This window comes from Streptomyces sp. NPDC002795 (genome assembly GCF_042888725.1).
GTDB lineage: Bacteria > Actinomycetota > Actinomycetes > Streptomycetales > Streptomycetaceae > Streptomyces.
In genome coordinates, this window is sequence record NZ_JBIAQB010000008.1 from 392415 (window position 1) to 450085 (window position 57671).

Annotated in this window: 52 protein-coding genes and 5 pseudogenes (2 of these 57 cut by a window edge); 41 read left to right on the plus strand and 16 right to left on the minus strand. The window is 69.0% G+C overall.

Annotation, left to right across the window (positions count from 1 at the left end):
• The 10 genes from ACFYWS_RS25615 to ACFYWS_RS25660 form a co-directional block, all read left to right on the plus strand.
• Positions 1-730: the 3' portion of a carbohydrate ABC transporter permease gene (locus ACFYWS_RS25615; protein WP_389280440.1), read on the plus strand. 164 nt of this gene lie to the left of the window's left edge; 730 of the gene's 894 nt are visible here — the last part of the coding sequence; its start codon lies off the left edge, out of view; its stop codon occupies positions 728-730.
• Positions 731-732: 2 nt separating this feature from the next.
• Positions 733-1329: a hypothetical protein gene (locus ACFYWS_RS25620; protein ID WP_389280441.1), complete on the plus strand. Its 597-nt coding sequence runs from the start codon at positions 733-735 to the stop codon at positions 1327-1329.
• Complete coding sequence (locus tag ACFYWS_RS25625) at positions 1326-2441, plus strand: Gfo/Idh/MocA family protein (RefSeq protein WP_389280442.1); 1116 nt, start codon at positions 1326-1328, stop codon at positions 2439-2441. The genes ACFYWS_RS25620 and ACFYWS_RS25625 overlap by 4 nt, the downstream gene beginning before the upstream one ends.
• Before the next feature lie 155 nt (positions 2442-2596).
• Positions 2597-4594, plus strand: coding sequence for a polysaccharide lyase family protein (locus tag ACFYWS_RS25630; RefSeq protein ID WP_389280443.1), 1998 nt, complete (start codon positions 2597-2599; stop codon positions 4592-4594).
• Between the two features lie 64 nt (positions 4595-4658).
• The gene (locus ACFYWS_RS25635) at positions 4659-5729 is read left to right on the plus strand and encodes a family 43 glycosylhydrolase (RefSeq protein WP_389280444.1); all 1071 of its coding nucleotides are present in this window, start codon (positions 4659-4661) and stop codon (positions 5727-5729) included.
• Positions 5730-6004: 275 nt separating this feature from the next.
• Positions 6005-8251: a rhamnogalacturonan lyase gene (locus tag ACFYWS_RS25640; protein WP_389280555.1), complete on the plus strand. Its 2247-nt coding sequence runs from the start codon at positions 6005-6007 to the stop codon at positions 8249-8251.
• Between the two features lie 104 nt (positions 8252-8355).
• On the plus strand, positions 8356-10437 hold the full coding sequence (locus ACFYWS_RS25645; RefSeq protein WP_389280445.1) for a beta-galactosidase: 2082 nt from the start codon (positions 8356-8358) through the stop codon (positions 10435-10437).
• 577 nt (positions 10438-11014) lie between these two features.
• Entirely contained in the window at positions 11015-12421 is a 1407-nt protein-coding gene (locus ACFYWS_RS25650; RefSeq protein ID WP_389280446.1) for a VWA domain-containing protein, read from the plus strand.
• The gene (locus ACFYWS_RS25655; protein WP_389280447.1) at positions 12421-13461 is read left to right on the plus strand and encodes a hypothetical protein; all 1041 of its coding nucleotides are present in this window, start codon (positions 12421-12423) and stop codon (positions 13459-13461) included. Before ACFYWS_RS25650 ends, ACFYWS_RS25655 begins: the two co-directional genes overlap by 1 nt.
• A gap of 102 nt (positions 13462-13563) precedes the next feature.
• Complete coding sequence (locus ACFYWS_RS25660) at positions 13564-13764, plus strand: hypothetical protein (RefSeq protein ID WP_389280448.1); 201 nt, start codon at positions 13564-13566, stop codon at positions 13762-13764.
• Between the two features lie 255 nt (positions 13765-14019).
• Here ACFYWS_RS25660 and speB read toward each other — a convergent pair whose 3' ends face one another.
• Positions 14020-15000 carry an agmatinase gene (speB, locus tag ACFYWS_RS25665; protein WP_389280449.1) on the minus strand — a complete coding sequence of 327 codons (981 nt, stop codon included), beginning with the start codon at positions 14998-15000 and terminating at the stop codon, positions 14020-14022.
• Between the two features lie 158 nt (positions 15001-15158).
• Complete coding sequence (locus tag ACFYWS_RS25670; protein WP_389280450.1) at positions 15159-16613, minus strand: Nramp family divalent metal transporter; 1455 nt, start codon at positions 16611-16613, stop codon at positions 15159-15161.
• Between the two features lie 143 nt (positions 16614-16756).
• Here ACFYWS_RS25670 and ACFYWS_RS25675 point away from each other — a divergent pair, with 143 nt between their 5' ends.
• Positions 16757-18376, plus strand: a complete 1620-nt coding sequence (locus ACFYWS_RS25675) for a PucR family transcriptional regulator (protein WP_389280451.1) — start codon at positions 16757-16759, stop codon at positions 18374-18376.
• Positions 18377-18407: 31 nt separating this feature from the next.
• Here ACFYWS_RS25675 and ACFYWS_RS25680 read toward each other — a convergent pair whose 3' ends face one another.
• Positions 18408-18692, minus strand: a complete 285-nt coding sequence (locus ACFYWS_RS25680) for a class II aldolase/adducin family protein (RefSeq protein WP_389280452.1) — start codon at positions 18690-18692, stop codon at positions 18408-18410.
• 193 nt (positions 18693-18885) lie between these two features.
• On the minus strand, positions 18886-19914 hold the full coding sequence (locus ACFYWS_RS25685) for a LacI family DNA-binding transcriptional regulator (protein WP_389280453.1): 1029 nt from the start codon (positions 19912-19914) through the stop codon (positions 18886-18888).
• Between the two features lie 204 nt (positions 19915-20118).
• Here ACFYWS_RS25685 and ACFYWS_RS25690 point away from each other — a divergent pair, with 204 nt between their 5' ends.
• The 5 genes from ACFYWS_RS25690 (at position 20119) to ACFYWS_RS25710 (ending at position 24845) form a co-directional block, all read left to right on the plus strand.
• Entirely contained in the window at positions 20119-21450 is a 1332-nt protein-coding gene (locus ACFYWS_RS25690) for an MFS transporter (protein ID WP_389280454.1), read from the plus strand.
• An 85-nt stretch (positions 21451-21535) separates the two neighbouring features.
• A complete protein-coding gene (locus tag ACFYWS_RS25695) occupies positions 21536-22306 on the plus strand; it encodes an SDR family NAD(P)-dependent oxidoreductase (protein WP_389280455.1) in 771 nt (256 codons plus the stop codon).
• Positions 22307-22362: 56 nt separating this feature from the next.
• Positions 22363-23184 (plus strand): sugar phosphate isomerase/epimerase family protein, encoded by an 822-nt coding sequence (locus ACFYWS_RS25700; protein ID WP_389280456.1) that lies wholly within the window; start codon positions 22363-22365, stop codon positions 23182-23184.
• A 275-nt stretch (positions 23185-23459) separates the two neighbouring features.
• On the plus strand, positions 23460-23771 hold the full coding sequence (locus tag ACFYWS_RS25705) for a hypothetical protein (protein ID WP_389280457.1): 312 nt from the start codon (positions 23460-23462) through the stop codon (positions 23769-23771).
• Positions 23772-24110: 339 nt separating this feature from the next.
• Positions 24111-24845, plus strand: coding sequence for a dienelactone hydrolase family protein (locus ACFYWS_RS25710; protein ID WP_389280458.1), 735 nt, complete (start codon positions 24111-24113; stop codon positions 24843-24845).
• Positions 24846-24922: 77 nt separating this feature from the next.
• On the opposite strand, the pseudogene ACFYWS_RS25715 reads toward ACFYWS_RS25710, so the two are convergent.
• Positions 24923-25150: pseudogene (locus tag ACFYWS_RS25715) on the minus strand (hypothetical protein); the annotation flags it as partial.
• A gap of 919 nt (positions 25151-26069) precedes the next feature.
• Here ACFYWS_RS25715 and ACFYWS_RS25720 point away from each other — a divergent pair.
• From ACFYWS_RS25720 to ACFYWS_RS25740, 5 genes are all read left to right on the plus strand, one after another.
• The gene (locus ACFYWS_RS25720) at positions 26070-27074 is read left to right on the plus strand and encodes a LysR family transcriptional regulator (protein ID WP_389280459.1); all 1005 of its coding nucleotides are present in this window, start codon (positions 26070-26072) and stop codon (positions 27072-27074) included.
• Between the two features lie 165 nt (positions 27075-27239).
• On the plus strand, positions 27240-27431 hold the full coding sequence (locus tag ACFYWS_RS25725; protein WP_389280460.1) for a ferredoxin: 192 nt from the start codon (positions 27240-27242) through the stop codon (positions 27429-27431).
• A 2-nt stretch (positions 27432-27433) separates the two neighbouring features.
• Positions 27434-28648, plus strand: a complete 1215-nt coding sequence (locus tag ACFYWS_RS25730) for an NAD(P)/FAD-dependent oxidoreductase (protein ID WP_389280461.1) — start codon at positions 27434-27436, stop codon at positions 28646-28648.
• Positions 28649-28711: 63 nt separating this feature from the next.
• Positions 28712-29242: a VOC family protein gene (locus ACFYWS_RS25735; RefSeq protein WP_389280462.1), complete on the plus strand. Its 531-nt coding sequence runs from the start codon at positions 28712-28714 to the stop codon at positions 29240-29242.
• Between the two features lie 64 nt (positions 29243-29306).
• The gene (locus ACFYWS_RS25740; protein ID WP_389280463.1) at positions 29307-30227 is read left to right on the plus strand and encodes a fumarylacetoacetate hydrolase family protein; all 921 of its coding nucleotides are present in this window, start codon (positions 29307-29309) and stop codon (positions 30225-30227) included.
• Between the two features lie 109 nt (positions 30228-30336).
• Here the strand turns inward: ACFYWS_RS25740 and ACFYWS_RS25745 are convergent, their stop codons facing one another.
• On the minus strand, positions 30337-31044 hold the full coding sequence (locus ACFYWS_RS25745; RefSeq protein ID WP_389280464.1) for a FadR/GntR family transcriptional regulator: 708 nt from the start codon (positions 31042-31044) through the stop codon (positions 30337-30339).
• 153 nt (positions 31045-31197) lie between these two features.
• On the opposite strand from ACFYWS_RS25745, the gene ACFYWS_RS25750 reads away from it, so the two are divergent.
• The 12 genes and pseudogenes from ACFYWS_RS25750 (at position 31198) to ACFYWS_RS25805 (ending at position 43390) form a co-directional block, all read left to right on the plus strand.
• Positions 31198-32046 (plus strand): fumarylacetoacetate hydrolase family protein, encoded by an 849-nt coding sequence (locus ACFYWS_RS25750; RefSeq protein WP_389280465.1) that lies wholly within the window; start codon positions 31198-31200, stop codon positions 32044-32046.
• Between the two features lie 43 nt (positions 32047-32089).
• Positions 32090-33016, plus strand: coding sequence for a VOC family protein (locus ACFYWS_RS25755; protein ID WP_389280466.1), 927 nt, complete (start codon positions 32090-32092; stop codon positions 33014-33016).
• Between the two features lie 4 nt (positions 33017-33020).
• A complete protein-coding gene (locus tag ACFYWS_RS25760) occupies positions 33021-34655 on the plus strand; it encodes a bifunctional 3-(3-hydroxy-phenyl)propionate/3-hydroxycinnamic acid hydroxylase (protein ID WP_389280467.1) in 1635 nt (544 codons plus the stop codon).
• 68 nt (positions 34656-34723) lie between these two features.
• Positions 34724-35506, plus strand: a complete 783-nt coding sequence (locus tag ACFYWS_RS25765) for a CoA transferase subunit A (protein ID WP_389280468.1) — start codon at positions 34724-34726, stop codon at positions 35504-35506.
• Positions 35503-36177, plus strand: a complete 675-nt coding sequence (locus ACFYWS_RS25770) for a CoA transferase subunit B (RefSeq protein WP_389280469.1) — start codon at positions 35503-35505, stop codon at positions 36175-36177. Before ACFYWS_RS25765 ends, ACFYWS_RS25770 begins: the two co-directional genes overlap by 4 nt.
• Complete coding sequence (locus ACFYWS_RS25775) at positions 36158-37507, plus strand: MFS transporter (RefSeq protein WP_389280470.1); 1350 nt, start codon at positions 36158-36160, stop codon at positions 37505-37507. Before ACFYWS_RS25770 ends, ACFYWS_RS25775 begins: the two co-directional genes overlap by 20 nt.
• 3 nt (positions 37508-37510) lie before the next feature.
• Positions 37511-39037 carry an FAD-dependent oxidoreductase gene (locus tag ACFYWS_RS25780; RefSeq protein WP_389280471.1) on the plus strand — a complete coding sequence of 509 codons (1527 nt, stop codon included), beginning with the start codon at positions 37511-37513 and terminating at the stop codon, positions 39035-39037.
• Complete coding sequence (locus tag ACFYWS_RS25785; RefSeq protein ID WP_389280472.1) at positions 39034-40410, plus strand: amidohydrolase family protein; 1377 nt, start codon at positions 39034-39036, stop codon at positions 40408-40410. Before ACFYWS_RS25780 ends, ACFYWS_RS25785 begins: the two co-directional genes overlap by 4 nt.
• A gap of 98 nt (positions 40411-40508) precedes the next feature.
• Complete coding sequence (locus ACFYWS_RS25790; protein ID WP_389280473.1) at positions 40509-41981, plus strand: alpha/beta hydrolase fold domain-containing protein; 1473 nt, start codon at positions 40509-40511, stop codon at positions 41979-41981.
• A gap of 231 nt (positions 41982-42212) precedes the next feature.
• A complete protein-coding gene (locus ACFYWS_RS25795) occupies positions 42213-42542 on the plus strand; it encodes a hypothetical protein (RefSeq protein ID WP_389280474.1) in 330 nt (109 codons plus the stop codon).
• A gap of 438 nt (positions 42543-42980) precedes the next feature.
• Positions 42981-43076 (plus strand): annotated as a pseudogene (locus ACFYWS_RS25800) (IS5/IS1182 family transposase); the annotation flags it as partial.
• Positions 43077-43180: 104 nt separating this feature from the next.
• Positions 43181-43390 carry a transposase family protein gene (locus ACFYWS_RS25805; protein WP_389280556.1) on the plus strand — a complete coding sequence of 70 codons (210 nt, stop codon included), beginning with the start codon at positions 43181-43183 and terminating at the stop codon, positions 43388-43390.
• Positions 43391-43437: 47 nt separating this feature from the next.
• Here ACFYWS_RS25805 and ACFYWS_RS25810 read toward each other — a convergent pair whose 3' ends face one another.
• Positions 43438-43806 (minus strand): VOC family protein, encoded by a 369-nt coding sequence (locus ACFYWS_RS25810; protein WP_389280475.1) that lies wholly within the window; start codon positions 43804-43806, stop codon positions 43438-43440.
• A gap of 994 nt (positions 43807-44800) precedes the next feature.
• Between ACFYWS_RS25810 and ACFYWS_RS25815 the strand changes: the two genes are divergently transcribed.
• Positions 44801-45733 carry a hypothetical protein gene (locus ACFYWS_RS25815; RefSeq protein ID WP_389280476.1) on the plus strand — a complete coding sequence of 311 codons (933 nt, stop codon included), beginning with the start codon at positions 44801-44803 and terminating at the stop codon, positions 45731-45733.
• A gap of 70 nt (positions 45734-45803) precedes the next feature.
• On the opposite strand, the pseudogene ACFYWS_RS25820 reads toward ACFYWS_RS25815, so the two are convergent.
• A pseudogene (locus tag ACFYWS_RS25820) lies at positions 45804-45890 on the minus strand (dehydrogenase); the annotation flags it as partial.
• Between the two features lie 725 nt (positions 45891-46615).
• Here ACFYWS_RS25820 and ACFYWS_RS25825 point away from each other — a divergent pair.
• The 7 genes and pseudogenes from ACFYWS_RS25825 to ACFYWS_RS25855 form a co-directional block, all read left to right on the plus strand.
• Positions 46616-46750, plus strand: a pseudogene (locus tag ACFYWS_RS25825) (amidase family protein); the annotation flags it as partial.
• Positions 46751-46883: 133 nt separating this feature from the next.
• Complete coding sequence (locus ACFYWS_RS25830; protein WP_389280477.1) at positions 46884-47477, plus strand: hypothetical protein; 594 nt, start codon at positions 46884-46886, stop codon at positions 47475-47477.
• Positions 47478-47592: 115 nt separating this feature from the next.
• Complete coding sequence (locus tag ACFYWS_RS25835; RefSeq protein ID WP_389280478.1) at positions 47593-48165, plus strand: MarR family winged helix-turn-helix transcriptional regulator; 573 nt, start codon at positions 47593-47595, stop codon at positions 48163-48165.
• A 64-nt stretch (positions 48166-48229) separates the two neighbouring features.
• A complete protein-coding gene (locus ACFYWS_RS25840; RefSeq protein ID WP_389280479.1) occupies positions 48230-48436 on the plus strand; it encodes a TetR/AcrR family transcriptional regulator in 207 nt (68 codons plus the stop codon).
• 60 nt (positions 48437-48496) lie between these two features.
• A pseudogene (locus ACFYWS_RS25845) lies at positions 48497-48712 on the plus strand (helix-turn-helix domain-containing protein); the annotation flags it as partial.
• A 41-nt stretch (positions 48713-48753) separates the two neighbouring features.
• Positions 48754-49284, plus strand: a complete 531-nt coding sequence (locus ACFYWS_RS25850; RefSeq protein WP_389280561.1) for a hypothetical protein — start codon at positions 48754-48756, stop codon at positions 49282-49284.
• 323 nt (positions 49285-49607) lie between these two features.
• Positions 49608-50030: a hypothetical protein gene (locus ACFYWS_RS25855; RefSeq protein ID WP_389280480.1), complete on the plus strand. Its 423-nt coding sequence runs from the start codon at positions 49608-49610 to the stop codon at positions 50028-50030.
• Here the strand turns inward: ACFYWS_RS25855 and ACFYWS_RS25860 are convergent.
• The 8 genes from ACFYWS_RS25860 to ACFYWS_RS25895 form a co-directional block, all read right to left on the minus strand.
• Complete coding sequence (locus ACFYWS_RS25860; protein WP_389280557.1) at positions 50016-50735, minus strand: gamma-glutamyl-gamma-aminobutyrate hydrolase family protein; 720 nt, start codon at positions 50733-50735, stop codon at positions 50016-50018. The two genes, ACFYWS_RS25855 and ACFYWS_RS25860, sit on opposite strands and share 15 nt — an antisense overlap.
• 14 nt (positions 50736-50749) lie before the next feature.
• Complete coding sequence (locus tag ACFYWS_RS25865) at positions 50750-52249, minus strand: aldehyde dehydrogenase (RefSeq protein ID WP_389280481.1); 1500 nt, start codon at positions 52247-52249, stop codon at positions 50750-50752.
• A gap of 74 nt (positions 52250-52323) precedes the next feature.
• Positions 52324-52929, minus strand: coding sequence for a TetR/AcrR family transcriptional regulator (locus tag ACFYWS_RS25870; protein WP_389280482.1), 606 nt, complete (start codon positions 52927-52929; stop codon positions 52324-52326).
• Positions 52930-52987: 58 nt separating this feature from the next.
• A complete protein-coding gene (locus tag ACFYWS_RS25875; protein ID WP_389280483.1) occupies positions 52988-53833 on the minus strand; it encodes a fumarylacetoacetate hydrolase family protein in 846 nt (281 codons plus the stop codon).
• The gene (locus ACFYWS_RS25880; protein ID WP_389280484.1) at positions 53826-54752 is read right to left on the minus strand and encodes a 3,4-dihydroxyphenylacetate 2,3-dioxygenase; all 927 of its coding nucleotides are present in this window, start codon (positions 54750-54752) and stop codon (positions 53826-53828) included. Before ACFYWS_RS25880 ends, ACFYWS_RS25875 begins: the two co-directional genes overlap by 8 nt.
• On the minus strand, positions 54745-56232 hold the full coding sequence (locus ACFYWS_RS25885) for an aldehyde dehydrogenase (protein ID WP_389280485.1): 1488 nt from the start codon (positions 56230-56232) through the stop codon (positions 54745-54747). Before ACFYWS_RS25885 ends, ACFYWS_RS25880 begins: the two co-directional genes overlap by 8 nt.
• A 116-nt stretch (positions 56233-56348) precedes the next feature.
• Complete coding sequence (locus ACFYWS_RS25890; protein WP_389280486.1) at positions 56349-57155, minus strand: acetoacetate decarboxylase family protein; 807 nt, start codon at positions 57153-57155, stop codon at positions 56349-56351.
• Between the two features lie 12 nt (positions 57156-57167).
• Positions 57168-57671: the 3' portion of an NAD(P)/FAD-dependent oxidoreductase gene (locus ACFYWS_RS25895; protein WP_389280487.1), read on the minus strand. Its footprint extends 705 nt past the window's final position; only the last 504 of its 1209 coding nucleotides appear in the window; its start codon lies off the right edge, out of view — the gene reads right to left on this strand; the stop codon is at positions 57168-57170.

Genomic DNA, 57671 nt, shown 5'->3' on the forward strand with positions numbered 1-57671 from the left:
CGGCGAGGTGCTGACCAACCTCTCCGTACTGCCCGACCACGCGACGACCTCCAACTACAGCGAGGTCTTCGGCGGGGTGGCCGGCTACAGCGTCTGGCAGTACTTCGGCAACTCACTGATCGTCTCCGGCCTGGCGGTGATCGGCAACGTGCTGTCCTGTGCGGTGGCCGGCTACGCCTTCGGCAGGATGCAATTCCGCGGCCGCGGGCCGCTCTTCGCCTTCATGCTCTCCACGATCATGCTGCCGCACCATGTCGTGCTGATCCCGCAGTACATCATCTTCCAGAAGCTGGACATGGTGAACACCTTCTGGCCCCTGGTCCTGCCGAAGTTCTTCGCCACAGAAGCCTTCTTCGTCTTCCTCGTGGTGCAGTTCGTGCGCGGCCTGCCCCGCGAACTCGACGAGAGCGCGACCATCGACGGCTGCGGACCCTTCCGTACCTTCTGGTACGTGATGCTGCCGCTCCTGCGGCCCGCCGTCATCACCACCTCGATCTTCACGTTCATCTGGACCTGGAACGACTTCTTCAGCCAGCTGATCTACCTGAACGACCCCTCGAAGTTCACGCTGCCACTGGCCCTGCAGATGTTCGTCGACCAAAGCAGCAAATCCGCGTTCGGGCCGATGTTCGCGATGTCCGTCCTCGCGCTGATCCCCATCGTCCTCTTCTTCATCGCGTTCCAGCGCTTCCTCGTCGACGGTGTCTCCACGTCGGGCCTGAAGGGATGACCATGCAGACGAACGCTCCGCAGGTCGCCGGCCGCAGTGCGCGCACGGGCCTGATGCGTCATCTGGAACTGCCCGCAGAAGTCCTGCTCATCGGCGTCCTGGTCAGCGTCGCCTCCGTGCCCGTGGTCACCTCGCTTGCCGCTGCGGGCGCCGGCGCCGCCCTCCTGCGCGAGCTGACCGAAACGCAGAAGACCCCCACCGTGCGGCGCTTCTTCACGCTGCTTGCCGGATCCCTGAGGCAGCCGGTGGTCCTGCTTGCCCCCGTGGTCGCGCTGGCGGTGGCGGGCGTGGACATGCTCGCGCTGGCCGCGGGGGTTCCCGGGGGGCGGCCGATCGGCCTTCTGATCGGCCTGGCCCTGATGTTCGTCGTGCTCGTCGGCATCCGCAGCGCCGCGCAATGGCGGCCGGGCAACGCGTGGCGAGCCACGCTGGCCGACGCGGTCGAGTCCGTGCCGCGCGACTTCACCGGCAGCGTGATGCTGGTCGGCGCCCTCGTGGTGCTGGGCATCGTGGCCTTTGAGGTCCCCGCGTTCACCCCGGTCCTGCCCGGTCTGCTCGTCCTGGCCGCGGTCGCCGTGGAAGGGAGAAGGACCAGGTGACCCGGACCGTCGTGCTCGCCGGGACATCGGGCTACGGCAGCACGTACCTGCGTGAGATCACCGAGCTGGAGGCCGAGGGCGCTGTTCGCCTGGTGGGGCTGTGTGACGTGCGGCCCCCCACGGCGACCGCGCACCAGCCCTTCGCGGACCGGCCGTTCGACACCAGCCTCGATCGCCTGCTCACCCTTACTCACCCGGACGTGGCGATCGTGTCCACGCCCATCCACACCCATCTGCCCCTGGGCCGGGCCGCGTTGAACGCCGGCTGCCACTTGATGCTGGAGAAGCCCCCCGCACCGAGTGCCGCGGAATGGCGCGAACTGGCCGCGCTCGCCCGTTCCGCAGGGGTGAGCTGCCAGGTCGGCTTCCAGAGCCTTGGCTCCGGCGCCTACGCGCGGCTCCGTGAGCTGATCGGCGCCGGAACCCTGGGCAGGGTCGAGGGCATCGGCTGCTACGGCGCATGGTCCCGGGATGCCGCCTACTACCGGCGTGCGTCCTGGGCCGGTCGGCGGGAGCTCAGGGGCGTTCCCGTCGCGGACGGCGCGCTGACCAACCCCTTCGCCCATGCCGTGGCCACAGCCCTGGCCCTGGACGCCAGCACTGACTGGGACGACATCACCGCACTCGACACCGAGCTCTTCCGGGTCCGGGACATCGAGACCGATGACACCTCGTGTCTGCGGATGACCAGCCGGCGCGGCACGGTCATCACCGTCGCGGTGACCCTGGCGGCGCAGACTCCGAGCGAACCAGTCATCATCGTCCACGGCAGCCGGCTCCGCGCCGAACTGCACTACACCCGGGACCTTCTGGTCCTGGACGGCCGGCCGAGTCAGCACGACCGCACCTCTCCGCTGCGCAACCTCCTCGCCCACCTCGACGACCCCCGGATCGCGCTGCAGAGCGACATCGCCGCGTGCGGTGCCTTCACCCGCGTGCTGGACACCGTCAACACCACACCTGCTCCTCGGATGGTCGACGAACGGTGGCTCGTGCACGAGGGCGTGGGAGACACAGCCCGTACGTATCTGCCCGGGGTCGAACAGGCCGTCCGCATGTCGGCCGAGCAGTTGGCGACGTTCACGGAACTCGATGAACCGTGGGCGGCCTGACCTCCACCGCCCCACACACCCGATCGCCGAATCGGCAGTACCCCCAGAGCGGCCGTGGCGCCCCGGTCCCTGAGCGGCAGTCGGCCCGACGCACTGCTTCCACCACCCACGCCCAAGTCTCCCAAACACCAACGAAGTTGGAAGGGGAACACCCCATGCCCAGCCCCATCGCCCGACGCGGTGTGCTCGGTCTCATCGGCGCAGCCGCCGGAACAGCGGCCCTCTCGCTCCCTGCGGCTCCCGCATTCGCCGCGAGCACGGAGGGAGCTCCCTCCGACGGCCCCGACGTCACTCTCGTCGACAACGGCACCAGCGTCACGCTGGCCAACGGCATCATCCAGTTCACCGTCATCAAGGCCAGCGCCAAGATCACTGACCTGCGGCTGGTCGCCAGCAGCCATGGGAACGGTGACACCAACTTGCTCTCCGGCAGGAGCGGCAACGGCTATACGACCATCAACTACTCCGGGGCGACCGTCGCCGTCGGGTTGAAGAACGCCACCTACAGAGTCGTTACCGAGTCGGCCGACCGGGTCGAGATCTCCATGCTCGACAACGACCCCTCACTGTTGGGCTTCTACCTGGACATCCGGCTGGTCCTCGAGCGCGGCCGATCAGGCCTGTACAACTACTGGATCATCAAGTATCCCGAGAACATGCCTGACGGTCTCTCGCTCGGGCAGCTGCGCTACGCCTACTCTGCCGATGACCCGGCCTTCCGCTGGTTCGTCGTCGACGACGAGCGCGGAGTCCAACAGCGCCCGACCGCGGAGGAACTGGCGAACGGGACCACTCTTCAGGACTCCGTCTACGCCCTCCCGGACGGGTCCATCTACTCCAAGTACCAGAACAAGACGAACCTCGAAGGGGACAGCCATGTCTTCATGATGTCCAACGGCCGCGTGGGTCTCTCGCTCATCCAGGCCAACAAGGACTGGTTCGGCGGGCCGACCCGGCAGGAGCTGACCACACACGACTACTACAACGGCATGATCCTGCTGTGGCACCCGGTGTCGAGCCACTACGGCATCGACGTCACGCCCCCCAAGGGCTGGGAGAAGGTCTACGGGCCCTCCTATCTGCACGTGGGCGAAGTCGCCGCCGGCAACGAAGAGTCGAACGTCGCCACTCTCTGGGAGGACGCCAAGCAGGCCGCCTCCCAGGAACAGCAGGCCTGGCCCTACCGGTGGATCACCGACCCCACCTACGCCGCCACCACGCGCTCCGACGTCACCGGCAAGCTCGTCATCGCCTCCCACGGCGCAGCCGACAACGGTTGGGCGTTGCTCTACCAGCCCGAGCCCGACCGCGAGTTCCAAAGCGCCACGCTCGACGGCAACGACTGGCAGCACAACGGCAACGGGTACGTCTACTCCGCGAAGATCGGCAAGGACGGCCGGTTCACCATCCCCGCAGTCCGGCCCGGCACCTACACACTTGCGGCCTTCTCCGACGGAGTCCTCGGCGAGTACCGCCGCCCCGGTATCAAGGTGGCGTCCGCCGCGAACGTCAACACAGGCACTCACGTGTGGGCCCCGGTCAGCCACGGCAGAACCCTCTGGCAGATCGGCACCCCCGATCGTTCCGCCCAGGAGTTCCACATCTCCGGCGGCAAGCACGGCTACCGGGACACCTTGACGTGGCTGGAGTACCCGTACGACTTCCCCGAGGGGGTCGACTTCAAAGTCGGCACCGACAACCCGGCCACCGACTGGAACTACTTCCATCCCGCCCTCAAGACCCCGGGCACGCCCACCCAGCTGGCATGGCGCGGCACCACGGCCGACACCAGCATCGAGACCTGGAAGATCCGCTTCGACTCCAACGGCTACCGCCGCGGCACCGGATACCTCGACATCTGTCTGGCAGGCGCGGTGTTCGGCACCCTCGCCGTCGCCCTCAACGGCACCGAGATCGCTTCCTTCGATCCCGCCCCCGGCGTCAATCGCGACGCCTGCAGCTACCGGCTCGCCGTCCGCGCCATGTACCGGCAGCTGAAGACCATCGCCTTCCCTGCCGGCCTCATCCACCGCGGCGAGAACATCCTCACCCTCGCACCCGCCGCCCCGCCGAAGGCACCGACGTCCGACAACTGGATGGAGGCCATGGCCGGCGTCATGTACGACACCATCCGCCTCCAGGTGCACAGCTGAACGTAGACGGCATTGCACACCCAAGCGGAAAGCCGCTTGTGATCAACTCAATGAAAGAGCACGCATGTACGACTCCATCCGTCCGGGCCAGACCTGGCTGGACACCAACGGCAACCCCATCCAGGCACACGCCGGTTCGCTGCTCTACGAGGACGGCACGTACTACTGGTACGGGGAGAACAAGGAGCACAGCAAACCGGGCACTGGAATCTGGACATGGGGGATCCGCTGTTACTCGTCGACCGATCTCTACAACTGGACGGACCTCGGGCTCATCATCCCCCCGGTTCTCGACGATCCGGCATCGCCGCTGCACCCCTCGCAGTTGATCGACCGCCCGCACATCATCCGCAACCCGCGCACCGGTCAGTACGTCTGCTGGCTCAAGATCATGGGGACGGGCGAGGAACAGCTGTGCACCGTCCTCACCGCTGACGCACTCCAGGGCCCCTACAAGATCGTCCGCACTGGGTTCAGCCCCCTGGGGATGTTCGCCGGTGACTTCGACCTCGTCGTCGACCCGGTCGACGGCAAGGGCTACTACTACTTCGAGCGGGTCCACAGCGAGCTCATCTGCGCCGACCTCACCGACGACTACACGGACGTCACCGGCTACTACTCGACGCATTTCCCCCTCCGCCACCCTCCTTTGGTGCGCGAGGCTCCCGCCTACTTCCGGCGCAACGGCAAGCACTACCTGGTCACCTCAGGCACCACGTGGTACTACCCGAACCCCTCGGAGGTGGCCGTGGCAGACACCTACCACGGGCCCTACACCGTGATCGGAAATCCCCACCCCGCTGCTGCGACCCGCACGTCCTTCCGCTCCCAGATCAGCTCGGTCTTCAAGCACCCGACCCAACCCGACCTCTACATAGCCATCGCCGACCGGTGGCTCCCCCGACTGTCGGAAGAGGAGTCGGATCAGAGCGAGAGCTTCCACGAGTACTACTCCGCCAAAGAAGCCGGCCAGGTCAGCACGCCCATGCCGCTGCCGGAGGCGGACACGTCAGGGTCGGACTACGTATGGCTCCCCATCCGCTTCGACGGGGAGACACCGGTAATCGAATGGCACGACGAGTGGCGGATCGACGACGTCCACGCTCCAGCCGGCCAGAGCGTACTCATCGGATGACGAACTCCGTCCGCTACCTCGACCACCGGCAGCGGCTGGGGAGGTGTGCGTACCCGCTGCGTATTCGGCGACCCCGATTTGGTGTCGCCGACCTGAGTGTTCCGCAATGACAAGCCTTGAGTACGTCTCGATCGCACCGACGAGAGGTAACCACCGTGGACAGCATTGACAGCAAAAACACCCGAAGCCGGAGCAGGAGCAGGAGCAGGAGAGGACGATGGCGGGGCCTGGCCTGTGCATTGGCCGGCACGCTGGTGGTGACCGCATTGTCCGCAGTGCCCGCCGTGGGCAAGGAAGCGTCCCGCGGCGAGGACGGACGCAGCGGGGCGCAGTTGGAGGAGCTCGACCGCGGACTTGTCGCCGTTCCGACCGGCGAGGGGGTCTTCCTGAGCTGGCGGCTGCTCGGTTCCGAAGTGACCGGCCACACCAAGACAGGGATGGAAGGCGCCGACTTCCGTGTCTACCGGGACGGCAAGCGCGTCGCGACGGTCACGGACAGCACCAACTACCTGGACAAGAAGGCCTCGCCGGACAGCGAGTACCAGGTGGCGGCGGTCGAGGACGGCAGAGAGACCGGCCGCAGCAAGCCCGTCTCACCGTGGGCCAAGGGCTACGACGAATTCCCCCTGCGCAAGCCCGCGGACGGTGTCACACCGGCCGGGGAAAAGTACTCCTACCTGGCCACCGACATGAGTGTCGGAGACATGGACGGCGACGGGTCGTACGAGTACGTCCTGAAGTGGGAACCGTCCAACGCCAAGGACGTCTCTCAGGTCGGCTACACCGGAAGCACCTACATCGACACCTATAAGGCAGACGGCACTCTGCTGCACCGCATCGACCTCGGTGTCAACATCCGCTCCGGCGCGCACTACACGCAGTTCCCCGTCTACGACTTCGACGGCGACGGCCGCGCCGAGCTGATGATGAAGACCGCACCCGGGACCTCGATCACCCGATACGACGCGGACGGAAACGTCACGAGCCGTCGGTACGTCACGATGCCGCGCGCCGACGTCCGTGCCGGCTACTCCCATCAGGACGACTACCGGCTCAGCGCCGAGGAGTACCAGGACCACCTGGTCGAGATGTTCCAGAACTGGCGCGAGCAGCCCGAGGTCGCCGCCGGGAACTGGCCGGCAACCATCGAGAAAGCACTGGGAGCCGACGACGAACTGTCGTACGACTACCCCCTCTCCCGGGCCGACGCCGAGAAGCTCGCGGACTACTTCATCGATGTCTACGCTCCCGCCCGTTCGAGCCGCAACAAGCTGCGGAACTTCGAGGGCTTCATCCTGGACGGCCCGGAGTACCTCACCGTCTTCAACGGTGCCACCGGCGCCGAAATGGACACCGCACGCTATCCCGTCCCTCGCGGCGACGACGGGCTGACGTGGGGCGACTACGCCATGAGCAGCATCGAGCCCGGCAACCGCGTCGACCGTTTCCTGTCAGGCGTCGCCTACCTCGACGGCCGGCACCCCTCCGCTGTATTCGCCCGCGGCTACTACACACGCGCCACGCTCGCCACGTACCGCTGGGACGGCAGGAAGCTGCGCAAGCAGTGGCTTGTGGACAGCGGGCACGCCCCCATGTCGAACCCGTTCAACGACCACCCGCACGGCGTCGAGGGCACCGACCCGAAGTACGGCCGACTGACCACCCAGGGGTTCCACTCGCTCAGCGCGGCGGACGTGGACGGCGACGGCCGCCAGGAGATCGTCTACGGTTCGGCCACCATCGACGACGACGGCGACCTGCTCTACAGCTCCTACGGAAAGCTGCCAGAGGGCAGCAAGGCGCCCGGAAAACTCGCCAAACTGGGGCACGGCGACGCCATGCACGTCACCGACCTGGACCCGCGACGCCCGGGCCTGGAGATCTTCACCGTGCACGAGGACGCCGCCGCACCCTACGGCTACGCGATGCGGGACGCCGCGACGGGCGAGGTGTTGTGGGGCGGCTACGCCGGCTTCGACGTCGGCCGCGGCATGGTGGGCGACATCGACCCGAAGTCGCCCGGCTACGAGGCCTGGCCAGGCACACCGACCAACGGCTCCGGGCTCGGACTGTGGGCTGCGAACGGGAAGCGCCTCGGCGACACCGGGCCCGGCACCAACCACAACATCAAGTGGGCCGGCGACATGACGACCCAGATCATCCAGGGCGGCGCCCGCAACAACACGTACACCGTGCCGACCATCGTGGACGGGCAGGGCACTACCGTGCTGGCTGCCGACGGCGCGACAACCGTCAACGGCAAGCACCCGTCCCTGGTGGCCGACGTACTCGGCGACTGGCGCGAGGAGATGGTGCTGACGACCCGCGACAGCACCGCGATGCGGGTCTACACCAACACCGAGCTGACCGACCACAAGCTCTACACCCTCATGCACGATCCGCAGTACCGGGTCGAGGTGGCACGCCAGCAGACCACCTACAACCAGCCCTCCTACACCGGCTTCTACCTCGCCTCCGACATGGATTGGGCGCAGGTCCCGATCCCCGGGCGACGGCGCTGACCTGAAGCGGCCGGCGGGCGGAAGCTGCCCGCCGGCCCCACCGGCCGCAGAGCCTGTTCGAGGCGATCACCGACAGTAGAGACAGCAGAGACAGGAAGCAGAGAATGGCGCACGACGCAGAAATCGGAAGTCGCAGCGAGCGGCGGGAGCACTCGCCCACCAACCTCTACGTCGGCGCCAACTATCATCCGCACGACTCGGACCCACACCAGTGGGCGCGCGACATCCACCTGATGAAGGAGGCCGGGTTCACTGTCGTCCGCCTCGGCCACCTGGCCTGGGACAGCTTCGAACCCGCGGACGCCCGTTTCGAGTTCACGTGGTTCGACCACGTCATGGACCTGATGCACGATGCGGGCATCGAAGTGATCCTCGACATCGCTGTGCGGCCCGCCCCGATCTGGCTGCACCGGAAACACCCGAGCATCAGCATCACGGACTCGAACGGCAACCGGCTGTACCCCAACACCCGCTACATGGTCGACGTCGGCGACCCCGCATACCGCGAGCACGCACTGCGCTTCACCGACACACTCACCCGCCGCTACGCCGACCACCCGGCGCTCCTGGCCTTCGGCATCGACAACGAGCCGGGCGACGGACCGTACTCGTACTCCGAAACGGTCCGCTCCCGATTCGTCTCCTGGCTGCAAGGCAAGTACTCGACCACCGAAGCGCTCAACCAGGCCTGGGCAGGCCAACGTTGGTCGCGCCGCATCGGCGACTTCGACGAGGTGGGACTACCAGTCTCCGGGACGGTCGAGGGCGCCCCCGAGCGAATCCTGGATTTCCGCCGCTTCGTCTCCTGCGAGATCAACGAGTTCCTGCTCTCCGTCATCAGCCGCGTCGAAGAGAACGCTCCGGCAGCACTCCTCACAGGCAACTCCTGGTACTACACCGAAGCCGAACGCGGACGCTATTTCGACTACGCGGAGATCGCCTACTCGGGAAGGCTGAACCGGCACGGCATGGGCTTCTATCCGGGCCCATCGCTCGTGGACAACAGTGGCGTGAACGAAGCTCTCATGGGGATCGCGCGGATCAGTTTCGAGAGCGAAACCCCGTTCTGGTGCACGGAGTTCACCACCATGACAGCGGTCCCCGGCTCGGTGCGGAAGAGCGCCTACGCGTCGCTGATCCTGGGCAACCAGATGGTCTGCGGCTGGACTTGGCAGTCGATGCACGGCGGGGAGGAGCAATACCTCCAGGGCATGGTGGACTGGGACGGCGAGCCCAACCGCAAGTACGAGGAATATCGGCAGATCGCCCACGAATTCGCAAAGATCCAGGACCATGGCTTCCCCTACCGGCCGCGGGCCGACATCGGGATCGCCTTCTCCTTCCCGAGCCAGCTCGCGAGCGCTTCGCTCCCGGAGAAGCACGATATCCAGCTTCAGACGTGCTTCAACGCAGTCCTCGAACGAAACCTCGACCAGCGTGTGGTCGACGTGAGCCGCAGCAGCCTGCCCTGCCAAATCCTCTTCCTGCCCGGCGTCGCCCTCATGGACGAGGAATCAGCAGCACGCATCCGGCAGTTCGTCGCCGACGGCGGAACAGCCGTGATGACCTCCTACTCCGCTTCCGTCACCACGACCGGCCAGATCTTCACCAGCACCCGGCCGGGCCTCCTCGACGACGTGTTCGGCATTCGGCTCGGGTCGTATCAGGAGCCGCATCTGCTCAACGAGCTGACCGGCGGCAAACTGAAGGGCGACGAACTGGACATCATCTACGGCGACAAGCGTGTCCGCGTCGAGGCCCCGCGCATCGACGAGATCCACCCCCGCACGGCGCGCGTCGCCGCGTCGGCCACCGGTCTCGACCGCGACTACCCGATGGTCACGGTGAACGCCTACGGAAAGGGACGCGCCATATACATCGGTACGCCGGCGCGCCGCGGGCTGATCGACATCGTCCTGGACTCCGAGCTCGAACTGCGTGGAATCCGCCCCGACGTCACAGCGCCGCCTGGCGTCCTGGCCCGGGCCATCGACTCCACCCACCTGCTCTACGTGAACCTCGACGGCGAAACCAAGGCGATCACCGGGCCCGGGCCGTCCCGCAGCGCGCTGTACGACCGGGCCTACCCCACAGGCGACTTCACGCTTGCCCCGTTCGACTCCGACCTCGTTGAGGTCACCCCATGGTCCGACGTCTCGCAGAGGAGGGCGCCGCATACCCCCTGAACCTCAGCTGTCCGGCCAGGCCGGTCATCGATCGCTTTGGAGGAGCAGGGGCTGGGCCGAGCCGGCCCTTGGTCACGAGCGACAGTCCTGCCGTGTACAGAGGCGAGCAGAGTGACCCGTCGATCGGAGAAAGCGATGAGACCACGTGTTGCGCCCCCGGATGCCCTCGGGACCGCAGCCATGGAGATGCTGCTCTCCCTGAGCAGCCGGGAGTCATCAACCATACGCAGCAGGCGAACGGCGAGGTGGTCTGCCTCACCGCTTCGATGAACGTCTTGGGGGAATTCCGCGCGGAGCGCGGATCGTGATCTCGAACCTCGCGAGACGAGCAACAGGTGAGACGCCTACGCCCTGGAATAGCCCGTGAACTGTGAACTTTCCGGTTTTCAACCGGAAAGTCACCTGAGAGTGCTGCGCCACGCGGGAATGACGGTCGTGATCGAAGTCACCGTGAAGGTCGAGTGAACGAGAGCGCCTTCTACCTCTGCCTGATTAAGGTTTCTTTACTTTCCTGTGGACCGGAGAAGCCTGGTCCTGTCGGCGCCGCTCCGATTCACCACAACTCAAAGGGAGACCGGTGCACACCCCCGCCCCCCGAAGGATCAGCCGCCTGCTGATCGCCCCAGTAACAGCACTCCTGCTGATTCCGCTCGGCCCGGTCCCCACCGCCGCGGCTGCCGACCAGGATGAGGCACCGCGCATCGAGACGATTCTCGACGTTTCCGGATCGATGAAAGCCTCCGACGTCGGTGGCGGAACCCGCATGGACGCCGCCAAGGAGGCCATGTACACGCTGATCGACTCGACCCCGTCCGGCGTCGACATGGGAGTGCGCCTCTACGGCTCCGAGTACCCGGGCGCGAACAAGTCCACCGGCTGCAAGGACACCGAGCTGATCAGCCCGGTCGCCGCCCTGGACACCGAGGCCAAGGCGTCCGTGAAGAAGAAGGTCGCGGCCACGAAGCCGACCGGCTTCACCCCCATCGGGCACTCCCTCAAGCAGGCTGCCCGCGACCTGGGATCCGAGGGCAAGCGGCGCATCATCCTCCTCTCCGACGGCGAGGACACCTGCGCGCCGCCTGAACCCTGCGAGGTCGCCAAGGAGTTGGAGGACGCGGGCGTCGACCTCGTCGTCGACACCCTCGGCTTCAAGGTGAACGGCAAGGCCGTCCAGCAGCTCAAGTGCATCGCCGACGCCACCAACGGCACCTACCGCGAGGCGGAGGACGCCACCGAACTAGGCGCCGCCCTACAGGGGCTGCTCCGCCAGGGCATCAAGGGCTACGAGGCCACCGGCACACCCGTACAGGGCGGCGCCTCCTGCGAGAGCGCCCCTGTCATCAAGCCGGGCCAGTACGTCGACACCCTCGCCGGGGGGCAGAACCGCTACTACCGGATGACCGCACAGCCCGGCCAGGCCGTGCGCTTCGGAGCCACCTGGCTCTCCAACGACAGCAGCACCGGCATCGGCACCTGGATCAAAACCCACGTGAACGATCAATTGGGCCACGTCAACGCACCGATCACCAGCAGCTTCAGCGGTGCGGGCGGCGGCGCGGTGATCTCCAGCGGCGAGCAGAGCGACCGGATCACCTTCGAGAACCTCACCAAGGCCCGTCCCGCCCCGCGGCTTTGCGCCGAGATCGTCCCCCCTGCGGGGGCGGATGAGAACAACCAGGTCGAGGTGATCTTCAACCTGGTCGGCAACCCCCTCACCCAGGCCGATGTGAAGAAGCTGAAGAAGGACCCGGAGGCGCTCGCCGAACCGAACGACGCCGAAGTGATCGCCGGTGGCTCCGCGGAAGCGCCGGTCAAGCCCAGTGACGCGACGCCCGGTTCCGCCAACGAGAAGCAGGAACGCGCCGAACCGGCCGGCGCCTCCTCCGGCTTGACCTCGCCCTTGTGGCTCGGTTGCACGCTCGCTGTCGCCCTGCTGGTCGGCGCCGTCACCGGCCTGCTGATCAAGCGCAACCGGAGGGCCTGATGACGATCATGCGACGACACCTCGCCACCCTCGCGGCCTTCGCGCTGCCCACCGCACTGCTGTGCAGCGCCATGCCCGCCCAGGCCGCCGAACGTGCTCCCGCCGGCGGCTACTCGTTCAGCGGGGCCAGCGAGATCACCGCCGACCGGTCCACCGCCAAGCAGACGTACGCCTTCGGCGAGACCCTCTACTGGAAGATCTACGCCAAGCCGGGCCAGTCGCTGACCGCGAAGGCCTCGCTCGCGATCCCCCAGGGCATGGCGACGGAAGTCCTGCAGAGCGTGCACGTGAAAATCTTCGACCCCGCCCGCCAGGAGGCCGACTGCGGCTCCGAGCACGGCAGGGCCGACAAGGGCTACTACATGGTCAACTCGCGTGCTGTCGACGCCGGGAAGCCGATCGCCCCCTGGTGCGGCACCGGCGGCGGTGACAGCCGCGACCAGGAGGACGAGGCCCTCACCCAGGCCGGCTACTACACCGTCGCCCTCCAGGTACAGCACCTCACCGAAGCAGCCGCTGGCACCGGCGTTCCACTGACCCTCACTGTGCGGCGCGGCAAGGGTTCCGCACCAGAGCCGGAGGAGTACGCCCCCGGAACGCCGTCCCCCGGCGTAACGGTCCAGAAGCAGGGATCGGGGGCGTCCGGTGTCGAAGGGCCCGAGAGCGGTACGGAGTCCGACGGCGAAGGCGGCGCCGGAGCAGGCTCGTCGCCCTCCGACGGAGGAGACCAGGCCGCGACGGGCAGCGACAGCGCCTCCGCCACCGACTACGCGGTGATCGGCGGCGTCGCGCTCGCCGGACTCCTTGTCGGGTTTTTTGCAGTGAACCTGCTCGGCCGCCGCCGCGCCAACGCCCCGGCGGGGCCGGGATTCCCGCCCGGACCAGGACCCAACTCCGGTGCTGCGGGCCCCGCGCCAGGCGGTACATGGTCCCAGGCTCCCTCCGGTGCACCGTCGCCCCCGCCCGGCCACTACCAGCAGCCACAGTCGCCGCCGTACCAGCAGCCGCAACAGCCCCCCTGGCCCGGGAACGGCTCCTGACCGCGGGACCGGACGCTACGAGAAGCCCCGCCGAACACCCGGCGGGGCTTCTCGCGATGTTGAGTTTCCCACAAGGGAGGGTGAACAGTGCGCCTGCGGGGCGTGCCGTCCGCACAGCTCAAGCGCCTGTACCGCGCTGCGGCAGGATGGGCACGTACGTTGCTTCGTCTCGCCTACCTGACCGTCACCAACGCGTTCGCCATGCTGCGGCTGCTACCGATGAGCGACCGCGACAAATACGCGGAGATCCTTGCTCTGCGCCGTCTCCGGATCCCGGTCGCGCCCGACACCGTACTGCGCTAACGCCGTGACGTGTTCAAACGGCGCCACGCCCACACCGGCAGGCCGGAAGAACACGTCCAGCCACCTACGGTCCATTCGATCCGCGCGCTGATCTCCACGCCAGGCCCGGAAGAACCCGGCGTGGAGATACCGCAGGGTGCACGGCGAACTCACCACCCTCGGTATCCAGATCGCCGCCTCTACCGTGGCCCTGGCCCTGGCGTCCTGGCGGACACCAAAACCACCGTCACGTACCAGATCGTGCATCAGCCCCGATCAAGCCCAGAGGGACAGCATTTCGTAAGCCACGTGGGCCGCCGCGAACGCGGTGATGTCGGCATGATCGTAGGCGGGGCTCACCTCCATGACATCGCATCCCACGAGCGATGTGCCTCTCAGGCCACGAAGAATGGACAGCAGCTCCCGACTCATGAGACCGCCGGGTTCAGGGGTGCCCGTCCCGGGTGCGAAAGCCGGATCGAGGACATCGATATCGACCGAGATGTACAGCGGTCGATCGCCCACCCGGGCGCGAATGGCTTCGACAACCCCGTGGATCCCCGTCTGCTGAATCTCTTCACTGCGAGTGGTCGCGAAGCCGATGGCCTGGTCGTCGAACAGGTCCGACGTGCCGTAGACCGAGCCGCGTGTGCCGATGTGCATGCACGCCTCCGGGTCCAGCAGCCCCTCTTCGGATGCTCGACGAAAGGGGGATCCATGGTGGAGCGCCGACCCGAAATAGTCGTCCCACGTGTCCAGGTGAGCGTCGAAGTGCAGCACGGCGATAGGGCCGTGCTTCCGCTTCAGATTCCTCAGGATCGGCAGGGTGATGGTGTGGTCGCCGCCCAGTGCCAGGATCTTGTCCGACCGTTCGGCGACCGCCGCTATGCCCAACTCGGCCTGCCGGACGGCATCTTCGATGTTGAACGGCGACAGGGGGAGGTTCCCCATGTCCACGACCTGATGGGCCGCGAAGGGAGTGACACCTTGGTCCGGGTTGTAGGGACGGAGGAGTCGCGACCCGGCACGGATGTGGTCGGGCCCGAACCGTGCTCCCGGACGAAAGGTCACACCAGAGTCGAAGGGCAGTCCGGTGATGGCAACTTTGATGTCACCGACCTGATCGCTGTCACCGCTGGACAAGCCCGCGAACGTAGCCGGTCCGGCGAAGCGTGGAGTCACACTGAAATCGGCCTGCCCGCGAGGCTGGGTGCTTGCTGTCTGCCCCTGCGTGGGCCCGGTGGGGTTGGGATCCATGTCATCTCTCGTAGTCGGCCTGCGGCTCGGCGCCCTCGGGGTGACTCAGGCGCCGGCGCCGCCGGAGTGTTTTCGATGTAGTCGTGATCGATGGCGGATGCTCCCGCCACGACATGTGTCCGGCTTCGTCCCGTGAGGAGCCCTGCGAGACGGTGCCGTCAGCTGAACAGCGACGTCACCTGCTGCCAGCCGATGAGGGCCGAGAGAATGCCGAAGAACCCGACACAGAAGACGAGCACGACCGTCCGGACGGGTCCTGTCCTGATCTCCTTGGGCAGCGCACGGCGGTTCATCACAAGGAGAAGGATCGAGTAGATGAACATCGCGACGCCCGCGACGCAGGCAGAGATGACCAGGAGGACCAGGGGCTGGTCCAGGCCGAGGAACAGGATCATTCCACCGAGGATCACGAAGGCCCAGACGAGACCGAAGTAGATCTTGTTCTCCTGGACGGAGGACTTCTTCAGGTATAACGTCTTCACCACGTCAGCGGTCAACCGGCAGGCGACGTCAATGATGCCGACCGCGGCGGCGAAGAGCGAGAACATACCGATCGCCCAGAAGAGGACGGCGAACCATCCACCGGCGATGTCGCCCATGCGCTCGCCCTGGGTCTTGAGGAAGTCCGCCGTCTCAGGCAGCCCGGACGCACCGAACAGTGTGGAGTAGGCCAGCATCGAGGTGAACGTGATGGAGATGACGGTGATGGCTCCAAAGGCAAACGCCTGCTCCAGGTTCGCGAAACGCCACCACCGGCGCCAACGGGCCATGTTCTGCGCGGTCGGCTCGAAAACGAACCCCGTGGTCTGCTGAACCTGCATGACACCCGTGACCGGGCTCGCCAAGCGAGGCAGGTACCTCCCCATGCCGAAGCCCTTGTCGCGGACCCAGTTGCTCTGGCACAGGTTCTGGGAACCTCCGGCGCCGGCATAGGCGACGGCCATCATGACCACGTCGAAGCCCAGTTGGGTCGGGACATGGCCGACATGGGTGACCGCGGTGGGTAGGGCTCGCCATGTGTCCGCGTCGATGACGAAGACGATCGCCACGGCGAAGAACAAGCCGATGACGACGACCTTGAGGACGATCAGCCGTTCAAGTGCCACGTACACGACGGGAGCGAGGGTCAGGATCGCCCCGATGGCCAGGAGCATGCCGCAGGCGACGACCGTGGGGTTTCCGCCGAAGACGTACGTGAACAATGTCGCCGAACCGGTGGCCCATCCCGGCCATACCGTTTCGACGCACACCATGATGGCGAAGACCAGGCCCCAGTGCCGCCAGTGACGGCTGAAGCCTGTGAGCGCGGTCTCCCCGGTCGCCAGTGTGTACCTCTCGACCTCCATGTTGAGGAACCACTGGAGTGTGACGCCGAGCGCGGCGCCCCAGAGAAAGGTGAAGCCGAGCTGGGCCGCCATGTGCGGCCAGATGATGAATTCACCGGACGCAAGACCCACCCCTGCACCCACCACGCCGGGTCCGATGAGTCGTGCGATGCGGCGCGGCGGTTCCGGCAGGTCGCGCACTTCTGGGGCGGGAAGGATGTGTGTAGGAAGCGTCGGCTTGAACTTCCCTGTCTCCCCTACGGTCGATGCGTCGCCCGAAGCTGCCATGGCATCCAGTCCTTTCAGGGGGAGCGGGGCGGGGTGGTGCCTAAGGAGCGGTGCGCGGGGGTACATCAGCGGTCCGGGGCGAGGCTCGAAGCCTCGGGCCGGTGCGCCAAGTTTGTTTCCACAGATCCCGACCGCACAGTGTTGTGAGTACGAAGATCGGGTCCTATTTTTGGGCGATGCACACACACGTGGACCGTCCGCCGGTCACGCTCGGGGACGTACTGGCGGCGCCGGACCTGGGACTACGCCTCCTGGTCGGCCCCGACGATGCGGCGGAGCGGATGGTCGACGGGGCGCATACGACCGAAGTGCTGGACCCCGGGCGGTGGTTGGCGCCCGGATGGGTCATGATCACGACGGGCCTGCAGCTGCACCGCAGACCTGACCGGCAGCGTCTTCTGGTGCGGGAACTCGCCGGCGAGGGCATCACGGCGGTCGGCTACTGCGTCGGAGTAGTGACGTCGAAGGTCCCCGAGGCACTGATCGACGAAGCCAGGAAGCTGGACTACCCCGTGTTCACGGTGCCCTTCAACGTGCCGGCGCGCGACATCATCACACATGTGAGTCGACTGCTCCTGGCGTCGCCGCCCGAGGACCCCTTCGGCCGCGAAGTCGCCATGCAGGACTACCTGATCAACGGGTTCGATGACATCGTCCGCAGCTCACTGACCCCGGAAGTCCGGATCCTGGAGAACCTGAAGTCACTGCTCCACACTCGAGTGGAATTCGTGAATGCCGGGAGTCGCACAGCACTCCCCGGCCTGCCCCACATCGGCAACCTGGCCAAGACACTGACCGGTCTCGCGACGCAGGGCACCACGGAACTGAGGCTCGACGGCGACGAGTTCCTGGCCGTTCCGTCCAGGCTCGGCGGGCTCTTCGTGGGCTGGCTCCTGGTCCAGTTGCCGGATCCGCGGGAAGGGGGCCACCAGGCGCTGAGCATGGCCCAGGCCGCAGCCAGGATGATCGCCCTTTGCGTGGTGTCACGACAGCACAGCACAGAGAACCAGGACGCCCTGCGCCAGGAGATTCTGGCAGGCCTACTGACCCTGGGGCCCGGCTCGAACGGCATCCGTACAGAGAATCTCGCTGTGGTGTCCCAGACCCGCGCCCTGCCCCTCCTGCACACCATGGGCTTCCAGCCCGGCGAACCTGTCCGGGCCGTCGTCGCGCAGCCCAGTAGCCCCTGCTCCCGGTCGTACGGCCACCTGCACGCCAACCTCCAGGTCAGCGGTGTGCCCTACCTGCACCTCGCCCGGGACGAAGAGTTCTTCGCCGTCGTCCAAGCCGACTCCGACACTGCCGCCGCACTGGCGGACGGCTTCGACGGTGTCATGGGTGTCGGGGGGCCGGTGAGCAGCATCGCGGACATCGACCAGTCCTTCGATCAGGCCAAGTTCTGCCTGGGCAGGGGCACCAGAGAAGCCGGTGCCCCTGTCACAGGGCCGGGCACTCAGGTCGTCCAGTTCGACACACTTCCCCTGAGTGACTGGCTGTGCGAACAGGTGTCGGTCCCAGGCAAATCGGCCAAGGTCGAGGCGTTGGTCGAGCCATTGCGCCGCCAACCACTCGTCCTGCGCGCCCTGATCGAGTACCTCCGCCACGATCAGGACATCCCGGCCGCCGCGAGGGCATTGCACCTCCACCCGAACTCGCTTCGATACCGGCTGAACAAGGTCGAGGCGATCTTCGGCGCACCGTTGCGCCGCCCGAGCACCATCGCCAGTCTGTTCGCGGCACTCACCGCGGCCCGGATCTGGTGAGTCACAGCCGTGCGTCCCGTCCGCCGCCGGCTCAGTCGACGTAGTCGGGAGCGATGCGTTCGACCAGACGCAACAGCGCGGCCCAAGCCGGCTCGAACTCACCCTCGTTGCTCAGATCCGTCCGCGCATCGCCGTCGTTGAGCTGGCGGGCGGTGTACTCGCACACCTCGCGCGGCGGGATCGTGAGCGACCCCCCTGCCTGCGCGGCGAGCTGGATGTCGCAGGCCTTGTCCAGATAGTACATGCGGAGGAACGCGCGTCCTGGGGTGTCACCGACCGTGAGCAGTCCGTGGTTGCGGAGGAGGGCGGCGAACACCTCGTCGAAGTGGGCCGCCTACTCCTCCAGCGGCACCGGCGCGGGCGGACACGGAAGTCGAGAGGTCATTTCCAGCCCCCAGCACGGCAGTTGGACTCCCGCCACCACCGGTCTACGGCGAGCGCGTCACACCGCCCCCCTCTCTACCGGCGGGCTTGGCGAACTACCGGTAAACAACGAGCAGTTGGAACCCCTACCCGTCGGCAGCGGGACCGGTCGAGGCGCGGATCTTCAGATGCGAGGGAAGCGCGACGCGGCGGGCGAGGTGCGTCTCCCCCGCCAGCAGCATGCTCACCGCCGTGCGGCCGACCTCTTCGAGTGGTCCGGCGAGCGTCGTCAGCGGCGGCGCGCAGAAATCGGCGCCGAAGATGTCGTCGAAGCCGACGACGCTGATGTCCCGCGGGATCCGGATGCCCCGTTCCGTGAAGCGCTTGAGTGCGCCGATCGCCAAGAGGTCGTTGTGTGCGATGACCGCCGTGGCGTCCAGGCCCAGTGCCGCGTCCGCGGCCGCTGGACCGCCCTCGATCGATACGGGAAAGGGGCCGGCGACGGCCGCGGCCATTCCCAGGGTGTGCGCGGCCTCGCGCACCGCCCGCCAGCGCTTGGCCCCGGACCAGGACTCGCGCGGCCCGCCGAGGAAGACCAGTCTGCGGTGGCCGAGTGAGTGCAGGTGCTCCACGATCTGCCGTGGCCCCTCGACATGGTCGGTGGTGACACTGGCGATACCGGCACTCTCCCGGTTGACCAGGACCACCGGCCGACCACCCAGGGTGGGGGCCAGTTCTCGGGTCGGGAGCCGGCTCGCGGCGAGGATGAACCCGTCGACGAAGCCGGAGAAACGGCCGATGGCAGCGCGCTCGGTCTGGGGCGACTGCTGCGCGTCGCCCAGGAGCAGGGTGTAGCCGGCGGTGGCGGCCTGGTGCTCCGCGCCGCGGATGAGTCCGAAGAAGTGCGGGTTGGTGACATCGGACACCACGAGGCCCAGCGTTCGCGTGCGACCCGATTCCAGGGCCCGGGCCAGGACGTTGGGCTGGTAGCCGAGTTCCGCCGCGACGCGCTCGATGCGCTCACGGGTACGGACGTTGACCCGCCCCGGATTGGTGAAGGACCGGGACACCGTCGAGATCGCCACCCCTGCCGCCGTGGCCACATCGGCGAGCGTCGTCGGCTTCCCCTGCAGTCCACGTCCCTCGGATGCCCCCTCCTCGCTACGCCGCCCCATGTTCTGACTGCCCCCGCCCTCGAACCGCCCCGACACCTCTCTGAACGGCCTTCACGCTACGCCCGGTTGGCAAAAACTGGCAAACGATTGCCATCCGGAGGCGGCGTATTTAGCGTTCTTGCTCAACACCCCCTTCCCCTGCCCCCTGTTCTCTGACGCCACACGATGGCGACCAGGGGCCGAGCCGCACTCCGAGGAGAGCCTATGACGGTCAATGCTGTCCGTCCGGCGCAGCGCACCACAGCAGCCGGCACACCACGAAAGGCCGCCGTCGCGGCATGGGTGGGAAGCGCCCTCGAGTACTACGACTTCTTCATCTACGCCTCTGCCGCGGCCCTGATCTTCCCCACGGTCTTCTTCCCTCAGGGCAACCCCACCGTCGCGACGCTCGCCTCCCTGGCCACCTTCGGCGTCGGCTATGTTGCCCGTCCGCTCGGCTCCTTCTTCATGGGACACCTCGGGGACCGGCTCGGCCGCAAGAAGGTCCTCGTCCTCACGCTCATCATGATGGGCGCGACAACGTTCCTCGTGGGTTGTCTGCCCGGCTACGGCGAGATCGGCATGGCCGCGCCCGCACTCCTGGTCGTCCTGCGCATGCTGCAGGGCTTCTCGGCCGCGGGCGAGCAGGCCGGCGCCAATGCCATGTCCTTCGAGCACGCACCCGCGCATCGCCGCGCCTTCGTGACCAGTTGGACCCTGGGCGGCACCCAGGCCGGACAGTTGCTCGCCAGTGCCGTCTTCATCCCCATCGCCGCAGGCCTTTCGGACGAGGCTCTGTACTCCTGGGGGTGGCGCATCCCGTTCTGGATCAGTGCGCTGATGCTGGTCGTCGGATTCGCCGTCCGCCGCTCCCTCGACGAGACCCCGGCCTTCGAGAACGAGAGCGAACAGGACCGAGCAGAGGCGACACCGCTGACGGAACTGTTCCGAGCCCACCGGCTCCCGGTCCTTCGCGTGTTTCTCGCCGCCACGATCTCCAACATCGGCACCGTCTTCGCCGTCTTCGCCCTGACCTTCGCCACCGACTCCTCGTACGGCGTCGACATGGACAGGACGGTGCTCCTTTGGACCTCGGCCGCCGGCAACGCTCTCGCCGTCCTCACCATCCCACTGCTGGCTTTGCTCTCCGACCGTGTGGGCCGCAAACCGGTCTTTCTCGGCGGGATCGGCGGCTGCGCCGGCCTGGTCGCGCTGTTCCTCTGGTCGATCTCCATCGGCAGCGCCACGCTGGTCGTCGTCACCGGAGTCCTGCTGATCGGTGTGGCATTCGCGGCCACCCTCGCGGTGTGGCCCGCCTTCTACGCGGAGATGTTCCCGACCCGGGTCCGACTGTCCGGAATGGCAGTCGGCACCCAGTTCGGCTTCGCCACCGCGGGGACGGCGCCGCTCGTCGCGGCGGCCATCACCCCCCACTCGCCGTCCGGATGGATCCCCGTAGCGGTCTACGCGGTCGTCGTCTGCGCCGTCGCGGCGGCCGCTGTGCTGTGGAGCAGGGAGACGTTCCATACGCCGATGAAGGATCTCGGCCGCGTCTGAGCCGGGACCGACCCCACCAACACAAGCGGTGCCGCCCGGCCCGGTCGCCGGACGGCACCGCAGACAACGAAGAGAGCGCACCGCCATGAACAACCCCCTCGCCCGTGTCGCCGTCGTCACCGGAGCGGGCGGCGGGCTCGGATCCGCCATCGCCCAGGAACTCGGCGCGGACGGCTTCCAGGTCGTACTGGTCGACCGTGACCGCGCTGCGGCCGAGGCCGTCGCCGGCTCGATCGGCGACAAGGCAGTGCTGCAACCGTGCGTGTTGAGCGCCGACGTCACCGACGCGGAGAGCGTCCAGGCCTTGGTCAACGAGATCACCCGGAGATACGGCCGTCTCGACGCCCTGGTCAACAGCGCCGGTGTCGAACGGGTCAGCGCGCTCGAGCAGGCACCTGAAGCGGACTGGGACCTGACCATGGATGTGAACGTCAAGGGCCCTATGTTGCTGTGCCGGGCGGCGGTCCCCCTGTGGCGCGCACAGGGTTCGGGAAGCGTGGTGAACATCAGCTCACGCGCCTGGATCGGCGGCTCCGCCAACAGTTCCTACTCCGCCTCGAAGGCCGCCCTGGTCGGACTGACCAAGTCGATGGCCGTCGAACTCGGCCCGCTCGGCGTGCGCGCCAACGCCGTCGCTCCAAGCTTCGTCCGCACCCCGTTCAACGAACAGCGCAGCGACGTGACCGACATGGCGGGCATGATCGAACGCTACGAGGCGTTCACCCCGTTGCGCAGGCTCGTGGACCCCGTCGACGTCGCCAACGCGGTGACGTTCCTCGCATCCGAGCGCGCCCGCAACATCACCGGTGAGGTGCTGCACGTCTGCGCGGGCTCCCAACTCCCGCCCATTGTCTGACGACTGGCTCGCAGCCCCCTCTTCCCCGGCCCCCCACGGAAGCACAGCCCACCACCATGACGACGCTCTCGCTCTCCCCCCTGACCGTGGTCGACACACCACCCCCGGACGTGGTGACGGCAGCCGCCGCGGCGGGATTCGACGCCACCGGAATACGCGTCTGCCCGGCCGGTGACGATCCCGCCTGGCCCATGCTGGGCGACACCCCGATGCTGCGCGAGACCCGGCGGCGCCTGGACGACACCGGACTCACTGTCCTCGACGTCGAGGTGTTGCGTATCCGGCCGGACAAGGACCCGGACGAGGCGCTGCGCATCCTGGACTCCGCCGCGCTCCTTGGCGCGCGCTACGTCCTGGTCAACGGCAACGACCCTGATGAGGCCCGTCTCACTGCGCGTTTCGCCGAACTGTGCGCCGTGGCCGAACGGCTCGGTCTGCGCCTGGGCCTTGAGTTCATGGCATTCAGCGAGGTCAGGACTGTCTGGGACGCTGTACGCATCCTCCGCGCGTGCGACAGCCCCGCGGGGGCACTGGTCATCGACGCGCTCCACCTCGAACGCTCCGGCACCGACCCGGCGGAGTTGGCCTCGATCCCCACCGCACTGCGGCCGTACGCCCAGCTCTGCGACGCGGCGACGCCACCGGCCGGCCGCCGCATCAACCATGACGCGCTGATCAGCGAGGCACGTACGGGACGGCTCCTGCCGGGCGACGGCAATCTGCCGCTCAACTCTCTGGTCCGGGCGCTGGCCGAGACGGAAGCACTGTCGGTCGAGGCTCCGGTCGCCGCCCTGTCGCACCTCTCGGCGGACGAACGGGCAGGACGGGCCTACCGGTCGTTGCACCGCGCCCTGGAGGATGCACGGACAGACCTTTGAGTACTCCCGGCGGCCGACGTGCCCATTCGCGCCTACGAGCCCGCCACCGACGCACGCCCCGAACGCGGCCAGCAACACCTGCTGGAAGAGGTGTTGGGGCGGTGTGGTCCAGCCTGTGAGGCTCAAATCATGAATCGCCGTCCCGCTGTGAAGCCCTCGCCGTAAAGAACCGGGAGCACAGCACCCGGAGCAGCGGCTCCGCCGCGACACACCCGACGACGCTGGTGGCCTCTGTCGCCCTGCTGGCCCCCAGTCTGACCGTCATCCCGCTGGTGATGACCAGCCCAGCCCTGACCTGGCTCGTCGCCTCGATCTGGGCAGCAGCATTCAACGCCTTCAGCACCGCCGTGCAGGTCACCGTGTCCTCACGGGCCTACCCCGCCACCGACATCGCCGCAGCGGCCACCATCTCCGCTTTCAACGCCGGCATCGCGGGCGGCTCAGCCGCGGGCGGACTCGTCCCTCACTCTGCCGGATTTACCGGCATCGCCCTCACCGGCGCCGCACTCGTCGGCGCAGGGCTCATCGCCACACTCCTTGCGCCGTCTCTACCTGAGCGCGGCGAACACCCGGACTCGGCGTCATGACGCCCAGACATGTGACCCCAACGCCCTGAGCCCAACAGGGAGCCGTCCACGGCGTGGGCCCCCGTCAGCACCTGCCAGGAACGCGGACCCACGCACACGACGGCTCTGTCACGAGAACGGGCTCTGGCTACCTAGCCCGCCCGGGGAAGCCGTAGCGTCAGGCTGATCATCTGGGCTAGGCTCCCCGGCCATGACTACCGGGACGGCTTCGCGCCACGCACGGATCGGTGACCCGGTGCTCCGCTGAGCGCCGTACGGGCCGATGCGGGCCCCGTTGCACGAGCTCCGCCTTCGTCGTGTTGATCACAGGTTCAACCGGCAACGACGACGGGAGAGTTCATGACAGTCAAGACGCTGGAGATTCCGGCCGCGGACGGCATGGCCGACGGCTTCGCCGCATTTCCCGAGAGCGGTGGGCGCCATCCGGGCGTGCTGATGTACCCGGACGGGTTTGGGATCCGGCCCGTACTGCGGGAGATGGCCCAGGAGTTGGCGGAGCACGGGTACTACGTACTCGTGCCGAATGTCTTCTACCGGCACGGGCCCGCGCCGGTGGCCGAGCTTCCCGAGTTCGTCGGGGCGCAGGACCGGGAGCGGGTCATGGGTGCGGTGATGCCCTTGATCCAGGCGCACACCCGTGAGCGTGTTCTGCGCGACGCGGAGGGCTATCTCAGGTTTCTCGGCGCCCAGGCCGAGGTCGCCGCCGGGCCCGTCGGGGTGACCGGGTACTGCATCGGCGGGCTGTACGCCGTGCGCACCGCCGCGGCCCATCCGGGGCGGGTCGGCGCCCTCGCCGCGTTCCACGCTCCCGTCGGCGTCGACGGCCCCGGTCTCTTCGAGACCGTCACCGCGCAGGTCCATCTCGGGCACGCCGAGGGCGACCTGACGCCCGATGCACTGGGCGACCTCAACCGTGGGCTGGATGCCGCGGGGGTCGCGTACACCTCCGAGATCTACCCCGGCACCGTCCACGGGTTCACCATGGCCGACACTGAGACCTTCAGCGCGGCCGGACTGAAGCTGCACTGGGAGCGGCTGCTACCCCTGTGGAAGTGCACCCTGAACGGCGCGTAGGGATCAGAGCCTGTCTTTGGGCCACCGCCTGCGCCGGCGGATGTTCAAAGGCAGGCACCCGGCCGCTGTCGCCGCTCCTACCGCCCAGCGCCAGGTCCGGCCGTAACGGTCGACCTGGATGGCCAGCCGCTCCAACGGGCGGCTGGCCATTCCACATTCCCACCACGGTTGTCCTGTCTCAGTGGAATGGCCTGGGTAAGCCAGCCGTTGACGCTACTGAGGCCGCGATCGTTGATCTGCGCGTCGTGTATGGCGAACGCCCGCTGGGGCTTGACCGTGTTGACAAAGTCGATCGCCTCCGCCGTCTCACCGCACCAACCGAGACCGACAGCGTCCGAACCAGCCCATCCCAAGCCGTCGCCTCCCGGCCAGCGCCCCACTCAGTCACTGCCGGATCTCGCATCCGCCCTGCTGTCCTGTCCGCGCTCACCGATCTCGCACACCGCCCCACACCCCACCTGCCCGACGACCCACCCTCGCGGGCTACGGAGCCCGCGTCATGGACCTCGCGCTCGCCGGCCCGCAGCCCACCACGCGCGGCGCCTACCTCGCCGCCTGGCACCAACGCATCCTGCCCACCCTCGGCACCCTCCCCATCGACCGCCTCACCCCAGGCACCATCGACCGCACCGTCCACACCTGGGCAGAGACCGGACACCACCACTCCGCCATCAAGAACACCCTGGCCATGCTCGCCCGCACCACCCGCCAGGCCACCCGCGACGGCTGGCTCACCCAACCCCCCTGTACCCCTCAACGCCCAGGACACCGACACCGGGCCACGCGGCCCGGCGCTGCCCGACTACACGACACTCTGCGAACTCGCAGACGCGCTCACCAGCGCCTCTCACCAGCGCTATCCCTGCTGGGCCCACGCCGTGATCTTCGCCGCCTGCACCGGCGCCCGCATCGGCGAAGCCTCCGGCGTCCGAGTCCGCGACATCGACACCCGCCACTGGCTCTGGCTCTGGCTCTGGCAAGCCCGACGACAGACCACACCGGCACCCGGAGGCCTCGTCGACAAGTCCACCAAGGGCCACCGCGTCCGACTCGTCCCGATCATTGCCAACCCGACCGAGAGCAACGCGCTCATGCCCTTCCAGGCCGACCCGCCCGGCCACGAGGACGACTTGCGAGCCCTGGGTGAAATCATCGACCGGCGGCAAGCTCGGTCCCCGAAACGAGCCTCGCCGCTCCGCGTCACCGAAGGGAATCGAGCCGCCTGTGAACACCAGCCTCAAGGCCGACGACATCGATCTGCGTCTGGTCCACTACGTGACGGTGCTCGCCGAGGAACTGCACTTCGGCCGTGCGGCCGCACGCCTGCACATCGCGCAGCAGACCCTTTCGGCCCAGGTCGGCAGGCTGGAACAGCGGCTCGGTGTCACGCTGTTCGCCCGCGACCGCAGACATGTGGAGCTGACTGGGGCGGGTGAGCTATTCGTGACCCGTGGGCGTCAACTGCTCGACCTCGCAGCCGTGTTGGTGAGGGAGGTGAGTGAACCGGCGCGTCCCGTCCGGGTCGATGTGGTGACGGAAGGGCTGAGCTCCGGCCTGGCCGCGCAGTACCTCCGCGCCCACCTGCCGGACGTACCGCTGGAAGTCGTCCAGGGGCATGGGCTGTCCCGAGCGCTGGAACAGCTGCGCAGGGGCGAGGTCGACCTCGCCTTCGGCCGGGTGAGCGGGCTGCCCGCCGCCAAGGAGCACGCGTTCCGCCGCATGCTGGTGAAGCTCGAACGGGTCGGAGTGGTACTGCCCGAGCATCATGTTCTCGCACACGACGACCGCGTCGCACTCTCCGGGCTGCGGGGCTACCCGATCCTCCTGCACACCGCCGTCGAGGCTGTCGACTGGGAGGACTGGAACACCTCACTGGTCTCGCACTTCGACCTCACCGTCGGACGCCGCCTGCACGGTCACGGCCGCGCGGCGGCGAACGCGGCGGCCCTCGCCTACGACATGCCGACACTGGCCCCGCTGAACGCCCCGGTCCCCGAAGGGCTGGTCGTGCGCCCGCTCCATGCCCCGATCCCGCTGTGCCCGCTGTGGCTGGTGTGGAGTGCCCCCGAAGGGGCGCTCCACGACACACGGCGGACCACGCACATCGCGGCAGTCATCGAGGACATCGACCGACTGGCCGCCGACCAGAGCTGGAGGGCCTTTCCACGCGAGCCCTGGTGGCTCCCCGATCCGGACCGGGCCGAGCTGCCGACTGCGGGCACGCGGTGATCGGCTCGGCATCAGCGAGTGCTGACAGTTCGTGGCTGTCACAGAGGGGCCAGGAACTGTTGGACCGGGGCGGGGACGCGGGAGTGGAATGAGGCATGTCCCCGGCGGTGATCGGACCGCCTTGGTGGACCCCGCACACGTGCCCCGCACACCGGAGTGAACCGTATGAAGATCACCGTGAATGTCGATGAATGCATAGGTGCCGCCATGTGCACCGGGCTCGCCCCCAAGGTGTTCGGCCTGAGCGAGGAGGGGCTCGTCGCACTACTCGACGAGGAGCCGCCGCAGGAACTGCGCGAGCGGCTGGAGCGCGCAGTCGGGGCCTGCCCCGTGTCCGCGATCCGGATGCAGGACTGACCGTGGCACACCGCACTCCGCGCCGTATCACCATCATCGGCGCGTCCCTCGCCGGCGTACGGGCCGCCGAGTCCCTGCGCAGGCGCGGCTTCGACGGGACACTCACCCTCGTCGGCGCCGAGTCCGTGCCCGCCTATCAGCGGCCCGTGCTCTCCAAGAAGTACCTGACGGGTGATCAGCAGGCATCCGACATTGCCCTGCCGCTCGGCGACCTGAACGCCGATGTCAGGCTCGGCACCCGTGCTGTCCGTCTCGACACGGCGGAGCGACGGGTCTGGCTGCGCCAGGGAACCGGGGAGCCGTATCCGCAGTCGTACGACGGCCTGCTGGTCGCTTGCGGCACGAGGGCGAGAACGCTGGCAGGACCGGCCATGGCGGGAGTCCACACACTGCGGACCGTTGGCGACGCCGATGCGCTGCGCACCGCACTGCGGACGGGCAGTCCGCACGTCGTGGTCGTCGGCGGCGGCCTGATCGGGCAGGAGGTGGCGGCCACCGCGCGCGCCCTCGGCCTGGATGTCACCCTCGTCGATCCCTTGCCGTTCCCTGGCATGCGGGCTCTGGGGCCGGGCGCGGGACAGGTCCTGGCTGCCCTGCACACCGACCACGGAACCAAGTTGAGGCTGGGGCACACGGTCGCTGCACTCGAAGGAGGTGACTGCGTCACCGGCGTGCGACTGTCCGACGGCAGCGTCATCCCAGCCGACGTGGTGGTCGTCGGCGTAGGTGTCGAGCCCGCCACCGACTGGCTGGCCGGCTCCGGCCTGGATGTCACGGACGGTGTGCGCTGCACAGGTAACCTCGCCGCCGTCGGAGCACCGGGCATCACCGCGGCCGGGGACGTCGCCCGCTGGAAACACCCCCGCAGCGGCCGCTCCGTACGCGTCGAGCACTGGGAGAACGCACTCAGGCAGGCGGACGCCGCCGCCCACACACTCCTCGAAGGGGACGCCGCTCCGGCGTTCGGCGAGACGACGATGTTCTGGTCGAACCTGTACGACTCACGTGTGCAGCTGATCGGCAGTCCCGGGCCGGACGACACCTTCGAGATCGTCGAGGGCGACCCGCAGAGCCGGCGGTTCGTCGGCAGCTACGGGAACGGGCCGCGCCGGACCGGAGTACTTCTGTTCAACATGCCGCAGCGGATGCCGCACTACCGCCAGGCGTTCGACGAGGACACCCCGCTCGACTGCGGACCGTTCGAAGCCACCATCTGAACTCGCGCCCTCTTGGCGCAGATTCCCCCCTTCACCCGTCAACTCACCACCGGAGGTCCCGTCATGCCCGGAATCACCCAGCGCTCCACTCGCGAGCCCCTCATCAAGTCCCGCTTCCTCTCCCACGGAACGCTGGAGGTGGACAACCTCCAGGCGTCCCGGCGCTTCTACGAGGAAGTGCTCGGACTCGAGGTCGTCCAGCAGGCGCTGGTCGGCCTCTTCATCCGCCTGGGCGGCAACCACGTCTACGCCTGCATCGAGAGCAACCCCGACCGTCCCGCCATGCCGCTGCTCCACCACAACGGCCTCGACGTGGCCAGTGAGGAAGAAGTGGACGAAGCGCACCGCAAGATCCAGGAGGTACGGGAGGAGTACGACGTCCTGGACCTCACCGAGCCGGTCCGCCAGCACGGCGTCTACTCCTTCTACCTCCAGGACCTCGACCGGAACTGGTGGGAGATCTGCTACCTGCCCGAAGGCGGCTACGCCTTCCGCTACACCGACGCGCGCTTCGACCTGACGGGGCGTACCGACCTGAGCCGGGCGGAGATCCTGCGGATCTCGCAGCGCCCGCTGGACGACCCCGCCAGCTGACCGAACGAGCAGAACGAAAGAGCCCGGCGCTCACCCCGTCCGCACATTCCCTTGGAGTCCTCTTGTGACCGCCTTCGGTTTCGCCACAGTCATGGCCGACGAGAGTCCGCCGCAGCTCGCTGTGACGGTCGGCAGACGCCTGGTCCCGCTGCAGGACGCCCTGCCCGCCGGCCGGGCGCCCGGTTGCGTGCCGGATGACCTGCTCGGACTGCTCGACCGGTGGGAGGAGTGGGTGGCCGCCGTCGAGACGGCCTTGGCCCGCGACTGCGCCGGACACCTGCCCTGGCGGAACGAGTCCGACGTACGCTTCCTGCCGCCCGCGACGCATCGGCCCACCATCTACTGCGCCGGCGCCAACTACCGTGACCACGTGGCCGAGATGGGTGCGACACCCCCCGACCCGGCCGTCGAGCGCCCCTTCCACTTCGTGATCCCGCCCGCCGCCCTCACCGGACACCGGTGTCACGCGCCGCGCCCGGCGGGGATGCAACGTTTGGACTGGGAGGTGGAGTTGACCGCGGTCATCGGACGGACAGCCGACCGTGTGAGCGTCGACAAGGCTCTGGAGTACGTCGCGGGGTACACCGTGGCGAACGACCTGTCCTGCCGCGACGACGCCGCTCTCGACACACCGCTGTTCGGCATCAACTGGCTGCTGCAGAAGGGCTGGCGCGGCCTCAAACCACTCGGTCCGGCCATCGTCCCGGCATCCCTTGTGCCCCACCCGGAGAATCTCGACATCCGGCTCTCGGTCAATGGTCAGGTGCGGCAGAAGAGCAACACCAGCCAGATGATCTTCTCGTTGGCCGAGCAGATCTCCGCACTCAGCACTCTGGCCCCGCTCCACCCCGGCGATCTACTGCTCAGTGGCACACCGGCCGGCACCGCCGCCGCCCACCAGAACCGCTACCTGGTACCGGGTGATCTGGTGGTGGCGGAGGTCGAGGGAGTGGGCCGCCTGGAGACACGTATCAGCGCGGGCTGAGCACCCGCCCCCCAATGGCACCACTGAACCCCCGGCCAGGATCCACGGGCGCTGACGGACACAGGGCGGGCTCTCACGCACCGACACGAACCCGGTCGCCCGGTCGCCCTCAGTCGGCGAGGCTCGTGTTGTGCTTTTGGATGAGCCGCAGCGCCTCCTCGCGGTCGCGGGCGTCGAGGGCGTCCACGAGGTCGCGGTGGAGTTCGTGGCGTTCGGCGATGTACTCGGCGAGCGGCTGCTCGCTCGCGGGCAGTACGGCGAGGGTGTGTGACTCGATCAGGTCGAGCAGGTTCTTGTAGAGGGACCGCAGCAGCGGGTTCGGGCTGATGGCGGCAATCCGGGCGTGCAGCTGCCAGTTGGCATGGACGAAGGCGACGGGGTCGGCCGCGGCGACCGCCTCAGCCATGGCCTCGATCTGTTCGCGCAGGCTCGCGATGTCGGCGGGCGAGGCGTGCCACAGGGCGTCCTCGATCAGCAGCGGGTCCAGCGCGTCGCGGATACGTACGGCGTCCGCGACGTCCGTCTCCTGAGCGTCGAGCGCGAGGACGGAGTTGCCGAGGCGCACCATGGGGGACTGCTCGGCGACGAAGATCCCGCCTCCGGGACCTGGGCGCACGGTGACCAGGCCGCGTGACTGGAGCAGCCTCAGCGACTCGTTGAAGGTCCCGACGGAGACCGCGCACTGGGTACGCAGCGACTCCTTGGTGCCGAGCCTGGCACCTGGCTGTGCGGCCTCGGCGAGCACGGCCATGCGTTGCGCCGCCTGCTCGGCCCGGCTGGACGCGCTCGTGCGTGCGGTACCGCGTGCGGTGCTCAAGGCTCTCCTTCGATGGGTTCCAGTTAATTCATTATGAAGGTTACCCCGATCCCCTCTTGACGTCATCAGAACCCCGGCCGCAACATCGACGTAATCATCATGCTGAATTGCACGCCAGCAGGGTGTCCCCATGACATCGACGAGGAGCGCCACATGCGGATCGCCAATCTCACCGGCCGACTGACCCTGATCACCGACGACCACGAGCGGGCCGTCGACGTCGAAGAGGCCAGCGGCGGGCGCTTCGGCTCCGACCCGCAGGCCGTCTACGAACGCTGGGCGGAGTTTCGCGCGTGGGCCGACACGGCCGACCTGCCGGCGGGGCGATCCTTCGAGGCCACCGACCTCGGGTCCCCCGCCCCCGCCCCACGCCAGCTGCTCGCCATCGGGCTCAACTACCGGGACCACGCGTCCGAGTCCGGCTTCGAGGCGCCCGAGGGGCTGCCGCCGGTCTTCACGAAGTTCGCCACCAGCATCTCCGGCCCGGTCACCGAGGTCGCGCTGCCGCCCGAGGGGCACACCGACTGGGAGGTGGAGCTGGTGGCGGTGATCGGCGCCCGGGCCGAGCGCATCGCCGAGGCGGAGGCCTGGTCGCACGTCGCCGGACTCGCGGCCGGTCAGGACATCTCCGAACGAGTGTCCCAACTGGCTGGTCCCGCACCGCAGTTCAGTCTCGGCAAGTCCTTGCCCGGGTTCGCGCCGATCGGGCCGTGGCTGGTCACCCCGGACGAGTTCGACAACCCGGACGACCTTGAGCTCACCTGCTCCATCAACGGCGAGGAGGTTCAGAAGGGCCGTACCCGCGACCTGATCTTCAGCGTTCCCGCGCTGATCGCAAAGCTGTCCGCCGTGCTGCCTCTGCTGCCCGGTGACGTCATCTTCACCGGCACCCCGGCCGGCGTCGGTCTGGGCCGCGAACCGCAGCGCTGGCTGGCGCCCGGCGACGTCCTGGTCTCGTCCATCGAAGGCATCGGCGAGCTGCGCCAGACCTTCAACGGCTGACCCGCCCGCCCTCGGCAATGGAACCGGACAAAGGAGTCCCGTCATGGCACTGCACCGCCTGACCTCCATCACGATGGGGGTTCCCGACGTCGCCGAAACCGCCGCCTATTACGCGGATTTCGGCCTCGCGCCCGAGAGCGACGGCTGGTTCGCGACCCGCGACGGCGGCCGGCAGCTGCGGATCGTGCACGCCGCCACCCGCCGCCTGGTCGAGGTGCGCATAGGCGTCGACGATCCGGACGACCTGGCCGCCGCGGCGTCCCGCCTGGAGCGCATCGGCGTCATCAGTGAACGGCAGGGCACCACTGTGACCGCGTACGACAAGGCCACCGCGGTCCGCGCCGTCCTCGAAGTGGCCCCGCGGCTCACCCAGCCCGCCGCATCGGCCACGCCCTACAACGGTCCCGGCCGCGTCGAGCGCACCGGATCGCGCGCCCCCGGCATCCTGCGCACCGCCGCCGTACGTCCCCGCAAGCTCGGTCACGCCGTCGTCGGCACCACCGACTTCGAGGGGACCACGGCGTTCTTCCGTGACGGCCTCGGCTTCAAAGCCAGTGACTACATCAAGGACGCGGGTGCCTTCCTGCGCTGCTCCACCGACCACCACAACATCCTCGTCCTGAACGCGCCCGTCGCCTTCCTGCATCACACGTCCTGGCAGGTCGACGACGTCGACGATGTCGGCCGCGGCGCCGCCGCGATGCTGGAGGACCACCCGGAGCGCCACGTCTGGGGCCTGGGCCGCCACCACGCCGGGTCGAACTTCTTCTGGTATCTCAAGGACCCGGCGGGCAACTTCTCCGAGTACTACTCCGACATGGACTGCGTCGTCGACGACCAGCTGTGGACGCCCGAAGTCCTCGAAGGTGCCAAGGGGTTGTTCAACTGGGGCCCACCTCCGCCCCCGTCGTTCCTGCACCCCGAGGACCTCGGCGCGCTGATGACCGGCACGCACAGCGCGGAGCGGTGACCCGGTGACCAGCGAGACACCCCGCATCCACGACGTGGCGGTGGTCGGCTTCGGGCCCGTCGGTCAGCTGCTGTCCCTGCTGCTGGCCCGCGCCGGACACGACGTCCTCGCGCTCGAACGCTGGCCCGAGCCGTACGACCTGCCGCGCGCCGTGCACTTCGACGACGAGATCGGCCGGATCTTCCAGGCCGCCGGCGTGGGCGAGCGCGTCCGGGCGGTCACCGAGCCGGTGCCGGACCATTACGAGTGGCGCAACCGCGACGGTGACGCCCTGGTCCGTATCGACTGGTCGGGCAACGGCCCCTCCGGATGGCCGGTCGCCAACTTCTTCTCCCAGCCCGACCTGGAAGCCGTACTCACGGCAGCCGCCGCGGCGCAGCCCGGCATCACCCTGCACCGCGGCCAAGAGGTCACCGACCTCCAAGAGACCGACGAGTACGTCGAGTTGACCACGGGAACGGGAACGGCGTTTCGCGCCCGCTATGTCGTCGGGGCCGACGGCGCCAACAGCTTCGTCCGCTCCCGGATGACCACGACAGTCACCGACCTGGGCTTCTTCTACGACTGGCTCATCGTCGACGTCATCCCTCAGGACACCGACACCGTCTGGTCGCCGATGAACTGGCAGCTGTGCGACCCGAAGCGCCCCACGACGATCGTCTCGGGCGGCCCCGGACGGCGCCGCTGGGAATTCATGCGCCTGCCCGACGAAAGCGTCGAGGACCTCAACTCCCTGACCACCGCGTGGGAATTGCTGAAGCCCTGGGGTCGCACGGCCGACAACACCGCCATCGAACGGCACGCCGTCTACACCTTCCAGGCCCGCTGGGCCGACACCTGGCGCGAAGGGCGGCTACTGATCGCTGGGGACGCCGCTCACCAGATGCCGCCGTTCGCCGGACAGGGCATGTGTTCCGGCCTGCGCGACGCGATGAATCTCGCCTGGAAGCTCGGCCTGGTGCTCGACGATACCGCGCCTCCCACCCTCCTGGACACCTACACCAGCGAACGCCGCGACCACGTTCAGCACGCCATCGGCATGTCGATGGCGCTGGGCCGGGTCATCTGCGTCCCCGACGAGGCCGAGGCCGCCGAGCGCGACGCCCGGATGATCGCCGCCGACGCGGATCCCGCGCGCGTACTGCCGGACACTCCCCCGCCTGTCCTGGGCGATGGGGTTCTGCAGCGCAGCCACGACGGTGCCACCCGCGCCTCGGGCGTCGGACACCTCACCCCACAGCACCGTGTCACCCACCGGGGCCGGACCGCGCTGCTTGACGACATCACCGGCGGCAGCTTCGTCGTCCTGGCCGACGGCGACGCGGCGTGCTCCGAACTCGACGCTCATGACCGGGAGTTCCTCGACCGGATCGGCGCGACGCTCCTCCCGCTGCACGCCCCGGGCACACCCGGCGCGGAATACGTCGACACCGGCAACGCCTATCGGCCGCACCTGCGCGACCACGACCACGTCGCGGCCGTCGTCCGCCCGGACTTCTACCTCTTCGGCGCGGCCGCGACACCCATCGAACTGCACCAACTCGTCGGCCAGTTGAGGGAGCAGCTACGCGCCGCCCCGCCCGGCACGGCGCGCCTGCCGCCCGTTTCGCGCAGTCCCCTCGAAGCGTCCGGAAGCTGACCCGGCCGGTCCGCGCCCTCACACCTGGACACGTACAAGCTCGTGGAACACGCACAAGGAAGACGCACATGGACAAGACAGTGGCCTCCGCCGAGGAGGCCGTGGCAGACATCGACGACGAAGTGTCTCTCGCCGTAGGGGGATTCGGCCTCTGCGGCATACCCGAGACGCTGATCCGGGCGCTGCACACCAAGGGAGCCCGCGCCCTGGAGGTCGTCTCCAACAACTGCGGCGTAGACAGCCGCGGGCTCGGCATCCTGCTCACCGCCGGACGCATCGCCCGCGTCACTGGTTCGTACGTCGGAGAGAACAAGGAGTTCGCCCGCCAGTACCTCAGCGGCGAACTGGAGGTCGAGCTCACTCCGCAGGGCACCCTCGCCGAACGCCTGCGGGCCGGCGGCTGCGGGATCCCCGCCTTCTACACCCCGGCCGGTGTCGGCACTCAGATCGCCGAGGGCGGGCTGCCCTGGCGTTACACGGCCGACGGCGACGTCGCTCTCGCCTCACCGGCCAAGGAAGTCCGCGGGTTCAACGGCTCGTCCTACGTCCTGGAACGCGGCATCACCACCGACTTCGCCCTCGTACGGGCCGTGCGCGGCGACCGGCACGGCAACCTCGTCTTCGAGAAGTCCGCCCGCAACTTCAACCCACTCGTCGCCATGGCCGGGCGCACCACGATCGCCGAGGTCGAAGAGCTCGTCGAGTCAGGTGAACTCGACCCCGCCGAGGTGCAGTTGCCGGGCATCTACGTGCAACGGGTCGTGCCCCTCACTCCCGCCCAGGCAGCGGACAAGCAGATCGAACACCTTCGCATTTCCGCGTCTTCGACACGAGGGACGGTACGCGCATGAGCTGGACCCGTGACCACATGGCCGCCCGCGCCGCCGCCGAGCTGCATGACGGCGACTACGTCAACCTCGGCATCGGCCTGCCGACCATGGTGCCCGACCACGTGCCGGTCGGCATGCATGTCGTCCTGCAGTCCGAGAACGGCATCCTCGGCGTCGGCCCGTATCCGAACGAGGCCCACGTGGACCCCGACTTGATCAACGCCGGCAAGGAGACCGTCACCGTCCTGCCGGGTGCCTCGTACTTCGACTCCGCGCTGTCCTTCGGCATGATCCGTGGCGGTCACATCGACGCCGCGATCCTCGGCGCCATGCAGGTGTCCGCAGCCGGTGACCTGGCCAATTGGATGATCCCCGGCAAGATGGTCAAGGGCATGGGCGGCGCGATGGACCTCGTGCACGGCGCCCGCCGCGTGCTCGTCCTCATGGACCACACCGCCAAGGACGGCACTCCAAAGATCGTCGAGGACTGCACACTCCCCCTCACCGGGCGTGCCTGCGTCCACCGCATCATCACCGACCTCGCCGTCATCGACGTCACCGAGGAGGGCCTCGTCCTCGTCGAGACCGCGCCCGGCGTCAGCACCGGACAGATCGTCGCCGCCACCGCCGCGCCACTGCGCGTGCCCGCACTCCCGCTCCCCGGAGGACACGATGGCCAAGCCGTCGCATGACGTGAGACGTGCCTGGACGATGACCGTCCTGCTGATGGTCGCGATGGCACTCACCTTCTGGGACAAGGCGGTTCTGGGGCTGGCCGCCGTGCCCATCATGAAGGAACTGCACCTCAGCAACTCGATGTACGGGCTCGCCAGCAGCAGCTTCTACCTCCTGTTCACGGTCGCCGCGATCCTGGTCGGGCTCCTCGTGGACAAGGTGCGCAGCAAGTGGGTGTTCGTCGCCCTCGCGCTGCTGTGGGCGGTGGCGCAGGGTTCGCTCCTTGCGACGTCGACGGTCACGGCGTTGTTCGTGAGCCGCATCATGATCGGCGCGGCGGAGGGCCCGGCGAATCCGCTGACGGTGCACACCGTGCACAGCTGGTTCCCGGTGGACAAGCGCAGCCTGCCGACCTCGCTCACCCAGATCGCCTCGGGCATCGGGGCCCTCACCTCGGCGCCGATCCTGACGTGGATCATCACGGAGTTCGGGTGGCGCTGGGGGTTCTTCACCACCGCTGTGCTCAGCGCGCTGTGGGCTCTGGTGTACGCGGTGTTCGGCAAGGACCGGCCCGCGGAGGCCCCCGCGCCCACTCCGTCGGTCACCGAGGAGGGTGCCAAGGAGCCTGCGGGCGAGTCCGTCCCCTACCGTCACATCCTGCTCAGCCGTACGTTCATCGGCGCCGTCACCATGGCGTTCGCCGCCTCTTGGAGCCTGGCCGTCGTCACGTCGTGGCTCGTGCCGTTCTTCGTGAACGTCGCCGGGTTCGGCTCGTCCGCCGCGGGCAACATGATCATCCCGCCGAACGTCCTGGGCATCGTCGCCATCCTCGCCATCGGCGCCTTTGCCGGGCGCCTGATGAACCGGGGCATCCCCGACCGTGTCCCGCTCGGCATCATCACCGGGGCGGTGGTCGCGGTCGGCGGCGCGTTCGCGGTCCTCGTCCCGCATCTCGGTACCGGCACTCTGCTGGTGTGCGGGGTGACACTCGCCGCGGGCCTGCCGCTCGTCGCCATGACGTCGGCATACAACGCGGTCGGCAGGATCTGCCCGGCCGGTCGCCGTGGCGCCGTCCTCGGCACCCTCAACGGCCTCTACTCCCTGGGCAGCATCGCGGGCCCCTACGCGATGGGCCTGATCCTCGACGCGTCCGCCGACGAGGCGAGCGGCTACGCCACCGGGTTCACGGTCACCGGACTGATCGTGATCGCCGGCGGCCTGTGCGCGGCGTTCCTCATCAATCCGCGCCGCGACCGCGGCCGCCTCGCTGCCTCCCCCACCACCCGTACCGCCCGCGCCGAACAGCGCGGCATCGCGCCCCGGCCGCTGGGCCAGTCAGGAGCCTGAACCATGAACGACATCGCTGCCGACACCGACGTAATCGTCGTCGGGGGCGGCCCCTCCGGGCTCACCGTCGCGAGCGAACTCGCCCTGGCGGGCGCCCGGGTGACCGTCCTGGAGCGGCGCACCGAACCCGTGCAGTCCCGCGCCGGAACCGTCCTGCCGCGCGTCCTGGAACTCTTCGACGCACGCGGCCTCGCGGACCGCTTCTTCGAGCGGGCCCGCTCCATCAAGGACAACCCCCTCATCCCGGTGCACATCTGGGCCGGGATGAAGCCGGTGCACTGGCACCATCTGAATTCGCGGTTCGGCTTCCGGCTGATCATGCCGCAGAACATGACGGAGGAACTCCTCCTCGATTACGCGCGGGAGGTCGGCGTCGACGTACGCCTGGGCGTGACGGTCCAGGACGTCCGGCAGGACGCCGATTCGGTCACGGTCACTGCGGTCCAGGACGGCAACCACCTTTCCCTCACGGCCCGTTACGTGATCGGAGCCGACGGCGGCCGCAGTGTGGTGCGTCGGCAGGCCGGCATCGGATTCGAGGGACACGGCGCCACCTTCACCGGCATCGTCGCGGACGTCCGTACGCGGCCACTGACGGCCGACGGACGCGCGATGACCGACAACGAGCACGGCTGGGTGACCTCGTTCCCGTTCGGTGAGGACGAGGACGGCACCCCGGTCACCCGCTTCAACATCGTGCACGCCGAGCGTCGACACACCGATCCATCCGAGCCGGTGACCGCCGAAGAGGTGCGGCAATGCCTCAGCGACGTACTCGAACAGGAAGTGCGCTTCGACGGGCTGCGCTGGGCCTCACGCTTCACCGACGCACTGCGCCTCGCGACCGCGTTCCGCGAGCGCCGGATCTTCCTGGTCGGCGAATCGGCACGCATCCACTACCCGGCGAGCGGTGTCGGCATGAATTTCTGCATCCAGGACGCCTTCAACCTGGGCTGGAAACTCGCGGCGGTCATCAACGGGCACGCCGACGACGCGCTCCTCGACACGTACGAGGCCGAACGCCGCCCGGTCGCCGAGGAGTTGATGCGCAGCGTGGAGGCGCAGTGCGCCGTGCAGTTCAACTTCACTCCGGAGGGCGTCGCGTTCAAGCGGATGTTCCAGGAGCACCTGCTGCCGCTGCCCGACGTCAATCGCCGTATCGCGCTCGAACTCAACGGCCTCACCCAGCCCTACCCGAGCCTGCCGGGCAGCCACCCACTGACCGGGCAGCGCGCCCCCGACCTCGAACTCGTCACCCCCGACGGGATCCGGCGCATCGGCGAACTCCTGCGCGAGCAGCGCTTCTTGCTCATCGACTGCACGGGCAACGGCACATACGAGGACCTCGACACGGACGCCATGCCCGTGCGCGCACTGAGCGGGGTGCCGGTGGTGACGACTCCCGAACTACGCCGCGTGAAAAGCCTGTTGGTCCGGCCGGACGCGTACGTGGCATGGGCCGACGAAGACAGTCCGGACCCGGAGGCGGCGGCGGAGCAGATCAAGCACTGGATCGGAGCACAGCGATGAGCGGCACGAAGAGCAAGACGGTGAGCGAGACGGTGAGCGAGACGGTTCTCATCCGTGGCGGGCACATTCTGAGCATGGACCCCGCCATCGGTGAACTCCCCTCGGGCGACGTACTGATCGAGGACGGAGTGGTCCGCGAGGTCGCGGCGCGCATCGACCGTCCCGACGCCGAGGTGATCGACGCCTCCGCCATGATCGTGGCGCCCGGCTTCGTGGACACACACCGGCACACCTGGCAGACGGCGGTGCGGCACTACTACGCGGACACCGACCCGTTGCAGTACTTCGCCGAGATGCTGGGCCCTGTCGGCGCCGCGTACAGCCCCGACGACGTGTACGCAGGGAACCTGCTCGGCGCCCTGTCCGCCCTCGACTCGGGGATCACCACGCTGGTCGACTGGTCGCACGTCCAGAACACACCAGACCACTCCGACGCCGCGATCCTGGCCCTGGAGGAGTCCGGCATCCGCGCCGTCTTCGCCCACGGCTGGCCGCTCGCGCCCGAGTGGACCCGCGACAGCGCGCTCGACCACCCCGACGACATCCACCGCCTGCGCGACCGCTACTTCACCTCCGAGGACCAGCTCCTCACTCTGGCCATGGCCGCACGCGGCCCGGAAATGGCGCAACGCGACGTCTGGCTGCACGACCTGTACCTGGCAAGGGAGTTGGGGATCCGGACAACGGTGCACGTGGGCGCGTACGCGCACAACGCGCCCCACCGGGCCGTCACGCAGATGCGGGAGGCGGGTGTGCTGGGCGAGGACATCACGTTCGTGCACTGCTGCCGCAGTGCCGACGACGAGTTCGCGATGATCGCGGACGCGGGGGCCTCGGTGTCGCTCGGTGTGCAGTGCGAGGCCAACTCCCCCGGCATGGGCGACATTCCACTGGACCGGCTCCTCGCCGTGGGCATCCGGCCGAGCCTGAGCGGCGACACGGAGACCAAGTGCTCCGGCGACATGTTCACGCAGATGCGCACGCTGCTCGCGTATCACCGTTCGTGGACGGGAGGTGGTCACTCGCGGCTGCCGGGGGCGCCCGCGCATCTGGCCACCCGGGACGTCCTGGAGTTCGCGACCGTCGCCGGGGCGAAGGCGGCCGGACTCGGCGACCGCACCGGTTCCCTCACACCGGGCAAACAAGCCGATGTGATCCTGATCCGGTCAGACGACCTCAACCTGGCGCCCGTGTCCGACGCGGCCGGCGCCCTCGTGCTCGCCGCGCACCCCGGCAACGTCGACACCGTCCTGGTCGCCGGCCGCATCGCGAAGCGCGACGGAAAGCTGCTCACCGCCGACTCACACCGCGCCGTGGACCTGGCACGCCGCTCGCAGGAACGCGTACTCGCGTCGATCGCGCGAACACGCTGACCGGTCGAGCCCACACGACAGCGGTCGGCGCCGACGGGACCACAGCCTCGACGCCGTCGGCTCCGACCGCCCCCATTCGCCCCAAGGACCGGACCCCCATGCCCAGCCAGCACCCCCACTCCCCTTTCCGCACCGTCAAGGGATTGCGCTACGCCTCCACCACCACCGGGGACCTCCACCTCGATCTCTACGTCCCCGACTGCCCGGCACCCGCGCTCCGGCCCGTCGTCCTGTACCTGCATGGCGGCGGCTGGCTCACCGGCAGCAGGACGGACCACCCCGACCGGCCGGCCGGGCTCGCACGGCGCGGCATCGCGGTGGCGAGCGCCGACTACCGCTTCGCACACGAGGCCGCGTACCCGGCGCAACTCCACGACGTACGGCAGGCCGTGCGCTGGCTGCGCCGCGAGGGCCCGTCCCACGGCATCGGCAACGGGCCGATCGGCGTGTGGGGAGCTTCAGCCGGAGCCCACATCGCCGCGCTCCTCGCCCTCACGACGACGGACGAGACCGATCCGGAGAGCACGGTGCAGGCATTGGTGGGCTACTTCGGCGTCTACGACCTGACGGCCCGAGCCGACTCCATCCGCCCGGACCCGTCGCGGCCGATCCCCGACGAGCTCCTCAAGACCCAATGGCCCGCACACCTCCCCCAACCACCGAGCCCCCGCCTGCGCCAGGCCCTCCTCGCAGGCACCAACGAGGAAAACCTCACCGAGGACCATCTCCGCACGCTGAGCCCCGTCACGTACGCCCACGCCGCGAGCCCGCCCACGCTGCTGCTGCACGGCACTGGTGACGCGGTGACCTCGCCCCAGCAGAGCAGCCGATTCGCCACGGCCATCCGGTCTGCGGGTGGTACCGCCCGCAGCCTCCTCCTGGACGGCGCCAACCACGAGGACCCGGCCTTCGAAGAGCCCGAAGTCATCGGCGCCGTAGCGGAGTTCTTCAACGACAACCTGTGCACGGACCTTCACCCCGGGCAGATCAGCGTCGCCTCTCCCCACACTCCCCGTCTCCCCCGACTCACAGAGGCAGACCTCGACGACGCCCAACACACCCTGCGCCGAGCCATCACCTCCGGCCCTCGCTCGACCGGCCCCCAGCACTTCCCGCTCCAGGACGAGAACGGCGCCCTCAACGGCCCGTTCGGCCTCATGCTGCACACACCGGACCTCGGCGCTCCCCTCCAGGAACTCGGCTCCGCCATCCGCTACCGCGCCACCCTCAACGACCGCACACGCGAGATCGCCATCCTGACCGTGGCGGCGGCAACCTCCAGCGAGTTCGAGACCTACGCACACGAAAGGGTCGGCCGCGCGGCAGGACTCACCGAGGCCGAACTCACCGCACTGCGCACCGGCACCTTCACGTCCACCGACCCGAGCGAAGCGGCGGCCTACGCGGCCTGTCGTCGCCTGCTCCTGGACGACACCCCCTGGAGCGACACGGAGTACGACGCCACACAGCAGCTCCTCGGCAACAACCAACTCCTGGAGCTGACCGTCCTCGTCGGTTACTACCGCACGCTGGCGCAGCTGATGAACGTATTCGACGTCGGAGCGCCCTGAACAGCCGTCGGCCGGTGCGTACTGTCAATCGGGGGCGGCCCAGCGCGATGGCACGCGCCCGGAACTCCGGAGGGTAGGGACGAGGCGCCTGTCATCTACAGCTGCAGCAGACCCGCTGGTCCTGGCAGTCGCCTGCCCGGCGGGCTGTGGAGCGGGACGAGGACGCGGTGGGACTGTGGAAGAGGAAGTGTGGCCGCACGTGGAATGACTGCGGCGGCACTCGGGGCATACGTGGTGTTCGAGGACGAGGCAGGGTTCTCGATGACACCGTCCCTCGCCCGCACCTGGAGCCGGCGGGGGCATACGCCGGTGGTGCGGGTGCGAGGACGCTCTTGGCGTCGTTTCTCGATCGCGGCTCTGTGCTGCTACAAGCCCGGCGCGACATCGCGGCTGATCTACCGCCCCTATCTTCACTGCAAGCATCCCGGTTCACGGCGCAAGAGCTTTGCCTGGAGCGACTACCGCGACCTGGTCGTGCGTGCTCACCTGCAGCTCGGCGCCCCGATCGTCTTGGTCTGGGACAATCTCAACACCCACCGGGCCGCCGGAATGCGACAGTAAGCTGCCGAACACGACTGGCACACCATCGTTCAACTTCCGCCAACGTCGCCCTCACCGATCACGAACATCTCGAACGCGTCTTACGCCGCGGACTGCGTCGCATCCAGCGTCATCCCGAACTCATCGACGGGTGCCTCGCCGGCACCGGCTTCAGCCTCACCCACCACCCGACAACACCCCGAAGAGGTCAGTAGACCGCCCGCCGCTCGAACCACTCCCGGCGCTGTTCAGTGAAGCCGCGCCATCTTGAAGTTGGCTGGTCACAGGGGCTAGTGCGGCTCCGTCCGGGGTGCTCGCGCTGATGGCGGGCGGCAGTCTGGGGTGTAGATCGTCTGGCAGGGGTGGTTTTGCGGATGCCCGTCCGGCGTTGCCGGGGCCGCTCCTACGATCCGCCGTACGGAGCGGCCGAACTACTCCGGCAAGCACCACCGTCACGGCCTGCACGTTCTCGCCCTGACCGACGAGAAAGGCCGGCTGATCTGGATATCCGCTGCCCGGCCCGGCCGCACCCACGACATCCCCGCCGCCCGCCGCGACCACCTGCTGGCCCACCTGCGCGCCGCCGGCCTCGGCGCCCTGGCTGACCTGGGCTCCCTCGGCCTGGACGACGATCCGGACAACCCCGTGGTCGTCACCGGATTCAAGGCCACCCGCGCCCGCAAACTGACCCCGGCCAGAAGGATGCCAACCGGGCACTTGCCACCGGACGTGTCCCTGTCGAGCGCGGCTTTGCCCACCTGAAGAAATGGCGGATCCTCACCAAGCTCCGTACTGACCCCGCCCGCGCCACCCACCTGTTTCGCGCGCTGCTCGTCCTGACGAACACCGAGGCCACTACCGACCATTGATCTCTACCGCAGGTAGCCCACGATCAGCACATGCCCCCGGATCAGCGTCACCGGGCCGGGGTCGGCTGAGTGAGGTTCACCGGGTTGCCGTCGGGGTCCTTGATGTGGGCGACGCGCTGTCCCCACGGCATGTCATTGGGACCTCCGCTGACCGAGCCGCCGAGCGCCTCCACCCGGGCGAGCGTCTCGTCGACGTCGTCGACACCGATGCTGAGCAGGATCCGCGGCGCCGCCCCGGCCCCCAGGTTCGCCTTGGCCACCAGCCCGAGGTCGGTGTCGCCGATGCGCAGGCCGAGGTAGAAGGCTGCGCCTTCCTCCGGCACCCGGAAGATCTCCTCAGCGCCGAACAATTTCGTATAGAAGCCGAGCAGAACGTCATGGTCCGCAGTCAGGATCACGGGCTGGATGGTGGACATGGCACTCCTGTCGAGAACGGTCGTGTCGCTGGGTAGACCGTTCGAGGACGGTGAACTCATCGGCAAAACCACCCCGCCGGACGATCTACAACACAGACTGCCGCCCACGACCAACACGAGCACCCCGAAACGAGGTCACGCCACCCCGCTGACCAGCCACTTCAAGATGACGAAGCTTCAGTGTGGCGGAAACCGGATGGACGGGAACGCCCGGCCACGTGTCCGAGCCTTAAAGTCCGCTCCCCCTGGGCCGGGCCCTGAAAGCAATACCCACGATGCATCCCCCGTTCATGCGTACGGCGGGCATCCTGCCGGATAACCGGATGCAGGGCCAGGCCACAAAGGTGACACATCGGCCAACCTCGCCTCGCCACACCAAGGTTGGCCGAATCGCGATCATCTAACGGAAATCGGAACTTGAAGCGCCCTGCTGATATCAGCGGTGACTGTGCGTCATAGCGGGAGCTGGGGTACGCGTGCGGGCGTCGAAACGCCCCCAGGGCCTGTCTTCGGCGTCGTCGCTCTGGGCCCGTGACTGAAGGGGTTGTTCCATGAGCCGCCAGCTTCTCGGCAGGACGGCATTCCGAAACGATCAGTAAGTGTCAACGGCTGCACTCCAACTCCCTGCCGGGCTCGACCAGGACGTGGTCACCTGCGAGGTGAAATGGAGATGGGTGTAGCTCTCTTCCGGGGACGGCCCCGAGGTCTGAGCTGGGAGATCGTGGTTGTGGGTGATGGCGGCGTGGTCGGGTCTCTACCGTGTGGGTGGAGGAGGCGACGCTGATGGGGTCGTTGATCGGGGAGTTGGAGGCACGGAAGGCGGCGGCCCGGGCCCGGGTGCGGTCGCCGCCGTCCTCGACGAGTGACGGAACCGCCGGGGCCGCACCGTGCCGGGGGCCGAGCGGGGCGGGCCGCCCACCGACTAGCATCGCCGAGTTCGTGCCACCCACCGGCCCGGGTATCTCGGCGCGGCGTACAGGGGAGCTGACACGGCATGAGAACGAAGAGCGCAGCGGCGTGGGCGGTAGCGGTGCTGATGCTCGGCGCAGCCGTCGGCGGCTGCGCCGAGCAATCGGACAAGGGACCGTCCGGCAGCAGCGCGAAGCACACGAAGTCCCACCGCGAACCCGAGGACAAGCCTGATTCACGGGTCGTCGAGGACGACGACGACCACACCGTCCTCGAACTGTCCGACGGCCGGCAGGTGTCGCTCCGCTTCACTCGCCGCGGCCTGGAGGCACAGCATCGCGACGCCTCTGACGACGCCTGGTCCGCCCGGAAGACGGTCTATGAGACCGGCACCAGACCGTGCGGCGGCATCAGGGCAAAGGCGTACCGGGACACCGTGTGGCTCGCGGCCGGCTTCGGCGCGTACTGCAGGGACGGCGAAGAACCGCAGGAAGTGATCGCGGCCGTCGCCACCGGGGACCTCTCCTCCTGGACCACCGACCCGACCAAAAACACCATCGTCTGGCCGAAGGCCCGCATCCGCGACGGTGGCGCCCGAGTGGACTTCGTCGCTCCCAGCTGGGTGAGAACCGCCACGCTGACCTGGCGCAAAGGCTCCGGATTCGCCAAGGTGGCCATGAAGTACAAGCCCATCCACCCCTGGTTCGTGGGCCGGTGGCGAGCCACGGACGGCAGCCAGCAGCTGACCATCCACCAGGTCGAGCCGGGCAGATGGGCACGCGCGGTCATCGAGTCGCGCACCGGCCCGCGATGCAAGGGCAGCGCCATTGTCACCGGCATCGACCAGCACGACCTGTCCATGAGCAACTTCAAGGTCGATCAGGGCACCAGGACCGTCAACTGCCCGCCGAAGGAGACCGAGTACTCCTTCGACGTGAAGTCCTCGGACGGCCCGCTGCGCCTACGCAAGATCGGCAACCACCCGAAGACCGTCCTTACCTATGAGCGGGCCGGCTGACGTACGACTGCGCAGGAGGGGCGGCGGGCGAGTCGGACGGACGCCGGAAGAGCCCTGCGGGCGATGCCCCTCACCGGTATCCGGTTGCGTCCGCCAACTTGCCGGCGCCGTCGACCTCGACCAGATAGCGCCAGCAGTCGGGGCGTGAGCCGTCCAGACGGGCCGTCAACCGGGCTAGCTCCGCTACGAGCGTCTCCACCCGGGCCCGGGCTGCCGCTCAGGGCGACCACGTGAGCGGCCAACTCCGCGCGGTCCTGGCGCCGAGCGGCGGCACGCAGCTCGCCGAGGCGGCCCAGCTTGGATGCGACGACGACAATCTGCAGAAGGCTCGGACGGTGAGTTGACTCCATGGCACGGCACGTCCTTCACGGCTTCCGAGTGTGTCAGGACCCTGTCCCGCTCGGAAATACGATTCCGGCTCTGGCCTACAGCTTCTCCACGCGAGGCAACAGCCTCAATGGCGCCTGGGATGATCCTTCGATGTCGCTGTCGATCGTCACCACGCTGGTCCGGATTCTGATCAAGGTGCCCGGCTGCCGTACTGCGCCGCCAGATTGCCCGCGAGTCCGCTACGAGCCCGCTGACCGGATCTGGCTGGCTGTCCTTTCCAGCTGGTCCCACGGGAGCACTGGCGTCAAGTCTTCACGGTCACCCCCTCCACGCTGCTGCGCTGGCACCGCCAACGCATCGCCAGGAAATGGACACTCCCCCGACACCACCGACCCAGCAGGCCCTCCACCCCATCCGCCGTCAAGCAGCTCACCCTGCGCCTGACCCGAGAGAACAACAGCTGGGCCACCGCCGGATACAGGGCGAATCACCCGCCTCTGCTACCTGATCGCCCGGTCCACAGTCTGGGAGATCCTCCACTCAGTCGGCATCGTGACCCTCGGCCAGGCCGACATCGGCCTCGGGACCGACACCGGCGGCTCGATCCGCATTCCCTCCTCCTACCAGGGCCTGTACGGAATCCGCCCGACTCACCGCGCGATGTCCAGCGAGGGACTGCTCCCGCTCGAACCGTCCTTCGACACGGTCGGCTGGATCGCCCGCGTCGCCGGCACCCTGCGCGCCGCCGGACACGCCCTGCTGCCCCGGGCCGCCCGGCCCCGCGCCGTCCGGCGTCGTGCTCAGCGAGGAGATCGTCGACGTGGCGTCGCCGGAGGTCGCCGCCTCCGTGCGGCGGGCGGTGGACGGGTGGCGCGGCGCGCATCTCCCGCACGTGCGGACCGTACGATTCGACGCCGGCGTGCCGCCCGGCTGGGTCCGCGCCTTCCAGACCAAGCAGGGCGTGGAGACCTGGCGGCAGTGGGACCCCTGGGGCACGCAGCACTGGGACGCCGTCTACCCGGATGTCCGTTCCCGCTTCGAGACCGCGTCGGCGTACACACAAAGCGACCTCGCCGCGGCCGAAGCGGTCCTGCGCGAGGCGCGCTCCCGCGTGGACGACCTGCTCGGCGACCGCATCCTGCTGCTGCCCTCCGCACCCTCGGTCGCCCCGACCTGCGAGGAGACCGCGATCGGCGGCCCGGTCATCGAACAGGCCAGGGCCCAGACCTTCCAACTCACCTGCCTGGCCGGTCTCACCGGCCGCCCCGCCATCGGCGTCCCCGTGCTCAGCCGCACCGCGCCGGTGGGGCTCTGCCTGGTGGGGCCGCAGGGCAGCGACCGGCATCTGCTGGATCTCGCGGTGCGGGTGGCGCGGGAAGGCGAGAGGTCGTGGGCGGGGTGGTCGCGCGGCTGACCTCCACGAAGGCGTGACGCGGACGGGCACCACGGACGACGATCGGCACTCCCTATAATTTGAGCCCGAACGTATGGCTGCCCGGACCGCGCGGCGGCATCGAAGGAGTGTGCTCGTGCCCGGCGAACGATCCATCAGCGCGGCCGAGAAGCTGGTCGAGGCGAAGCTCGGCGGGCTGCCGATCCGGCACGAGCAGATGGCCGTGGTGGCCAATATCCACCGCGCCGCCGCGGCCGTGCGCCAGCACCTGGAGAACTCGGTGCTGCGCGAGTCCGAACTGACCTGGACCGCCTTCGTGGTGCTGTGGGTGGTCTGGGTGTGGGGCGAGTCGGAGACCCGGCACGTGGCGGAGGAGGCCGGCATCTCCAAGGGCACGCTCACGGGTGTCGCCCGCACCCTGGAGTCCCGCGGGCTCGTGCGCCGGGCCGGCCATCCCGAGGACGGCCGACTCGTGCTGCTCAGCCTCACCGAAGAGGGCGAGGAGATGATGCAGCACCTCTTCCCCCGCTTCAACGACGAGGAGGCCTTCGTCGCCGGCCAACTCGACGACGCCGAGTGCCGCTCCGTCGCGGACGCGCTGCGCCGCGTGGTGCTGCAGGTGGAGCAGCACGGCGAGGAGCGCCGCCTCTCACTGCTCGACGGTGCGGAGCCCGCGCCGCGGCGCAGTGGGCGGCGTTCGAAGGGGTAGCCCCCCGCCGCCGGGAAGGGGGACGCCGGCGACGCTCACCCATCGGATGCCCGATGTGACGGCCGTGACGACCCAGCCAGCCCGCCGCCCGCGCGACCGCAAGGCTCAGATCCTGGCCGCCGCGATGGAGTGCTTGCAGCGTTCCGGGTACCGGACCACCGGGATGGAGGACATCGCCACGGCCGTCGGCCGTTCGGTCAGCGGGCTCTACCGGCACTCCCGGTGCACGCAGGAACTTCTCGGGCAGGCGCTGCTGAGCAGCAGTTACTGACTTCGTTGGCGTGTTGTCGTGGGGGCTGACAGATGGCGGCGATAGCCGTATGCCCGGTTTATGAGGTATCCGCAAGGTGGTGGCCTGACGGCCGAGCGGCGGGCATTTCGCGAGGGCATCCGTCTGCAGGCGACCGGGCTGTTCGCTACTGGGGTCGACAATGCTGACGTGGCCAAACGGCTGCGGGTCAGCGTCCGTTCGGTCCAGCGATGGCGCCGCGCCTGGGAAGAACACGGGGGCGCGTCCTTGCGCTCGGCGGATTCGGCGGCCCGGCCGAAGCTGACCGAGGCCCTGTTCGCCACCCTGGAGACTGGCAGGTGCATATCGCGGAGGGACTGCCGCCGGAGGTCGCCGACGAGACAACGCTGGACCTGTTCGGCCTCGTCACCGACCTGGCTGCGGGAACTGAGCGGATTCCCTGTGACGGACTGGAGGTCCGGATCGTTGAGCATCCGACGCATGCTCGGGGCCATGCGGCGTTGTTGATCGAGGAATGCGGGGTTCTCGTTGCCGTCGATACGCTGTCCGATCTGCCTATTCCGATGCTCGACGGCACCGCCGACGCGTTGGAGGACTACCTCGTCGGGCTGCGGCTGCTCGCGGACGTGGCGGACGGCTTCGATGGGCTCGTGCCCGGTCACGGGTCCGTCGCCCAGGGCGATGAGATCCGCGCACGGGTCGCCCCGGATCTGGGGTACATGCATGCCCTGCGAGACGGCCGTGCTCCCGATGACCCGCGGCTCGGGCCGTCGGCCAAGCCCGGCTGGGAGTGGGTGAGCGACATTCACGAAGGGCAGGCCCAGCGTCTCGCCGCAGGAGGCGAGGGCAACATGACGCCTGACTCGTGACGTGAGTCAGGGGTTCGGTGGCAGTAGGCGGCGGCCGGCTATGGGAGGCGCTCCGGCCCGTGGGACGCTGACGCCTCCTCCAGCGCCCCGAACACCCGCTGCTGCACCGGATCCTCAGTGGGCGGCGTTCCAAGTCCTGATCACACAACCGCCCGCGGCCTGCGAGACTGCCGGTCGTGGACTTGCGAACCCTTCTCCTCTAGTGCTGTGCGATAGCCGTCATCGTGCCCGGCACCCAGATACTGGCGGCCCCGCCGCATCGTCGCGCAGACCGTCGTTCCGGCCCTGGTCGGCGGGCTCGAGCGGGTGCCGGACGGGCCGTGGTGGCGGGTGCCGACCGCTTTGCTGGTGCAGTCGTCCGGCGGTTCCAGGTCGTCTTCAATCTGGCCGCGCTGTTCGTCGTCGCCCCGGTCGCGGAGCGTGCGTTCTGCCCTGCGCGCATGCTCGCCGTCTACGTGGTGACTGGTGTGGCGGCGCAGGCGGTGAGCGTGGCGGGCTGGGGCCCACGGGGCGGCGGTGACTCGGTCGCCAGCTGCGGTCGGGTCGGCGCGCTGGCCACGACGTACGCGCTGCGCGGCGCGCTGACCGCCGTGCGGCGCGTGGCCCCACTGGTCCCCGCGAGCGGCGTGGTCCTGTGCCTGCTCGCCAGCAACCACGGTGTGGGTGTCCTGACCGGCTGCGCGCTCGGCGCGGCCCTCACTTGGGCGGGGGCCCTCCGCCTCGCCGACCCGTCAGCGGCGCGCTGACGCCTCCACCAGCGCCCCGAACACCCGCTGCTGCACCGGATCCTCGTGGGCCGTGTCCTCGGGGTGCCACTGCACCGCCAGGAACAGGCCGTCGTGGGTGGGGAGTTCGAGGGCCTCGATGGTGCCGTCGGCGGCGCGGGCCGTGATGTGCAGGCCTTCTCCGGGGCGGTCCACGTGCTGGTGGTGGTAGCAGGAGGCCTCCACCTTGTCGGTGCGGGTGGCCCGGGCCAGGGCCGAGCCGGGGGTGAGGGCGACCGGGTGGCGGACGTGGCGGTGTTCCCTGTCGGGGCCGCCCATGTCCTGGTGGAGGGTGCCGCCGAGGGCCGTGTTGACCACTTGCAGGCCGCGACAGATGGCGAGGAGCGGGAGGCCGGACGCCAGCGCCTGGCGAGCCAACTCCAGGTCGAACGCGTCCTGTTCGTCGTCCACGTCGTAGACCGCCTCGTGTGCGTGCGTCGCTCCGTAGCGGTGCGGGGCGAGGTCGCCGCCGCCGGGGAGGAGCAGGCCGTCGAAGCGGGCGAGGCGGGAGGCGACCTCGGCGGGGTCGGCGGTGCCGCCGGGGGCGTGCGGGTGGAGGGTGGCGGGTTCGCCGCCCGCGCGCCACACGGCCTCGATGAGGGCGCGGGCGTTGACCTCGGCGGCGTAGCGCAGCGCGGAGGTCGTGGCCGAGAAGCGGGCCGGGATGGCGATCAACGGGCGTCGCACGTGCGGGAGTTCGCTCACAGTTGGATCCACGTGGTCTTGAGTTCCATGTACTTCTCCAGGGCGTGGGCCGACTTGTCGCGGCCGTTGCCGGACTGCTTCATCCCGCCGAAGGGGACGGTCAGGTCACCCTCCTCGTAGCAGTTGACCCAGACCGTGCCTGCCTTGAGGGCGCGGGAGACCTGGTGGGCTGTGGTGAGGTCGGAGGTCCACAGGCCTGCCGCCAGGCCGTACTCGGTGGCGTTGGCGAGGGTGATCGCCTCGTCGAGGTCGTCGAAGGTGAGGACCGACAGGACCGGGCCGAAGATCTCCTCGCGGGCCAGGCGGCTGTCGGGGGCGACCCGGTCGAGGACGGTGGGTTCCATGTGGATTCCGCCGGTCTCGGTGCGGGTGCGGGCCCCGCCGGTACGCAGCCGGGCGCCGTCCTCGACCCCGTCGTGTACGTGGTCGAGGACCCGGTCGAGGTGTCGTTCGCTCACCAGGGCGCCCATCTCGGTCACCGGGTCGAGCGGGTCGCCGACGCGCAGGGCGCGGGCGCGCTCCACGACGGCCTCCGTGACCCGTTCAGCGACGGAGGTGTGGACGAGCAGGCGGGAGGGCGCGGTGCACATCTCGCCCTGGTTGAAGAAGATGCCCCAGGCGGCGGTGGCGGCGGCCCGGTCCAGGTCGGGGGCGTCGGGCAGCACGATGTTGGGCGACTTGCCGCCGAGCTCCAGCCAGACCCGCTTGAGGTTGGAGTCGGCGGCGTAGTGCAGGAAGTGGCGGCCGACTGCGGTGGATCCGGTGAAGGCGAGGACGTCGACATCGGGATGCAGGCCGAGGGCCTTGCCCGCGACGGGGCCGTCGCCGTTCACCACGTTGAGGACGCCGGGCGGCAGTCCGGCCTCCAGGGCGAGGCGGCCGAGCAGCAGCGCGGACAGCGGCGAGTTCTCGGAGGGCTTGAGGACGACCGTGCAGCCGGCCGCGAGGGCGGGCGCGAGTTTCCAGCCGGCGAGGGTGAGCGGGAAGTTCCAGGGGACGACCGCGCCGACGACGCCGGCCGGCTCCCGCGTCACCAGCGCAAGCGCGTCGGGGGCGGTGTGCGGGGACTCGTCAGTGAGCTTGTCGGCCAACTGCCCGTACCAGCGGAAGGTGTTGATGACGGCGCGCAGTTCGATGTCATGGGCGTCGGAGATGGTCTTGCCCATCTCCAGGCTGACTGTGAGGGCCAGTTCGGCGCGATGCCCTTCGAGCAGGTCGGCGACGCGTGCCAGGATGCGGCCGCGTTCGGCGGGGGCCAGGCGCGGCCACGGGCCCTGGTCGAAGGCGCGGCGGGCCGCGGCGACCGCGGCGTTGACCTCGGCCTCGCCGCCGTCGGCGACCACGGCGAGGCGCTGCCCGTCGCGTGGTGACAGTGCCTCGAAGGTGGCACCGCCACCGGCTTCGTCGGCGCCGTCGACGAGGTGTGTTCCGTTCGGGGCGAGCTCCTTGGCGCGGCGCTGCCAGGTGTCGTACGTGGGCATGACGGCAGGGGTCATCGCGGGTGGTCCTCCAGACCACGGATGGTGCGAGAAGAGAGAAGGAAGCAGGGGTAGGGACGGGCGGTTCGGTGTCAGCGCCGCGCCAGGTCCGCCAGGAGTTCCCGCAGCCGGGTCAGTGCCTCTTCGGTGACCTCGCGCTCGCCGAAGACGAGCTGGTGCAGGACCAGACCTTCGAGGGCGGCGAAGACGAGCCGGTACGTGCCGCGGTCCACCGTCCCCGGCAGCATCCGGTCCAACTCCCGCCGGGTGGCCTCGAAGTACTCCTCGTACAGGCTGCGCAGCCCCGGGAGCAGTTCGGGCCTGCGGCGGGCCTCGAGCAGCAACTCGTACTGAAACGCCTGGAGTTCGGGGTCGGACTCGACCATGTCGACGAGGCTCGCGGAGAAGTCCGCCGGGTCTCCCGTGCCGACGTCGAGGGAGCTGCTGCCGAGCGAGGTGTGGATGGCGTGGCTGACCGCCTCCTCGATGAGCGCGTCGCGCGAACCGAAGTGGTGGACGACGAGCCCGTGGGTGACTCCGGCCTCCTGGGCGACGGCCCGGTAGGTGAGTCCCCGCAGCCCGCCCTTGGCCACCACGCGGACGGCGGCGTCGAGCAGGGCGGCGCGGCCGGTCCCGTAGTTCTTCACCCGCTTACGGGACCGGCTCTGCTCGCCGGGCGGCGGGGCGGAGTCGGACATGATCTCGAGCCTACCGGTCAGGGTGGCGGGCCCACCCGCCCGCACGTCGGCGCCCATGTCAGCGCTTCGGCGGCCTGATGCCGCGGAACTCCCAGTCGCCGCCGAGCGCGGTGGACAGGACCTCCTCGGACTCGGTGGGCTGGGCGCCGACGTCCGTGCGGACGGCGGTGGGGCCGGTCACGATGTGGTTGGTGAGCCGGCCGAGGCCCTCGACCTCGACCTCGACGACGTCGCCGGGCTTGACGGGGCGGGAGTTGGCGGGCGTACCGGACAGCAGGACGTCGCCGGGGTACAGGGTGATGGTGCGGGCGATGTCGGCGACGAGATAGTGCATGTCCCACTTCATCTCGTCGGTCGAGCCGTCCTGGACGACCTCGCCGTTGACGTAGGTGCGCAGGCGCTTGCCGTGGAAGTCCCAGTCGGTGGCCAGGCCCGGGCCGAGCGGGCACAGGGTGTCGGAGCCCTTGACGCGGAGCATGGAGCCGGCGTCGGTGTCCCGGAAGTCGTGCAGGCCGTAGTCGTTGGCGACGGTGTAGCCGGCGATGTACTCCCCCGCGTCTTCCGGGGCGATGTTGCGCGCGGTCTTCCCGATGACGATGGCGACCTCGCCCTCGTAGTTGAGCCACTTGCAGCCGTCGGGGCGGACGACGGCGCCCTTGTGGCTGTTCAGCGCGGAGGTCGGCTTGTGGAAGTAGGTGGGTGTGTCGGGCAGGCCGATCTGGAACTCGTCGACGCGGCTGCGGTGGTTGAGGTGCACGGCGATCACCTTGGAGGGGATCACCGGGGGCAGGTGCTGGGCCTCGTCCGTCTTGACGCGGCGGCCGTCGCCCGCGACCAGCTCGTCGCCGTCGACGGTGACCTGGACGGCGGCGCCGTCGAGGAGGATACGGCGGTACTCAGGCATGTGCGGTGTTCTCCTGTACGCGGGTGGGGGCGGGGGACGTCCAGCCGTCGGCGGGGCGGTCGAACCAGAGGTGGACCTGTCCGGTGCCGACGGAGTTCTCGTACGCGCCGTACTGGCGGGCCGGGGCGGTGCAGGCCCGCTCGCCGAGGGCGCCGGCCATCATCAGGTAGTGGAAGAACTTGGCTTCCGGCTTGAACTTGTAGAACTCGTCCATGGTGTCGAGGACGCGGTCGTGGCGGCCCTCCTTGAACCAGGCGATGCGCTCCTCGTCGGCCGCGCGGGCCTCCGGGGTGAAGATGTGCGAGGGGTCGCTGGATTCGTGGTCGCGCAGTTCGCGCAGCGGCCAGAAGGTGTGCGAGAGGGCGCCGGAGGCGATGAGCAGGACGCGGCGGCCGGGGGTGGCGGCGATGCCGTCGGCGAGCGCGCGGCCGAGCCGCAGATGGTCCTCCACGTCACCGGTCTGGCAGACCCCGATGGTGACCCACCGCTTGTCGGGCAGGCCCTCGCCGAGGAACTTCCACAGGTTGATGGTGGCGTAGTAGATCGGCAGGTACGGGTCGGCGATCGGGGTGATCCAGGTGCCGTACTTGTCGGCGAACTGGGCGATGTTCTCGGCGAGTTCGGGATCCCCGGGGAAGTCGTACGGCATGCGGCACATGCCGCGCGGCAGCTCCTCCGAGGTGAACAGGCCGGCGCGCTGGTCCTGCGCGGTGACGACGAACTCGACGGTGGTGGCCCAGTGGGAGTCGAGCACGACGACGGTGTCGTAGTCGTCGCGGTCGAAGACGTCCTTGCGGAGCTGGTGCAGGCCGGTGACGAGGGTGATCTCCTTGCCCTCGTTCAGCTCCAGGCGGTCGGCCTCCGGCAGCACGATGGTCGGGACGTGCGCGAGCAGGCCCGCGCCGACGATGTCACCCATGGTCCGCACCCTTCTGCTGCTGGAAGCCCTTCGGGGCGGTCACGGTGTTCTTGAGGTCGCAGTAGAAGTCGAAGCTCCACGTGCCGCCCTCGCGACCGACGCCCGACTGGCGGGAGCCGCCGAAGGGCGCCTGCAGGTCGCGTACGAAGAAGCAGTTGACCCAGACGGTGCCCGCGACGAGCTGTGCGGTGATGCGCTCGGCGCGCGCGTGGTCGCCGGTGGCGACGGTGGCGGCGAGGCCGAAGCGGGTGTCGTTGGCGAGGCGGACGGCCTCGTCCTCGTCCGCGAAGGTCTGGAGGGTGAGGACGGGTCCGAAGACCTCCTCCTGCACGATCTCGGAGTCCTGGGCGACGTCGGTGAGGAGCGTGGGGGCGTAGTAGTTGCCCTCGCCGCGCCGGCCCCCGATGACGGCGCGGGCGCCGGCGTCGAGCGCCCGCCGCACAAAGCCGTCGATCTTGTCGAGCTGGCGGGGGTGGATGTTGGGGCCGATGTCGGTGGCCTCGTCACGCGGGTCGCCCTGCTGCAACTGGGCCGCCTTGTCGACGAATCGACGAGTGAATTCGTCGGCGATCGTTTCGTCCACGAGGATACGGGTGGCGGCGAGGCAGACCTGCCCGGCGTTGTCGAACTGCTCGACGGCGAGGTCGACGGCCAGGTCGAGGTCGGCGTCGGCGAACACCAACAGCGGTGACTTGCCGCCGAGTTCGAGGCTGAGCGGGGTGAGGTTCGGGGCGGCCTGCGCGGCGATGTGCTGCGCGGTGGGCACCGAGCCGGTGAAGCTGACGCGGCGCACGTCGGGGTGGGAGGTGAGGGCGTCGCCGATCTCGGATCCGTAGCCCTGGACGATGTTCACCACACCCGGCGGCAGGCCCGCCTCCTCGGCGATGTCGGCGAACAGCGAGGCCGTGAGCGGGGTCCACTCGGCGGGCTTGAGGACGAGGGTGTTGCCGGCGGCGAGGGCCGGGGCGAGCTTCCAACTGGACAGCATCAGCGGAGCGTTCCACGGCGTGATCAGCACGCAGGGGCCCGCCGGGTCCCAGCTGACGTGGTTGGTGTGTCCGCGCGTGTCGAAGTCGTCGTGGCCGAGGTTTTCGGTCAGCCAGTCCGCGAAGAAGCGGAAGTTGTGCGCGACGCGCGGCATGACACCGCGGCGGTGGGAGCGAAGGAGCGCGCCGTTGTCGGTGGTCTCGACGATGGCGAGCTCTTCGATGCGCTTGTCGACGCCGTCGGCGAGGGCGTGCAGCAGCCGGGCGCGCTCGACGGGCGGCGTGGCGGCCCAGCCGGGGAAGGCGGCCTTGGCGGCGGCGACGGCGGCGTCGGCCTCGGTCTTCGTGCCGCGGGCGATCTCGCCGAGTACGGCGCCGTCGATGGGCGAGACATCGGTGAAGGTGTCGGGGGAGGCGACGCGTTCGCCGCCGATGTAGTGGCGGGTGTCGACGGGGACTCCGGCGACCGTGGTGGTGTGCGCTTGCGAGGTCATGGCGCTCGGGCTCCTGCTGGGTTGGGGGCGGGTGGGCAAAATCAGCCCCTGCGGCGTTTGAGCAGCGGGGTCCGGGGCGGAGCCCCGCGACGTGGGTACGACCGGCCGGCCGGGGACTACTCCGCCGCCGACGTCCCCGACTCCAGGAGCCGCCCTCCGTCCCACACGACCCCCACCTGCCGGTAGTACGCCGCGATCGGCTCACGGATCTCCAGGCGGGCCAACTCCTCCGTGGGCGCCTGGAAGAGCTCCAACTCGGCGTCACCGACCCACGGTTGACCGCCCTCGAAGGAGGCCGCCCCGGACTCGATCAGCTCGTCCAGCGCGAGCCCCTTACCCTTCTCGATGGAGGGCAGCCACCGGTGGTGCGCCATCGGGTGGCCGTTGACGAACCCGTTGGTCTCGGACGGTTCGCGCAGCGTCACGACGGCCTGCGCGAGGCGCCGGTCCGCCGCGGCGATCGTGGCGCCGAAGCGGGCCCCGGCCTCGATGCGCGGCGCGGGCCCGTACGGGTGCGGCCGCGTCTGGTGGATCGAGCCGAGCTTCTTCGGGTAGCCCTGGTGCAGGCCGCGGGCGATGGCGAAGTCCTTGTCGACCCAGATGTAGACGCAGCGGGTGTAGGTCTGCCCCTTGTACTTGCAGCGGACGACCGCGAAGGCCTCCTTGTACTGGGCGAGCACCGGGTCGAGCAGCTCGTGTCCGTCGGCCGAGCAGGACTGCCAGTCGGCCCAGATGAGGGCGACGGCGCCGGGGTCCTCGTCCGCCAGCTCCAGCGGTTCGGGCAGCAGTTCGCGCACACGGGACGGGTCGGTGCGGTACTCGATGGTGAGCAGGTCGCCGGAGTAGCGCCAGGGCGGTGAGGGGATCAGCGACGAGGCACCGGTCGCCGTCTTGGGGTGGAGGTATCCGCGGACGGTGGTCATGGCCAGGGTTCCTTACGCGATGAGGGCGGGCTGCTTGAGGAGTTCTGCGCGGTACCGGGCGGCGGCCGCCGCGGCCGCCTTGCCGCCGAGGGCGACGACGCCGACGAGCCGCCCGCCCTGGTGGTATCCGGCGAGTACGTCGCCGTCGGGGTCGCCGTCCAGGACGCGCACGTCGTCCTTGCCGAGGGCCGGGGCGCCGAAGGACTGGAGCCGGAAGTCGTGCTGGTCGCTCCAGAAGGTGGGCAGCGGAGCGAAGGGGTCCGCCGGGGCGTCGGCGCCGGTGAGATGCGCGGTGAGCACCTTGGCGGCGTGCTTGGCGGTGTCCGTGGGGATGGACCAGTGCTCGACGCGGCGGGGCACGGCGTCGTAGCGGGCGTTGGGGAAGCGGGCGACGTCGCCGACGGCGATGACGTCGGGGCGGCCGCCGGCGCGCAGGTGCTCGTCGGTCAGGACGCCGTCGGTGAGGTCGAGGCCGTTGCCTTCGAGCCACTCGGTGTTGGCGGCGGAGCCGACCGA

Coding starts and splice junctions, on each gene's coding strand:
- ACFYWS_RS25705 (WP_389280457.1), top strand. CDS start 23,460: ATGACCAGCCCAGCCCTGACCTGGCTCGTCGCCTCGATCTGGGCAGCA.
- ACFYWS_RS25685 (WP_389280453.1), bottom strand. CDS start 19,914: ATGGGGCGGCGTAGCGAGGAGGGGGCATCCGAGGGACGTGGACTGCAG.
- ACFYWS_RS25785 (WP_389280472.1), top strand. CDS start 39,034: ATGAGCGGCACGAAGAGCAAGACGGTGAGCGAGACGGTGAGCGAGACG.
- ACFYWS_RS25645 (WP_389280445.1), top strand. CDS start 8,356: ATGGCGCACGACGCAGAAATCGGAAGTCGCAGCGAGCGGCGGGAGCAC.
- ACFYWS_RS25880 (WP_389280484.1), bottom strand. CDS start 54,752: ATGGGTGACATCGTCGGCGCGGGCCTGCTCGCGCACGTCCCGACCATC.
- ACFYWS_RS25890 (WP_389280486.1), bottom strand. CDS start 57,155: ATGACCACCGTCCGCGGATACCTCCACCCCAAGACGGCGACCGGTGCC.
- ACFYWS_RS25885 (WP_389280485.1), bottom strand. CDS start 56,232: ATGACCTCGCAAGCGCACACCACCACGGTCGCCGGAGTCCCCGTCGAC.
- ACFYWS_RS25620 (WP_389280441.1), top strand. CDS start 733: ATGCAGACGAACGCTCCGCAGGTCGCCGGCCGCAGTGCGCGCACGGGC.
- speB (WP_389280449.1), bottom strand. CDS start 15,000: ATGGATCCCAACCCCACCGGGCCCACGCAGGGGCAGACAGCAAGCACC.
- ACFYWS_RS25700 (WP_389280456.1), top strand. CDS start 22,363: ATGACGACGCTCTCGCTCTCCCCCCTGACCGTGGTCGACACACCACCC.
- ACFYWS_RS25670 (WP_389280450.1), bottom strand. CDS start 16,613: ATGGCAGCTTCGGGCGACGCATCGACCGTAGGGGAGACAGGGAAGTTC.
- ACFYWS_RS25725 (WP_389280460.1), top strand. CDS start 27,240: ATGAAGATCACCGTGAATGTCGATGAATGCATAGGTGCCGCCATGTGC.
- ACFYWS_RS25865 (WP_389280481.1), bottom strand. CDS start 52,249: ATGACCCCTGCCGTCATGCCCACGTACGACACCTGGCAGCGCCGCGCC.
- ACFYWS_RS25870 (WP_389280482.1), bottom strand. CDS start 52,929: ATGTCCGACTCCGCCCCGCCGCCCGGCGAGCAGAGCCGGTCCCGTAAG.
- ACFYWS_RS25695 (WP_389280455.1), top strand. CDS start 21,536: ATGAACAACCCCCTCGCCCGTGTCGCCGTCGTCACCGGAGCGGGCGGC.
- ACFYWS_RS25735 (WP_389280462.1), top strand. CDS start 28,712: ATGCCCGGAATCACCCAGCGCTCCACTCGCGAGCCCCTCATCAAGTCC.
- ACFYWS_RS25655 (WP_389280447.1), top strand. CDS start 12,421: ATGACGATCATGCGACGACACCTCGCCACCCTCGCGGCCTTCGCGCTG.
- ACFYWS_RS25750 (WP_389280465.1), top strand. CDS start 31,198: ATGCGGATCGCCAATCTCACCGGCCGACTGACCCTGATCACCGACGAC.
- ACFYWS_RS25780 (WP_389280471.1), top strand. CDS start 37,511: ATGAACGACATCGCTGCCGACACCGACGTAATCGTCGTCGGGGGCGGC.
- ACFYWS_RS25710 (WP_389280458.1), top strand. CDS start 24,111: ATGACAGTCAAGACGCTGGAGATTCCGGCCGCGGACGGCATGGCCGAC.
- ACFYWS_RS25770 (WP_389280469.1), top strand. CDS start 35,503: ATGAGCTGGACCCGTGACCACATGGCCGCCCGCGCCGCCGCCGAGCTG.
- ACFYWS_RS25755 (WP_389280466.1), top strand. CDS start 32,090: ATGGCACTGCACCGCCTGACCTCCATCACGATGGGGGTTCCCGACGTC.
- ACFYWS_RS25810 (WP_389280475.1), bottom strand. CDS start 43,806: ATGTCCACCATCCAGCCCGTGATCCTGACTGCGGACCATGACGTTCTG.
- ACFYWS_RS25635 (WP_389280444.1), top strand. CDS start 4,659: ATGTACGACTCCATCCGTCCGGGCCAGACCTGGCTGGACACCAACGGC.
- ACFYWS_RS25815 (WP_389280476.1), top strand. CDS start 44,801: ATGAGAACGAAGAGCGCAGCGGCGTGGGCGGTAGCGGTGCTGATGCTC.
- ACFYWS_RS25630 (WP_389280443.1), top strand. CDS start 2,597: ATGCCCAGCCCCATCGCCCGACGCGGTGTGCTCGGTCTCATCGGCGCA.
- ACFYWS_RS25875 (WP_389280483.1), bottom strand. CDS start 53,833: ATGCCTGAGTACCGCCGTATCCTCCTCGACGGCGCCGCCGTCCAGGTC.
- ACFYWS_RS25690 (WP_389280454.1), top strand. CDS start 20,119: ATGACGGTCAATGCTGTCCGTCCGGCGCAGCGCACCACAGCAGCCGGC.
- ACFYWS_RS25775 (WP_389280470.1), top strand. CDS start 36,158: ATGGCCAAGCCGTCGCATGACGTGAGACGTGCCTGGACGATGACCGTC.
- ACFYWS_RS25790 (WP_389280473.1), top strand. CDS start 40,509: ATGCCCAGCCAGCACCCCCACTCCCCTTTCCGCACCGTCAAGGGATTG.
- ACFYWS_RS25765 (WP_389280468.1), top strand. CDS start 34,724: ATGGACAAGACAGTGGCCTCCGCCGAGGAGGCCGTGGCAGACATCGAC.